Consider the following 57,671-nt stretch of genomic DNA (forward strand, 5'->3'; position numbering starts at 1 on the left):
ACCTAAATTCCATCCGAAAACTTCCTCCAGGCAGCTTCGTTCGACTTGCATGTGTTAAGCACGCCGCCAGCGTTCATCCTGAGCCAGGATCAAACTCTCATATAAAAGTTTAATCTAGCCTGTCGCTAGCTTGCATCTGTTTTCACAGATCTACTGTTTTAAGGTCGTTCTATCGTACTTGTTTCACTCGTACGAAGAACTACTTTTTCACTAAGATATGAAACAAGCTTTCGCTCGTTTTCATCAAGTGAAAAATGCATCTGAAATCTCATCATATTTTTTAACGTAACACCTTTGCCTCACTTCGTTCGGCAAGGTGCGCTATTTTTCTAAATTCAAGTTTCGCTTACGCTCACTTTCATTAAGAAAAATATGCGAAATATGCGAATTTTCAGGGTTGTGTGTACTGTTTAATCTTAAATTATCAAGGTTCATTATTGCTGTCTCAATATTATATCAAGCTTACTTTACCTTGTCAACAACTTTTTGAGTTATTTTTAAAAGTTTTCTTTAAGCCTGTTTGCTCTCATTGAGCAACTTTTGTATAATATCAAATTCTTAAATCTTTGTCAATAACTTTTTTAATTTTTTATTTCAAAAGTTTTGATTTTCCTTTAAAAATTTGTCCGCCTCAAAAGCGGTGAATGTAGTATATACTTTATCTCATACTCTGTCAATAACTTTTTGAAAATAATTTTAAAAGTTATAAGCCATAAATGATAAAGTCCTAATATATCCAAATAAAAATGTTCTGCAATACTCTAAGCGTAATGAGACAATAAAAAAAGAACAAATAGGCATCTTTGACAGTATTAAAGATATGCTTGAGGGAAGACCGGTATTTATATAAATCGGTCTTCATGTGATGCTTAAAATAAATAACTAAAGCACATATAATTATACTCTCAATGACCACTCCCTACAGTCTATGCTCCCTGTGATAAAGTCCTCATAGAAATCAGGTTCGTGGCAAATCAGAAGTATACTTCCCTTGTACGCTTTCAATGCTCTTTTTAATTCTTCTTTTGCATCCACATCCAAATGGTTGGTAGGCTCATCTAAAAACAGTACATTAGTGGCTCTGTTTATAATCTTACAAAGTCTTACCTTTGCCTGCTCTCCACCTGAAAGCACTCTAAAAAGGCTCTCTATATGCTTGGTGGTAAGACCGCATTTTGCCAGTGCCGATCTGACTTCATACTGGCTGTATCCCGGAAACTCACTCCACAGCTCCTCAATACAGGTGTTTTTTGACTTATTATCGCTTTCCTGCTCAAAATATCCTATCTCCAGATAATCCCCCAAAGAACTCTTACCCGACAATGCCGGTGTAAGTCCAAGAATGCTCTTTAAAAGAGTGGATTTTCCGATGCCGTTCGCTCCGAACATGGCAATCTTTTCCCCTCTTTCCATCCTTACATTTATAGGTTTTGAAAGCGGTGTATCATATCCTATTACAAGATCTGTCGTTTCAAATATGGTCTTACCAGGTGTTCTTGCCTCTTTAAAGTTAAACTCCGGCTTCGGTTTTTCTGCAGCAAGCTCTATAATATCCATCTTATCAAGCTTCTTTTGCCTGCTCATAGCCATATTTCTGGTGGCAACTCTTGCTTTATTTCTGGCAACAAAATCAGCCAGCTCTTCTCTTTCCTTTTGCTGACGATTATAAGCCGCCTCAAGCTGTTTTTTCTTAACCTCATATACTTCAAGAAACTTATTATAATCTCCTACATATCTGTTTAACTCCTGATTTTCCATATGATATATGATATTTACCACAGAATTAAGAAAAGGTATATCATGTGAGATAAGTACAAATGCATTCTCATAATCTTGTAAGTATCTTTTCAACCACTCTATATGTTCGGCATCCAGATAGTTTGTAGGCTCATCAAGAAGTAAAATATCAGGTTTTTGTAACAGAAGCTTAGCTAAAAGAATCTTTGTTCTCTGTCCTCCGCTAAGCTCGGTCACATCCCTTTCAAGTCCGATATCGGTAAGTCCAAGTGCATTTGCGACCTCTTCTATTTTTGCATCTATAGTATAGAAATCATGTGCCGTCAAAAGTTCCTGAACAGTGCCAAGTTCTTCCATAAGCTCATCCATCTCGCTTTCATCAGCTGTAGTAAGCATATCACAGATTTCATTCATCCTTTTTTCCATATCAAAAAGGTGGTCAAATGCCTGCTTTAGTGCATCTCTTATACTGATACCTTCTTCCAAAACCGAATGCTGGTCAAGGTAACCTATCCTTACATCCTTAGCCCATTCTATTTTTCCCTCGTCAGGCATAAGCTTACCTGTCACCACACTCATAAATGTAGACTTACCCTCTCCGTTGGCACCTACCAGTCCTATATGCTCACCTTTCAGCATTCTGAATGAAACATTATCAAAAATAGCTCTATCTCCAAAACCATGGCTCAAATTTTCAACATTCAAAATACTCATTGTATATCTTTTCCTTTTTCTTTTGATTTAATGTTTTTTTCTATACTCTTTCTTGCAATCATCATCTGATGGCCGCAACCAATACATTTCAGGCGCAAATCCTGCCCGATTCTAAGCACTTCCCACTTATTTGAGCCACATGGATGCAGCTTTTTCAATGCAAGTATATCCCCTACATCTATTTTTATCATTTATCCAACTCTCTAACAAGCACCGGTATAGCTTTTTCAAACTTTACACCATACCAATGACTGTCATCATCTACCGTCTTTAATATAGCCTCTGAAACAAATTTTGCCGCTATTTCTACAGCTTCTCTCATACTTTTGCCCTTTATAAGACTGCCGGTAAATGCGGCCGCATAGCAGTCTCCTGTACCATGTGCATCTTTTTTTATCCTGTCAATATAGAATATCTCCATATTGTCATTCTCGCCCTCATATACTGCAATTCCAAGCTTGCCTTCAATATTCTTAATACCCTTTAAGATTACATTCTTTGCACCAAGCTCTCTCAACTTATTAATAATACTTATTATATATTCACTGCTTTGATTTTCAAGTATTATATCACTGTCAGATAGAAGTGCCGCCTCTGTCATATTCGGTAAGATTATATCAGCTGCTGCAATAAGAGTTTTCATCTCTTTGACGAATGCATCGTCAAAGCCTGTATAGAGCTTCCCGTTATCCGCCATAGCCGGATCGACTATTCTTTTGCCGTCAGGCTTAAGTAGATTATTAAACAACTCTTTTACTATATCAATCTGTCTTTTACTTCCAAGATAGCCTGTATATATCGCATCAAAACTGATACCTTCCTTTAACCAATGTTCCATAATCTTCGGCAAATCCTCAGTCAAATCCCTGAAAGTAAATCCGCTAAATCCACCTGTATGTGTTGATAAAATTGCAGACGGCATTATAGCCGTCTCCACTCCACAGGCTGAAAGAACAGGAAGTGCCACTGTTATAGAGCACTGTCCGAAACATGATATGTCCTGTACTGTTAATACTTTTTTATCCATAAATCTCCTTTGAATAAAATCATTATATAAGCATTATAAAATTATTTATACACTATATCCCGTCTTATCCGCTTCCGTTATCTTGCGAATCACTTTACATGGCACTCCTGCCGCAATTACATTTGCAGGAATATCCTTTGTTATCACACTTCCCGAACCTATAATTGTATTATCTCCTATTGTTACGCCTTGATTTATATTTACACCTGCCCCAATCCAAACATTATTACCTATCTTTACAGGCTTTGCATAGCAGGCTCCATGAGTACGCTCCCACATATCTGTTGCATGGTTGGAAGTATATATTCCGACTCTTGGACCGAACAGCACATTGTCACCAATCTCAATTCCCCCGCCGTCCAACATAATGCAATCAAAATTTGCATAAAAATTATTGCCTATTGAAATATTATATCCAAATTCACATCTGAAATTAGGTTCAAAGTGAACACCTTTACCGATACACTTTAAAAGTCTTCTAAGTATTGCTTCCCTTACTTCTGACGGTTTTCCAAAACTTGCATTATACTCATCAGTCAGAAATACTGTATTTTCACGTGCTTTAACCAACTCATCAGTCAAATCATTATACATATTACCGTCTAATATAAATTGCTTCTGCTCATCAAGATTCATACTATATTTACCTCACTTTTTAAACTTTTCCATTTCCTTAAGTGCAATATCAATTATTGCCTGCTTTTCTTCAGGTTTTAATCTATAAACCGTCTCTTTATCTTTCCAGTTTTTTATTACCTCTTCCACATTCGGACGCTCTTCATCTTCATCATAAATATCCGGATCTGAAAGATTTGCAATACTTTCACGCAAAATCAAAAGTTCAAAATGATAGCTTTTTGTTTTTTTATTCTTAGGAAAGACCTCATTTAGTCTATCCTGCTCCCAGTTTTTTTGTTCTTCACCGAACGGATACAGCTTTTTATAATATCTGTCCATTTTCTTCTTTTTTTGCTTTGCAGTCTCAAAATTAAACCAATCCGCTATTCCCATATATTTTACCTTGAATATTTTTCTTCTATTTCAGTGATAATATCAAGCCTGTTTTGATGTCTTCCTCCCTCATACTCAGTGCTAAGGAAGGTATCTACAATCATCTTTGCCATCTCGGAACCTACCACTCTGGCACCGAAGGCGATAATCTGAGCGTTGTTATGAAGTGCCGCCATCTTTGCCGAATAAGGCTCCGAGCATACCGCCGCTCTGATTCCCGGAACCTTGTTCGCCGCCAAAGATATACCTATTCCCGTACCGCAAATAAGCACACCCTTGTCAAGTTTTCCCGCCGCTATAGCCTCCGCAACATCTCTTCCCGGTACAGGGTAATCACATTTTTCACCTTCTTTGGCACCGAACTCAAATACCTCATGACCTGCATTTTTCAGATATTTTATTATAATCTCCCGCAGTTCCACTGCCGCATGGTCATTTCCTACTCCGATTCTCATATTTTCACTACTCTCCTATAAGTTCCTTATAAACTTCTCTTTTTTGTATTCCTCTATCTTTTGCTACCGCTTTCATAGCCTCTTTTTTATCAAACCCCATTAAGATATACTTATCAAAATGCTCCTTTATACTGATCTCTTCAAAAGATTTTTGCCTTTCATTTCTTTTTTCAATAAGGCTTTTACCCTCTATAACCAGTACATACTCTCCTCTGACTGCAATATCACAGGACTCATAGTCGGCTATTATCTTACCTAAGTTTCCTCTAATCACCTCTTCATGAAGTTTTGTAAGTTCTCTTACTATAGATATTTTCCTGTCACCCAGGCACTCAAAAAGTTCCTTTAATGTTTTTAAAAGTCTGTGCGGAGCTTCATACAGAATAATGGTTCTGCTCTCCTGTGAAAGCTCCGTCAATATTTCTTTTTTCTCATTCTTATCACTTGGCAAAAACCCTTCAAATGAGAATCTTCTTGAACTGATACCGCTTATTGCAAGTGCCGATACCACCGCACTTGCTCCCGGGACTACAGTCACATTCAGCCCCTCTTTGTATGCAATATCTACAAGCTCATATCCCGGGTCGGATATTGCAGGCATACCCGCATCGGATACAAATGCAATATTTTTACCTGTCTTTACTTTCTCACACAGTTCATATGCCTTATCTATCTTATTGTACTCATGATATGAGGTTAAAGGAGCCTTTATCTCAAAATGGTTCAAAAGCTTTATTGTATTTCTGGTATCTTCACAGGCAATGATATCCACATTTTTTAGAGTATCAACAGCTCTGATACTTATATCCGAAAGATTACCTATAGGTGTAGCCACCAAATATATCTTACCTGCCATATATTTTCAACACCTCATCCGTATAAACATTTTTCTCCTTATATACCGCCAAAGGAGGCTCTACATCCAGCCAGACTCCTGAGCCTTTTAACCCCTCTATCAAAACCAGATTTGCCTTGCTGTCAATATAGGAATGAATAAATCTTATCCTTTTAGGCTCAATTCTGTTTTGCTTCATTGAAGCAAATATTTCTGAAAGTCTGCTTGGTCTGTGTATCATAAAAAACCTGCCGTTTTCTTTCAGCAACTTATTTGCAATATTTATTACACTTTCAAGATCTGTAAGTAATTCATGTCTTGCAATAGCCAGCGGTAAATCCGGATTTTTTATAGCCGCCATATCCTTCATATATGGAGGATTTACACATACGGTATCCACACAGGAATGTTTTATATATTTTAGTGCATTTGAGATATCGTCATTTATAATATCTATCTTTTCATCCAGCTTATTGTAACTTACACTTCGACTTGCCATATCTGCAATATCACTTTGTATCTCAATACCTGTTATCTTTTTTGCCTTAGTCTTTGTACTTAGAAGTATCGGAACTATTCCGCTTCCGGTACATAAATCCACTGCATAACCGTCTTTTTTTACTTTCACAAAATTTGACAAAAGTACGGCATCAATACCGAAACAAAACTTATCAGGATTTTGTATAAGATAAAGGCCGTCACACTGCAAATCATCAAGTCTTTCACCACATTCTTCTCTTATCAACTCATCCTTCATCACTTAAGCTTGTACCCTTATCTCACTTAGAGAATATTCCTCTATTTCCTTTGCATCCTCAGACTTATTTACAAGTACCTTTACAGTCTGTCTAAGTACACTGGTAGAAACTATAACACCGACCTCTCCAAGAGGTGTGCAAACACTCGCACCCTCTCTCGGCATCTTTCTGTTAAGATACTCATATGTCTCCGCCTCATTTTTAAGGCAGCACATCAGCCTGCCGCATACACCGCTTATTTTTGCAGGATTTAGTGAAAGGCTTTGTTCCTTTGCCATCTTTATGGATACAGGCACAAAATCCGAAAGATAACTGTGACAACAAAGAGCTCTGCCACAGGATCCTACTCCGCCAACCATCTTAGTTTCATCCCTCACGCCTACTTGCCTAAGTTCTATTCTTACTCTAAAAATAGATGCAAGTATCTTCACAAGTTCTCTAAAATCCACTCTGCATTCTGCTGTAAAATAAAACAGTAACTTGGCATTGTCAAAGGTATACTCGGCCAAAATAAGTTTCATAGGCAAATCAAGTTCTATTATCTTTGCTTTACATATATCAAAGGCTTCCTTTTCCTTTTTCATATTCTCCTCATATCTCACAACATCTTCAAGATCCGCCTTCCTTATTATCTTCTTTATGGGATTGTCATATTTATTACTCAGTTCTCTTGGTGCCAATATGACCCTGCCGCATTCTACACCTCTGTCAGTCTCAGCTATAACTCTGTCATTTACATCTATATCAATATCATCAGGATCATAGTAGCAGATTTTCCCCACTTCCCTAAACCTAACGCCGATTATCTTCATTATTCTCTCCTATTTTCTAAGTCCGATAAAAAGTAATTCCATCACTGTATCTCCACTTACATTGGATTTTAACCTGATTTCTGTCTTATCTATCAAATCTATTATACTATTTATCTTTTGCAGTGTATATTCCCTTGAAAGCCTGAAAATAATACTTTCTTCTCTTATAAATATCAGGTTTTCTTTTTTCTTTGTAAGCTTTATAATACAAATATCTCTATACCAAAGTCTAAGGAAATTTATAAAATCCTTAAAACCTCCGGTTCTTTTTTTCAATTCCTCAATAAAGACAAGTATCTCATTTATACCTACTTCTGAAATATTCTTTAAAAACTCTACATTTTTCTCATATATTGTTGCAAAGTCCTCCGACTTTGCCATGACCTTTGCAACTCCGGGAGCACCGTTTGAATATGATGCCACCACTGTAGCAATCTCCTCACTCATACCGTTTTCTGTCAGCCATTTTTTTATCCTGTCATTGCTCACAGGGCTTAATAAAAGCTTTATGCATCTGCTCCTTATAGTCTCAAGAAGCAGGCTCATATTTCTTACTAAAAGCAAAATAACAACATATTCAGGAGGTTCCTCTATAGTCTTTAAAAGAGCATTCTGTGCTACACCTGTCATCTTATCCGCTTCATCTATCACATATATTTTATATTTACCGTAATAAGGTCTGACCGCCACATCAGAGACAATATTTTCTCTGATTTTATCTATTCCGATACTCTCCTTATTTTCTGAATCCATATAAAAAAAATCAGGGTATGAATTTGCCAAAAACTGCCTGCAAGCCGGACAGTGACCGCATCCGATATTGTCTCTTTCACATATAAGCCTCATAGCAAACTCTCTTGCAATTTTTTGTTTACCTATCCCTTTATCTCCTGCCAGAATATATGCATGTGAAACAGTTTTTTTCAGTATTGACTCTTTTAGATGATTCCTCACCTTTTCATTTCCAAGAATAAACTCACTCATACTTTACATGATTCCCATATCTTTTTTTATTTCTGAAATGCATTTGTTCAAATCCTCATTCAAATATCTCTTGGTAATACCTGCGGCCTCAAGCCTTGCATCCGAAAAATCTTCACTGTCAGCCAAAAATCTCCTGCAAAGCTCCGCATAGTTCGGTATTTCTTCCATCATCTCTCTGTTCACAGCTCTTTGAAGTCTGATACCGTCACCAAGTTCTATATAGATAGGCACAACATTTTCGGCACCGAAATACTCTCTTATCTTTTTATAAGATTCAAGCGTACCTATTATAAGATAGTTCTTACTCTCAAGATGCACCGAACCGTCATCAATAGTAGCATAAGTCCATCTGCCTTTAACAGTATTATATGTCCTCATCTCTATCAGTTTACCCTGCCTCCTATAATCTTCTATCACAGACTCGTCTACAAAGTGATAACTTATACCTTCTATATCTTCACTCCTTTTAGGTCTGGTAGTATATGTTATAATCTTTTTTGTTCTCGGACATTCATCATGGAGCCTGTTAAAGACAGTATCCTTACCGGAAGCACTCTTGCCCATCACATAATAAATTTTTCCCATTTTATTTTATAAGTCTAAGCCGTAGACTTTTTTTCCTTTTTTTATATATTCGTCTAACAAATCAAAATATTTCCTATCTATTATATCCCCCTTTTTAAGCACCGGAACACCGGGAGGATATATATAGATATTATCCTCGGCCACCTTTCCAAGATATTTTTTATTAAGATTTGCCAAAGGTCTTTTCTCTATATATGAGAAATTCTCATCAATATCTTTTAGCGCATTATAAAGTCCGGCAAAATCATCTTTACTGTCACGGACTGTACTGTAAGCCAATACAAATTTAAGTTTACTCATTTCAGTCTCAATATTATAAGAGCTTCTAAGTATATCCGCCAGAGTGATTCCGTCAATCATATCAGAGTAGATAACAAGCTTTGTAAAATCATACCCGATTGTACTGTCATCTTCCCACAAATGTATATGTTTAAAAACTTTTGTGCTGTTCCTAAACTCAAATAAATTATTTATATAACTTATCATTTCTTTATCACTGTCTGCCATATATCTTATACAGGCATCAATACCTGCCATAAAAATATATGAAGGTGAACTGGTTTCAAATATATGTAATGATTCTTCCAAGTATTTTTCACTTACAAGCTCGGACTTTGTATGACACAATGCAGTCTGTGTAAGTGCCGGCAGTGTTTTATGCAGACTTTGCACCACAATATCTGCACCCAGACAAAGTGCAGATACACAAAATTTATTTTTACTTTTGCCGAAATCAATATTACTTATATAATTAAGGTGACCTCCATGTGCTTCATCCACTATAAGCGGTATATTCTTTTTATGCAGAAGATTTGAAATCCCTTCTATATCTGATACCACTCCCTCATAAGTCGGTGAAGTTATCACTGCCGCCACTATATTTTTTTCCTCATTAGCTTCTAAGATATTTTTAAGTGACTTAATATCACAGCTTCCTGCAATATCAAGTTCATTATAATAAACATCTAAATATATAGGTGTCAAATTAAGCAGCTCAACAGCATTATATACACTGAAATGTGCATTTGGTGCCACTACTATATATGACTTTTTATTTTTATAATTTCCTGTGCAGGCACAAGCTCTTATACTTGAAAGTATACCACAGCTTGAGCCATTTATTAAGTAGTATGTTTTATTACTTTTGTATACATCTTTTGCAAACTCCATAGAGTCCTTTATAATGCCTGTAGCATCATGCAAATTGTCAGTGCCGTCCACCTCTGTCAAATCCATCTTGTAAATGTCGGTCATCATCTCTTCTATCTCTTTCGGCACTTTTCTTTTATGCCCCGGCATATGCATAGGCAATATACCGGAGCTGACATATTCTTTTAATTTATATGCTAAACAATCTTTATTCATTTTTTGTATCTGTATCTTCTACATTACCTGTTTCTGTATTGTCGGATTTTATACTTGAGATATCACCGCCGGCAACCTCCGCTACAGAACTTTCAAGCCCCTTTCTAAATTTAAAATTCTTAAGGGTTTTTATCAGCAGAATTATAACAGCTGCCGCAAATATAATATCCAGTATAATAGTAGCAATCTGCCATCCCATCATACCTAAATTCAGGTTCTCGGGAGCATACGCTCTACTGTTTACTGTAGTATATAAAATATTATGTGATGCTTTTCTAAGTGCAAGTGTTGCGGTGGCACTCTTGTCCTTTACATAGTTGAATCCGGCATCAATAGCTGTAAGACAGAAATCTGTACCGTTTCTTGTTGCTCTGTTTGCATCCAGATATCCATATCCGCCGGCACCGAAGTAGTCTATCAGAACCATTCCTCTAAAGCCCCACTCATCACGAAGGATTTTATTTAACACATTATCCGATGCATATGCAGGAATAATTCCATAGTGGTTGAAAGCGGCCATCACAGCCTTGGCATTACCTTCCTTTACACAGATTTCAAAAGGACGAAGATATACTTCTCTCACAGTTTGCTCATCCGCCCAAGTCATAAGCTGATATGTTCTGTTTGTCTCCTGATCATTCAGTGCAAAATGTTTGATATAGGCATATACTCCATGTTCTGCGGCACCCTTTACCGCCTCGGATGCAATTCTTCCTGAAAGTATCGGATCCTCTGAATAGTACTCAAAATTTCTTCCTGCAAAAGCATTTCTATGAGTATTCATAGCCGGTGCATACCAACCTGATACCTGCATCTCATTTGCCATCTTTCCGATACTGTCACCAAATGAATGTGCAAGTTCAGTATTGAAAGTATTTGCAAGCATAATGGTGGCAGGCAGACCTATTGAACCCTTCTTTGTAAAATTGTTGTTGATAGATGAAGGTCCGTCACAGTCTACAGTCTGTACCTTTCCTATTCTGCCTATAGCTACAGTCTGATATCCGCCAAGTGCTACAAGCTTTGACATATCCTTAAAACTCATCTCATCCAACAAATCCTCCCACTTAGGGTCGTCATAATCAAGACCGCGAAGATCTTTCAGTTTAAGATTATTATTTGCACCCATTTTAGGCATCTCATCCGACGCTGCATCAAACTTGGAAGCATCATAGTTACTGTTATTTAAAAAAGCAGCCTTTTTATCCTCAGGTAATGCAAAATCAGTAGGAGCCTTTGTAGCCTCTTCAAGGTTTGCAAACTTGTCTTTTCTTGAAAGTACGGTGAAATTACCTCTCATATCATCAAGCTTATTTGTTGCAACTTCCTTGTCACTGTTTCTTTTATTACTCTCATTGTATACTATATCACCTTCCAGTGGGAAAGTTCTGGTATCAAGAATATTATGCGAATCCTCCTGAAGGCTTATCTCATATGTTCCCGCCTCAAGCACATATGCCTTTTTATCCTTATCATCATATGATGCCATATCCTCTAAATCGAATGTAATATTTACCGTCTCACTTTCACCCGGCTGCAAAAGTTTTGTCTTTCCAAATCCTACCAGATTTGTACTTGCTTTTTCTATTCCACCGTTCTTATACGGCGGATTGTAATAAAGCTCCACTACATCCTTTCCGGCTGAATTTCCTGTATTTGTTACAAGTACATCAATGCTTATCTTACCGTTATTTGCAACTATCTCTCCCATCTCCTTGGTGAAACTTGTATATGAAAGACCGTAGCCAAACGGGTACTGAACATATCCTGCATAGTTGATTACATTTTCCTTGGCGGCAGTCTCATAGAATTTATATCCTACATAGACACCCTCGGCATAGTTTACAAAGCTAGGTTTATGCTTAACACCCCTGTCATCTGTAGAGAATTCATCCATATTTGTATATTGGAAATCTCCGAAGTTATTATAACTTGGACTCTTCTTTAAATCATATACAAATATATCGCTTGTCTTGCCTGACGGATTTATATCACCGTCTAAAATCTTTCCAAGTGCATTAAATCCTGTCTGCCCCGGTCCCGGACACCAAACCACACTTGAGATATTCTCATAGTCATTTACAAATCCAAGTTCCATCGGATTTGCTGAATTTACAATAACCACAATGTCTTTAAAAGTCTTATTTACCGCATCAAGCATTGCGGCTTCTCTGTTTGAAAGCTGTAAATAGCTCTTATTTACATCAAGATCATCTTTTTGATCGCTGTATCTAAGACCCTTTGAACCGAAAGTACCGCCGTCTGTAAAGTTGTCCTCCGTATTAGGATCGAGACTTTTCGGAAGGTCTGCACCCTCACCGCCTGATCTTGCAATAACTACTACTGCCTTGTCAGAATAATTTCTGGCATTTTCAAAAATATTAGCCTCTTTATACTGTTCAATTGAAGGTTCAGGTATTGTCCAGTCCTGACCCCACATACCTACTGTAGGTCTCTTTGCCCTAAAATCAGTATAGAACTTAACCAAATCCTCATTTATTTCAAAACCGGCATTCTTAATACCGTCAATCAGTGAAACTGTCGGAAATGAGTCATTGAGTCCGCCTGAACCTGTACCGCCGTATAAAGGATTTGTGGATGACCATCCGAAGAGATTCAGCTTTGTACCTTTCTTTAGCGGTAGAGCGGAATCATTCTTTAAAAGTACAATTCCCTCACCTGCAATATCCTCTCCTAAAGTCTTTGCCTCATCAAGTGACTTCTCACTGATCACACCTCTTCCTGTTGCCAATGTGATCATGGTCTTTAGCGGACCGTTTAACATTATATTGATACTGATAACAGTACCAACCGCAAAAAGAATCCATGCAGTTGACCTTGACAGCTTCTTAAACGCTGTTTTCTTATCTTTTGTTACAAACATAACCACAATTGCACATACCAACAGTGTCACTATGGCTACCAGCTGTGGAGCAATCGACTTTATCACACTTACCACATCCGCCATGTTAACAGCTAACATAATACTCCTCCAATATCTTTATTTTTTCTCAGGCATCACTATAAATTTCATTGTCGGGTATCTGATAACCACCTGAACTATGATATTTAGAGCATTTGCCAATGTAGGTACAAAATTTGCACTCACTCCGATATCCCTAAAAAACTTTTGTGAATATGCAGGCAGTGCCGCAGATACTATAATCAAAACTATGGCAAGAATTATATACTTCGGTACAGCATCCTTAAAAGCCGCATTTGACTTAAACACAAACTGCTTTTGCACAAAGAAGTTTACAGTCTGTGCAAGTGCCGTAGCTGTAAGAAAGCTTAAAAAACCTGCCAACCCTAAGTTTTATTCAATATTATCCGCATAATTGAATATAAAAAACTTAAAAGGGATAAAATGCCATCCAAAACCTGTAAAAGCGGCTGTAGTTATCCATATCACGATAAAATTCACTATCGTTGCCACATTTGAGAGTATATTAAACTTGATAAACTCCCAAATATTCGGATGACTGTCTATTCATTTCTTTAAAAATATCATAAACCTTCTCAATCTTCCCTTTGTAAGAATTCTCTTTTGTATTTCTTATTTGCTTTTTTGTTTTTGAAATACCCAGAGATTATTCCGAACATTCCTTTAAAGAAATGTCCGTTTACCAAAAGTACAATAGAATCCACCATCTCCATACTTACCTGACCGTTGCTCATCTTTCCTATAGCCCTAAAAGGCATATTAAAATGGAAAAGAGTATTAAGGTCAGGTACACCTGCTTCCAATGATTTTTTTAATCTCTTATCAAGTATCCTATATGCAAATCTTGCAATAAAACTCTTTGCATAATACATTTGACACAGTGCATCATTGATACCCAGTTCACCGCTCCAATTACCGTTAGGTATATCTCTTCCAAGCAAAGCTCTGTACTCGGTATCACTTACTTTTCTGATATCACCGCTGTAGTATGAAGGAAGCTCTTTTTTATTGTATGGAAAAACCTTTGCATTTCCGCTTACCTTAAGGGTAGTCTGTAATCTGATATCCTCACAGCTGCTGCCGATATATATATCATACTCTCCACTCTCTATCTCAAAGGCATTTGTCATTACATTATAAAATCTGAATGACTTGTCGTCAAAGCGGATAGTGATTTTTTTCTTCTCACCGGGAGCTAATTCCACCTTTTCAAATCCTTTCAGCTCAAACTTTGCTCTGAATACATTTGAGTTTTTCAAGCCTATATAAAGTTGTGCAACTTCCTCACCTGTCACCTTACCGATATTTTCAATAAAGAAGCTTACCTTTTCATCATCCACCTCTATATCGCTATACTTAAAATCGGTATATGAAAGTCCGTAGCCGAAAGGATAAAGTACATCAACATTCCTTGTGGTAAAATATCTGTATCCTACAAAGATACTCTCTCTGTACTCTGAAGTTCTCTCTTTTGACGGATAATATCTTATATTCGGTTCATCCTCATATCTTTTTACAATTGTCTCAGAGAGTTTTCCACTTGGGTTGTATTTACCTGTAAGAAGTTCAAACACCGCTCCCATACCTGCCTGCCCGAAAAGATATCCATGCAGTATCGCCTTTAGATGTTTTTCCCATGGCATCTTGATACATGAACCTGCACTGATAATACCCACTATATTGTGATTCTCAATTGAGAGACGCTCCAACAAATCTATCTGGTTTTTTGGAATACGCAGATGTGTCCTGTCAAGTCCCTCAGACTCACTTGCCTCATTCAGCCCGAAGAAGTAAAGCACTATATCCGCCTTCCTTGCAAGTGTCATTGCCTCATCTGTCATAACCGCATCATCTTCTTTGTCAAGTCTTGAATATCCCCTTGCCGTTCCTATTACTTCCAAATCCGACTCCGCTAATATACTTTGTATCATGTCAACCTTGGTGGGATTTACCATTGAAGAACCTGCACCCTGATATCTGGGATTGAAAGCAAAATCTCCTATTACGGCAATCTTTTTCTTACCGTTTAACGGCAGGATATTGTCCTCATTTTTTAAAAGCACAATACTTTTTTTAGCAGCCTCTTTTGCAAGTGCATGATTGTCGGCAAACATCTTTGCCTTATCTTTAGGCTTTTTCTTATTCTTTGTTGCTAAAGTAATCTCTATAAGCTCATCCACTCTGGCATCAATGTCGCTTTCCTTTATCTTACCCACTTTTAAGGCATCCAAAAGCTCCCTTGCACTGTCAAGTCCCGGAGCCGGCATCTCCAGGCTTGAACCGTTTTTTACTCCAAGTGCATGGTCATTTGAAGCACCCCAGTCCGTGACGACCATTCCGTCAAATCCGAGATCTTTTCTTAAAATATCCATCAAAAGATGCTCATTCTCGTTGGCATATACTCCGTTTACCATATTGTAGCTTGTCATTACAGACTTCGGATGTCCCTCTTTTATGGCTATCTCAAAGGCGGTTATATATATTTCTCTTAACGTCCTCTCATCAAGTACGGCATCCATTGCCATTCTTCTAAGCTCCTGAGAGTTCACTGCAAAATGCTTTACACAGGAAGCTGTTCCGTTGCTTTGAATACCTCTGATCATAGCGGCCGCCAGTTTTCCGCTAAGGTACGGATCTTCTGAATAGTACTCAAAGTTTCTTCCACAGAGCGGATTTCTCTTTATATTGATTCCGGGACCTAACAGTACATTCACATCTTCAGCCGCCGCCTCCGCTCCAAGCCCCCTTCCTACCCTTTCAAGCAACTCCTTATCCCAACTGTTTGCAAGTGTGGCGGCAGTCGGAAAGCATGTGGCAGGTACGCTTGCATTAAGCCCTAGATGGTCGCCCTTTCCTGCCTGTTTTCTGACTCCGGTAGGGCCGTCCGCATGGTGAAGGACATCAACTCCTATGGAGGTAAATGACCTTGTATCCCAAGCATTCTTGCCTGAGAGATAGGCACACTTTTCTTCCAATGTCATTTTTTTTATAATATCTCTATGTTTCATTCTCCTCCTTTAAAAACATACCCACCCTTTCCACATCATAGCAAACTTTTTGTATTATTTCAAAAAAAGGGAGTCCGAAGACTCCCGATAATATACTTTTATACTTCCGGCTCTATAATGCCGTACTTGCCGTCTTTTCTTTTATATACTACACAAATCTCATCACTTATAGCATTTCTGAATACATAGAAATCATGTGCCAAAAGCTCCATCTGTAAGCATGCCTCCTCAGGATCCATAGGCTTGATACTGAATCTCTTGGTCTTTACAATCTTTATCTCATCTTCTTCCTCTACATCGGAATCCTCTTCATTTATAAAAAGTTCCGAGAAAGACACACCTGACTGCTTCCTGTCTACAAGCTTGTTCTTAAACTTCTTTATCTGTCTCTCTATAATATCCTCAACCTTATCTATACTTACATACATATCTTCGCTTACTTCTTCGGCTCTGATAAGCCCCTGCTTGGTCGGGATAGTAACCTCTATCTTATGTGCCTCCTTTTGCACACTGAGTGTAATCTTCGCCTCTGTATCTTCTGTAAAATACTTTCCTAATTTATGAAGCTTCTCCTCTACTGCCTTCTTCAAACCATCGGTTATTTCTATATTCCTTCCAGTAATTGTATAACGCATATATAAGCTCCTTTTCTTTTATTTTGTTATAGTATAACACTTTTTTGCTATAAATTCAATTTAATTTTATAATTATACTGTCAATTTTACTATTTCCCGGGTTTTTTGTGATTTTAGTTAAATTGTTAGCCAATTGTACTTTTAAGAAAATTTTGTACTTTTATATATTTTATCTCATAAACACTACTATTTATCCACCAAGTACAAACCTGTGTTATGGGGATAAAATGTGGATAATGTGGATAACTTGGTTTATAACCTGAAAACAGCCTATTTATCGGCTTTGTATCCACCTTCAAACTCACCTTTTTTGTGGATAAAAATGTGGATAATGTGGATAAGTATTTTCCCGTCACAATTTTTATGCACTTTGCTGTTTTATATACAAAATAAAAATTGTGACTTGACAGGCAGGATTACATATATTATTTAAAAAATCCGTCTGCCTACCGGCTCTAAAATCTCAACCGCCTTTATAGATTCCTGCTCCACCTTACAATTATGCAAAAGCATAAATTCCAATACTTCCTTATAATCTCTAAGCTTTTCTTTATTTTTCTCTATCATATTGATATCGGAAAATGTAAGTTCCTTGTATATATTTGCTTCAAAAAATCTTTTTAGAGTATCTACATCCATATTTAAAGGTTTAAAAGGTATTCCGGTCTTTTCTTTTAAGTTTTCAAGTATCAAAAAACCATATACATCTATATCCCCTTCATGCATAAATTCACAATTCTTATTTTCATCATATATCTTTTTTAATATCACCTGTTTTGATTTATTGTGATAACCTCCCAGATAAATATATACCGCCTCTCTTTCATCTTCATCATGATAAGTGGTCAGGTTTTCTACAGTTATTACAGACTTTGCAAATACTTTGACCTCTCTTATCGCTTCAAGTGATACATTTGACAGTGCAATCCCGTCAGGCAGTTCTTTTACATAAATGACGGAATCTTCAAACTTAATTACCGCATCTCCCTTTATATATGTATATGTTGGATTTTCATACAGATTATAATATTCAAGTATCTTATCTCTTTCTACCGCCTCATTTGTATAATCAAAAAGTATACTCTCTATACCGGACTTAAATTCTCTTTGAAACCTCTTAGAGTCCTGAAATATTGCGGTTGAAAAGTTTCTGATATAGCTCTCATTACTTAGTCTTAGTATGGCTTCAAGTATTTTCAGTATATTCATCAGTCTGATTGCATCATATTTTATATCATATGGAATCTTTTTATATTCTGATATAAGTTTTCTCCAATCAGATAAAATATTGTCTAATACAGGCAGATTTTTATCTTTAAACAGATTAAGTACAGCTTCCATCTTTTTGCACTGCTCTATTATGGTAACTCTCTTTACTTTTTTGTAACACACTGAAATATTCTCAACATTTAACTTTACCTTTTCATATTTTCCGGAAACATCAATATTTGAATTAACAAGATTTTCATTTATCAACTTTTCTATTGCTACATTGATCTCCTTATACACATTGTGATTGTATCTGTCCACATATGCAGGATATGTCTTTTTTATATCTATTTGTATCACACGCAAAGAAGAAGGCTCTTTTTTGTAGCCTTCTCTTCTTTCATATATATCTATCAATCTGTTCAAAATATCCTTAGTGTAGTCCATCCTCAATCCTCTCAAATACTCCTATCGCATTTCTGTTTCCGGACTTTACAATAGAATATGTAATATCACAGTACGGCAATATGGCCGTGGCCTTTTCCGCCGTAGCTATCAAAACCAGCTGTAGATTCAATTTTTTAAACATATTCATCATCGGTTCTATTCTGTCACTTGTCATATTGTTAAACGCCTCGTCAAGAAGTATAAGTCTTATTGAACCTTCCTTGCTCTGCTCATAAATCTGCAAAAGAGATGCACAAATAGCTACATAAAACGGTGCCTGATTTTCACCTCCGCTTCCTTCACCGCTGACCTTTGAAAGTTCCACCTCATTACCTGTTACAGCATTCTTTACAATGATGTCATAGTCAAGATAGGTTCTGTAATCCACATACATTCCCATACTCTTTGCATTTGACTTTTGACCTGACAGATTCTGCTTGGCATGTTCTTCCACATCAATCATAATTCTGCTCATAAAATCATCAATCTGACTTTCAAAGACCTCAGACTTACTTGCCTCATTCATAAGCATGAGCATATCATTTTCTCTGTCAATCTGCTGATTGTCCTTGTCCATAATAATATCATAGAACATTCCAAGTTCCTTGTCCTTACTCTTATCAATCCCGAATCTATAACTTTCTTCGCCGTATTCAAGGTTTTCCATCACACGATTAATCTGTTTAAACTGTTGCTTTGCCCTTAAGATATCATCCTTCATCCTAAACAGCACTTCCTTACGGAATCTGTCCTTACATCTTATCTGTGCATCGGCAAGTTCACTCTTATGCCTTTCAAGTTCTATATTCTGCAATGTCAGATATTCCTGACGGTATCTGTCCGCACCGCCAAGTCCGGCAGCATAATCACAGGTATATGTCGCAGTATATCTTTGTTGAAGCGGTATAAGTTCCTGATTCAAATAGTTATTTAATGTAATATTATCCTGTACCGCACGGTTTGAAAAGTTGTAAGCAATGGCGGAAGCTTTCTTTGACTTTCTCTCATTTTGATATTTCTTTTCAACATCATTGATAAACTCCGGATACTCCTCTATACTGCTCTCATATACAGCCTGCATTTGTGCAAGATTTTTTTCAAGCTCGTCAACAGCTGCTTTTGCCTGATTTATATTTGAATTAAGATTTTGTTTCTTAGCCTTATTATCCGTTATCTCATCTCTGATAACACTGAGGTTTTTCTTACATTCCCTAACCCTGTCATACATAGCTAAAAGAATCGGATTTTTCTTAAACTCTTCTATCTTCTTTGCTATATCCTCTATCTTGGCGGAAAGTGCTTTTGACTTTGACTTTGATTCACAGTAATTTTCAAGCTTTCCGAAGTTGTCTCCCGCTCTGAATTTTGTATAGCCGTTATAAATAGAGTCAAAGTTTTTCTTGGCTTCTTCAAGTTTCGTAAGTTCTTTTTTGACGCCTGTAAACTCTGTTTTTGCACTCTTTAATTGCTTTGCTATAGCATCCACACCTATAAAATGCTCCTTCTTTGCCATCCTTTGTAAACAGAAGTTTTGGAATCTAAGTCTATCCCTTGTCACACTCTTTGTAAAATTTTCCAAGTCATCTGATGACTCACAACAAATGACATTTTTCATAACAAATCTTGCATATGTCTTTGCATAGATATTTTCAGACTCTATCTTATCTCCCAGATATGACTCATCTGAAGTTTTATACTCCACATCCCTTATTTTTCTGGTATCTATAAGTCCTATACCTTTAACCTTGTCTCCCAGTGAAACAAAGACCTTCTTTGCCGAAAGATAATTGTCAGGCTCAACAATAATATTGAATCTTTGAGTATTCAAATAGCTCTCCACAGCATCCTGCCAACTGCTGTCCGTCATATATAAAAGCTCACAGAGCAGTTTGGCATCCGCCCTTTTACTCTGCTCACTCAAAAAATCATTTATCTTATCTCTGACAAATATCGCTTCATCAGGATAACACATCACACCTGCTTCAAGACTTTTTATCTTTTTTGAAAGAATATCACTTTTATCACTCAAACTTGTAATATCGGTTCTTATCTTTGCATCATGATTTTTGATTTCTTCTTCTATATCTGCAAAAAGCTTTGCACTGTTTTTGATTTCTCTGATTCTTTCATCTACAGCTGCATTTTCATCTCTTATACAATCAGCCACTTTTACAGCAAAGCCTATTTTATTCAAACTGTCTTTAAGTGAAAATAACTTTTGCAACACATCTTCAAATATACTTACTTCCAATATAAGCTTATCATTTTCAAGCTTATTATTTTTATTTTCACTTTCAAGTGAGAGCATTTCCTTATTTTCCGCATTTTCTTCCGCCGCTCTTTGTGCCTCATACAAAAGAGTGGATGCCTTGTTCTCACTTTCAAAAAGATCAAGCAGTTTCTTGTCAATTATCTTAAGACTTGTACTCCACTCCTCAATAAGATATTTTTTCTCATCGGTATCCTCAATATTTCCCTGTAGATTCGCATAGGCAACCAGACTCTCATTTACTTTGACCTTACCCAGAAGTTCTTTTGCCGCTTTTATTTTATCATTGATTTCTTTTAGCAGTTCTTCTCTGTCACAGGCCTCCTGCAAGATTTCCTGCAATCTCTCAAGCTCAATCATGTCCTTTTGTAAAAATTCTATATTTACTTCAGGCTCCGGCAAAATATATGTATAGATAAACTCTCTGATATCTCTTATATCCTCTAAGCTGGTACCCATATGAAAGACTTCATTGAACTTCTTTCCGATAGGTGAGTCTGCTTCACCTATACCAAGCATTCTGCAAATCCTTCTTCTTGCATCCGCCTGATTGGACGCTCTGTCCATACCCTTGTTCTCAAGCTTAAAGGCGTCTCTGGAAGTCGGACTCTTTCCATCCTTTTTCTTTGTAAAAAACGGAATATCCTCCAGACTGTATCCGGGCTTTGTAATATACCAATCCTGATATACTCCTCTTAAGTCCTGCTTCGGTGTTTCAGATTCTATACGGGCAATTATCACAAAGTTCTTTTTGATTGCCTCATCCAAAAACTCTATTCCTATATATGAAACTGTATGTCCCGGGCGAAGATAGGATTCTTGTGCCCTTTGCTTTTGGTGAACTGAACCCAGAAGCGTTCTTCCACTCTTTTTATTTCCTGCCGTATTGAAGTCTTTATTGGTAGTGAGGCAATATCTCACAGCATCCATAATAGTGGTCTTTCCTACGGCATTTACACCCAAAAGATAGGTGATATTTTTAAAATCTATTATATCATCTTGAAAATTATGCCAATTTATCAGATGAAGCCTTTTCATTCTTATCATCCTTCATCTCCCTCTTCACTGTTTTCATACTGTGCTAAAAGTTTGGCAGTTTCCTCATATGCCTTACTTATATTGGTATCCGGCATAGCAAGCATCACAGACGGATAAATCTGTATCTTTGCATCCATTTCCAAAAGCCTGTCCACTACCTGTATGAGATTATATTTCTTTATATTTCTTACAGACTCCTCTAAAAACACTTTATCAAATTTTCTTGGAAGACTCAGCTTTTCATATTCGTTTTTTATCTCTTCAACAGTTACAAAAACTCTGTCTTCACTTGTAGACAGACTTTCTCTTTTTTCTACATATAGGAGCCTGAATATAAGCAAAATAATGCTCTCATATTTTTTTAATACAACTCTGCCGGTGCCATGATTATTTATCAGCTGAACTACTCTCAAATTCCTATGAATAACCAATGTATATCCGATAGGTAAAAAAATCTGTCTGAAACTCTCCTCATGATTTATAACATAGTAATATTTTTCTCTTGTAGTATCCACATTCCCCATCAGAAAACAATTATTTAACAGGTAATTGGCTATCTCTTCTTTTATATCAACTGACATTATCTTCTTTCCTCAACAATGAAATCTTTGAACCTAACACCGTTTACTTCCACCACATTGTCCTTTAACTTTATATCATATCCTCTTTCAGCAGTCTTTGAATATGTATATAAACCTATAATCTTTATAAACGTATCAGGTTCTTTTTCAAATACGGAACTTACCCGTACTGCATGATTTCCGTTTAAAATATCTTTTGCAAACCTGTTTACATTCTCAGATGTCAAAGCATTTCGTATATACTCCATCATCTTTTTATTTTTCTCTTCTACCAGCTCTATATCCAGTTCTTCTATTATATTCATCAGTTCAATAGGTGTAGGTTTTCTCTTTTTTACAGGAGTGGCAAGTGATGCGCTGTCAAAAAAGTTTTGTCCGAATATCCTAAAGATTTCACTTGCTACCGTATCATCATCCTTGTTGCCGTCTCCTTTTGACTGTATCTCACTTGCATAAAATCTTAGTATATTGTTGATTTTACTCTTACTGCTTCCATCAGACAGCAACAAAAACTGTGCTCTTTGTACCGCTCTCGTTCTATAAAGAATATGCCTGTCATCAATAGCTCGCATAACCTCTTCCATCTCTTCAATATCCATACGAACTTTTGTTATAAGTTCCTTTATCTTTATGCTTGCTTCATCCTTTTCTACACGCTCAGTGTCGATATAGTCAAGCACAAGTGCATCAAACAGGCTGTCTTCACATTTGTCAAGGCTCTCATACAGACTTGACCTGTAGTAGAACAGATTGTCATTTGTCTTAAACCTGTGATATGAACCTACAACTATCTTTTCTTCATATTTTTCAAAAAAATCCAGTATCTCCTGCGGACTTTTTCCTAAAGTCAGTTCATTTATATGGTCTTCTATAGAAGCTGACAAGGTTCTAAGTGCCTGATTCAGATTGTCAAAATCTTCCGATGCTTCTTTTAGCACTCCTTCATACGGACTTCCCTGCTCACATATATGTTCAAACATTGAATATATCTTAAAAAGCTTACCCTTATATGTAACTATTGTCGGACTGACAATCTCTCTAAATGATTTAAGTATCGGCACGACCTTATATTGTACAGCCAGCTTGTCATCATCTTCATACTCACCGGGCTTTTCTAAAAGCCAGCCTGTATCTCTAAGCCTTCTTATAAGAGTACCTGCCACCACTCTCATATCTGTAATATTCCCGCTTATCTCACTTTGTTCTTCAATATCAAGTTCTACATTCTCTCCCAGACCCAAAAGATATTCCTCCGCCATATCAAAGACAGTGCTTTTTTCTATAGCATACATCGGCATTCTCTTGCACTTTTCCCAAATCAGAGCCAGGATATCCACATATTTTCTTTTATTTATTCCGGTCAGCGGTCTGAACAGATTGTCATCCACCTCATCAAAAATATTCATATTCCAACTCCACAATCAATAAATCTTACTTCTGTCCTATATCAGTACCCTCAAGATACAATTGTATTATAATATTTTATCCTTGTCAAAAATAAAACCTATACCGGACTGTATCATAAACTAATCTGCATAAAATATAATGAGGCTGCCAAACCTGACAGCCCCGTTATATTTTATGGTACTATAAAAAATTATATAGTCGAATTTATGGATGTATTACCTGATAATCTGCAACATCATAATATCCTGCCGGATCTGCCGCACTTCCAAACCATACATGTGCATACCTTCCGTCTATAGCAACACCCATAGTCTTTAAATCCGACCAGCTACCCTGTGTGGTCATAACCTGATTATGGGCGGAAGAATGTTTCCACAAATCAAGTGCACCCTCAGGTGTAATATTACCGCCTGTATATGCTGAAATCTCAAATCCGTTGCCGCTATAAGAAGTCAACTCTCTTGGTTTACTCCACATATTGTTTGCATACTGATGATCTGATGTATATGCCATCGGTGTCCAATTGCCATGATTTGACCAACTGTGCAAATTTCCCTGAATACCTCTTGAATCCACCTGATTTTCAGGTGTATAGGTGTTTGAATCCAGAACATGGGTTCTTGCGACAGTTGTCAAAGACTTTGAAAATGAAAGCTTTGAAAGTCCCAGACTCTCTCTATAAGCATTGATAATATAATATAATTCAGCTTCTTTCTCACCGACTCCCATTGCCTTTAGAGCATCAATAACTCTTGTCTTCTCACTTGATACCTGACTGTTGTCATTTGATGCTACTGTATTATCGGTATTATTACTTGTACTGTTATTTGCAGCATTTGGAATAACTATATTATGATTTCCACCTGAACTGTCTGAAGTTGTGCCGGTACTTCCTGTATTATCAGTATTCGTACTCAAAGAACCTGAACCGCTTCCGGTATTTGAAGAGCCTGAGCCGCCTTTTCCGCCTGAGCCTCTGCTTCTGCCGCTTGATGAACCGCCCGAACTTCTTCCGGTTGACCTCTTTGTTATATCTACAGTTTTCTTTATTCCCTCTATCCACTTGCCGTTTGCATCTACATAGTAGCCGTCAGGGGTGGATGTATTTACAAGCATAGCACCGTCAGCACCTACATAGTAGTTGCCTACCCAACGGTTCTCAAGCATATAACCGATATTGTCAAAATAATACCATTTATTATTTATAAACCTCCATTGATTGGTAGGATAGGAACCGTCGGCTTCTTCATACCACCATCCCTTATCATTCTTCTTCCACTGTGCATCTGCCGCCATGACAGGTACCGCCAAAAGAGCGGAAACTGCTGCAACTGAAACAGAACATAATACTTTCTTAAATAGATTCATAACCACCTCCAAAATTACTGACTGATTTTAATATCATTATGTATCATTTTAACATCTTTGTATCACCATGTTCAAGTACAATAAACTGTTTTTGCTCTTTATAATATTCTTAAAGTTTTAAATTATTAAAGATAAAACTATTATTTATTTTAACAAACTGTCAACCAATACCTCAATACGTTCATTGTCCTCTTCCTTAGGATTCCAAAGCGGTTTAACTTCCTCATCTATCACATTAAAACCTGCCGATTTCAGCTGTTCCTTAAGCACCTTTACACACTCGCCCGACCAGCCGTAGCAACCGAATGCGGCAGCCTTTTTATTCTTAAACTTAAGTTGTCTTAAAAACTCAAGCCAGCCTGCCACACTGCTGAGTACACCACAGCCTACAGTCGGAGAACCTACAGCAACAGCCTTTGATTTAAATACTTCAGTCATTACCTCATTCTTATCGGACTTTGAGATATTAAATACTTTGACTACCGTATCGGGGCTCTTTATATGAATACTGTCTGCAATCTTATGTGCGATCTTTGCCGTACCTTCCCACATTGTATCATAAACTACAGTAACCTGATCTTCCTGATAAGCCTTAGCCCACTGTGCATACTTCTCTACAATCTGAAGCGGATTTTCTCTCCAGATAGCTCCATGAGAAGGTGCAATCATATCAAATTGCAGATTAAACCCTGCAATCTCCTCAAGCTTCTTTTGAAGTATCGGTGCAAAAGGATTCAATATATTTGCAAAGTATTTCATTGCCTCTTTCCAAAGCAGGCACTGATCCGCCTTATCATTAAAAAGCTCCTCAACCGCATAGTGCTGTCCGAAGGCATCATTTGAGAACAGGATATTGTCACCTGTCATATATGTAGCCATACTGTCAGGCCAATGAAGCATACGCATCTCTACAAATACAAGTTTCTTGCCGTTTCCTATATCTATAGAGTCTCCTGTCTTTACCACATGGAAATCCCAACCACGCTTACCGTACTGACCTTCTATACTCTTGACTGCATTAGCTGTGCAATAAATAGGAGTATCGGGAATCTCTTCCATAAGAGCTGTCAAAGAACCTGAATGATCACACTCACCATGATTTGCCACAATAAAATCGATCTTATTTAAGTCAATTTCTTTCTTTAAGTTTTCCACAAAATCAAAACGATGCGGTGTCCATACTGTATCAATCAAAACTGTCTTCTCTTCTTCAATCAAGTAGGCATTTTGGCTGGATCCGTTTATTATAGAATAATCATCACCATGGAAACTCTCAAGCTCCCAATCCAAATATCCAACCCAACTGACATTTCCTTTTACATGCTTTCTCATAATATTCCTTTCCTAGCCTTAATATAAAAGCTACCTAAAAACAAACAGACATATCATCTGTAAACAATATTTTCTATACTTTCAGTATAGCACCCCTGACTTTAATTTCCGTGATATTTGATACATAATAGAAATGCATACAAGAAAAATCCGGTATGCATCTTAAAATCACTCTATTTCATTTTTACTTACATCAATCTTTAACTTACCGTCTGCTAAGAATCTGATCTCATTTGCATCAAGCGGTGTATAGATTCTTGATGTCAGAACCTCTTTTCCTTTATTTACAAAAATCTCGATACTGAATCTGTCTACAAGAACGCTCAAAGACAATTGTCCGTCACAAATATCAATATTTATCTTTCTCTCATCTATTGCATCTTTACAAAGACCTGAAAATCTCCTTGAAAACTTCAAAGTTTTCTTTTTCATATTTATCTTTATAAATGAATTATATTCATCATTGGCCACCAAAAATAAAGTCAACTTATCGGCATCAATATTTTCAATATCAAAGTCAAATCTTGCTGCTCGTGAATTCAAATCATTATCAATATACTCTTTATTCCTGTTTAAAATAAAGCTTGTATGATATTTATTTTTATAATGACTTTCAAGCTCTCCTGCCGGCATCTGATGAATATCATTACCCTCTAACCTAAGCTCTCTGGGAAAGGTCGTCTGTCCGCACCACTTTGCATCATCTAAAGTCAAATCATTGCTCCAGTCATGAAGCCATGCAACAGACAGAGTCCTACCGTCTGCATATAAACTTTGCGGTGCGTAAAAATCAAAGCCGAAGTCAAAAGTCTTTCCCCTGCCGTTCGGTATAAACTTATAACTGCTCTTATCATAAGTTCCGACAAAATATATTACCTGATGCCCGTTAAAATACTTTCTCTTCCTTGCCTGCATCCCCATTACAGAAATAACCAATACATACTTATTGCCAAGCTTAAAGAAATCAGGGCATTCCCACATCTTGCCGTACTTTCCGTCATTTTCAAACAGTATTCCTACATACTTCCATTCAAGTAAATCCTTTGACTCAAATAAAAGTATACTTCCAAAACCTCTGTCATTTTTTGCACTTGCTATACAGTAGTATACATTATCTTCTTTCCATATCTTGGGATCTCTAAAGTCAACTCCGCCAAAACCTTTAGGTAATTTATCTATACCGATAACAGGTTTATCAGAAACGGCTTTGTAGTTTACTCCGTCCCCTATCTCTACAGTCTGTTCCTCTTTATCATTACTATGGACTGTATACACAAGTATATGCTTATCATTATCTGTTATTGCCGTGCCTGAAAAGCACTGCCCCTTTATCTCATCATCAGGTGCCAATGCTACCGGCAATCTGTCCCAGTTCACAAAATCTCTTGTCTTTGCATGACCCCAATGCATAGGACCCCACTTTATATCATAAGGATTATATTGATAGAACAGATGATATTCACCGTTAAAATATGAAAAACCGTTCGGGTCATTCATCCAACCTATATCCGGCGTAAAATGGTACACCGGTCTGTCACTATCCTTTATTTTTGATTTGTTCTTACTAAAGTATTCATCTGCCTTTTCTTTGTTATTCATATCAATCTTCTTTCTTATCTGTAGTCATTCCCTGTCTGAAATATATATCAAGTACTTTTGTATTTCTGTCCACTCTTTCTCCATTGATAATGGCATGCAAACTGTCCACCGCCACCTTTGCCAACTTATCAATGGGCTGAACTATAGCACTAAGACTTGGGTATGCCGTATTCAGCACAAAGGTTCCGTCATATGCCACTATTTTCAAATCCTGTGGAACTCTCTTGCCAAGACTCAGTGCTTTTTTCATATAAAGCAGTGCATGAGTATCGGTTGCAAATACACCGTCTACATTCGGATACAGTCTAAAAGCATCATCTATATTTTCTTCAATATACTCATAGTCAAATCTATCCATAAGCGGCTTATACTCTCTACATATAATTCCGGTCTTTTTTATCTCCTTTGCAAAAGCTGTATGTCTCTTTATAAACGGATAATTCTTAGTAGTTGCATCTGTGAATTGCAGCACTTCTTTGCAACCGCTCTCTATCAATGCTTTGGCGGCCAGCTTTCCGCCTTCTTCATGGTTTACAGTCACCACCAAAATATCATCATTTAACTTAGGAGTATCAAAACCTACTATAGGTCCCTTTATCTTCTTGTAGCTGCTGTAATCAAGTGTATGAGTTCCGGTGATTATTCCGTCCACCATATTTCTTTCAAGCATTTCAAGGTAAGCTTCTTCATTTGTAGACTCTCCGGTAGTATTGCAAAGCATTGTCTTATAGCCATACTTTCTAAGTCTGCTTTCCACTTCACTACAAAGTGTGGCATAATACGGATTTCCGATTGCCGGAGTGATTACCGCCACAATATTTGTCCTGTTCCTAAAAAGATTTCTGGCAAGCTCATTCGGCTTATAATTCAACTCCGCTATAACATCTTCTACTTTTTTTCTGGTCTTATCTGAGACATAGCCGCTGTCATTAATTACTCTGGAGACTGTTCCGACTCCTACACCTGCCCTCTTTGCAACCTCCTGTATACTTGACATAACTCCTCCATCTACATATTCTTAATAAAATTTAACCCTTTATTCCTGTAGATGCAATACCCTCTACATAGAATTTTTGCATGAATATGTACATTATAATCATAGGAATGGATGCGAGTGTCAATACCGCCATAATAACACCGTAATGTATAGGGCTTACTCCGACAAATATCTGTACTGCAAGCTGTACGGTTCTTTTTTCCTCTCCTGTAGTAATAAGGAAAGGCCACATAAAGTCATTCCATCTGGATACAAAGTCAAGTATAAATACCGTTGCAAACACTGTCTTTGATATCGGCATAACAATACTGAAATATGTCCTGACAGGTCCGCATCCGTCCACCTTTGCAGCTTCTATAAGTTCATCCGGTATACTGATAAAGTATGAATAAAACATATATATGGAAAAGCAATTCATCATAAAAGGAATTGTAAGACCCATCATTGTATTTACCCAACCTAATTGAGCCATCTCAATATACATAGGAAGTATAATAGCTTCAACCGGCATTGACATAAGTGCTATTACAATTGTAAGGCTTATGCCTCTAAATCTATACTTTAACTTTGCAAGTGCATAACCGAACATGGAGCCAAGTACTAAATCACCTAAAAGTACTATTCCTATATAGAGTAAGGTATTTTTTAGTATTGTAAATACCTTTAATCTTTGGAACACCTCAACATAGTTTTGTAAGGTAAAGTGAGCAGGTATAAATGTAGTAAGTGAGTTCAGATTTGAAAAAATCTCAAGCTCAGGCTTAAATGATGAAGCAAGCATCCATAGAAGCGGAGATACAAATATAAGACCCACTATAATATTGCCAAGATAAAATATAACATTTCCAAGTACCTTATTTATCTTTTTATTATTCATATTCCCTCCTAATTTGTCCTGCTTATTCTTTTAACTACAATTGACAATGTAACAACTATAATAAAGAAAACTGTAGCTATACTACAGGCATATCCGAAATTACCCTTTTGAAAACCTTGCTCATAAATATAGAAAACAAGTGTTTTTGTGGCATTTCTGGGTCCACCCTTAGTCATAATATATGGCTGTGTAAACAGCTTCATAGCCTGTATAAGTGTAATCATAAGTACATATTTTATGGTGTTTACAAGTCCCGGCAAAGTAACATAAATTAGCTTGGCAAACCAATCTGCACCGTCTACGCTTGCAGCCTCATACTGCTCACCCGGTATTGCATTTAAACCTGCAATAAAAATCATCATCTGATATCCTGCGCCCTGCCATGCCGACATAAATATAATGGAATTCATAGCAGTCTTGGGATTATTCAAAAAGTCAATCGGTTGCAATCCTATACTCTTTAAAAATGCATTAATAAGTCCGGTGTTTGCATTTGAGTTATAAAGTATTGTCCAAAGTACTGCAATGATTACCATTGATGTTATCTGCGGGCTGTAATAAAGTGTTCTGAATACCGCAACACCCTTTTTCTTACTTGATACCATAAGTGCGAGAATTAATGCCAATATACACTGCACCGGCACTACAATAACCGTAAAATATATTGTATTTTTCAGTGCTACATAGAAGTTTGCATCTTTAAAAAGTTTTACATAGTTATTAAAGGCATTAAATTTTATATTGTCAGGACGCACTACCTGATATGTAAAGAATGAATAGTAAACAGTATATATAATCGGAATTATCAAAAAAGCAATCAAGAGAATAAGTGCAGGTGATGACATTATAAAGCCTGCAATATTATCACCATATTCTCTTTTACCCTTTTTACTTAGCTTTGCCTCCATATTACTTCCTTTCTACAAAAGGCTTGGCATCCCGCCAAGCCTTCTAAAACTACAATATTATACAATTATTTCTTATAGTACATTTCATAGTTCTCATCAAAGTTCTTTGCTACATTGTCAAGCTCATCTTTTGCATTTGAGCCTGAGAAGATATTTAACATTGCTGTTGAAAAATCTGTTGAAAGCACTGAATATGACGGTGTTCTCGGTCTTGATACACCTGTATTTTGTAACTGCCACTTCATAAGAGCTCTTGCACCGCTGTCCCAGCCTTCCATCTTATCATAAGATGATGTTCTTGATGCAGGTTTTGCAACTGCACTTGCATAAGATGCAATATTATCGCTGTTCATTGCCCACTGAAGGAACTTACCCGCCGCATCAGGATTCTTTGAATCCTTTGTAATAGCGGCAGCCCAGTCTCCTGTAGGAGATGCAGCCTTGCCGTCATCTGCTACAGGGAAGTATGAAACACCCCAGTTAAGATTTGACTTCTCAAGATCTGCTATATTCCATGAACCGCCAAGCAGTGTTGCCGCTTTACCGTTTAAAAATTCATCCTTTACAGGGTCAAGGTTTGCATAGCCGTTCTTGATAAACTCATTGAGATACTCCGCTGTCTTAACACTTGCATCTGAATTTATATATCCGTCAGCCTTAGAACCGTCATCACTTACAAACTGTGCTCCGCCTTCTGTAAAGAACTGACCAAGTGCATAGATAATACCCTCGCCCTTATCCATAATGATATTGGTTCCGACATAGTCGGCTGTTGTAAGCTTTTTTGCATTGTCAAGGAACTGACTCCATGTCCATGCCTGCTTTATATCTGTATCTGAAGGATATGGTATACCTGCCTTGTCAAGGTAATCCTTGTTGTAGAAAAGTGCTACCGACGACTCTGTAGGCGCTATTGCATAAAGCTTGCCGTCATATGTATCGGCCTGTACCGTACTTGGCATAAAATCCTTCAGATCATCTGCCGGAAAATAACTGTCAAGCGGTACTGTAATACCGTTTGCCGCATAGTATGAAACCATAGGTCCGTCTACATACAATATATCAGGAAGATTTCCTGATGTGGTAGCTGTAGTAATCTTATTCTCATAAGCATAAGCATCAGCTCTGTCAATAGCCTCTCTCTTAACCTGAATATCCGGATTTTCTTTATTCCACTGATCAATCTTCTCTGTCCACCATGCTTCAATAGCTGCCGTATCTGTAGGGCTCCATATGGTCACATTGGCAACACCTTCTGCACTCTTTGATTCAGAAGCTTGAGTACTTCCTTCACTGCCTGTATCCGCCTGCTTCGTTGCACCGGCATTATTTCCACATGCCGCCAACATACTTCCAAGTGCCAAAACACCTAAAGTTTTAAAAACTCTCTTCATCAATACTACCTCCTCAGTATTTATTGCTGCTAAATTAACACAACATTGTTCTCTCACAAACCCATTGCATAACTGCCAATTTGTTCAATTTTTATTTTGAAATATTGGCAAAATTATTATACTGCCTCTTTATGGAACGCGTTCCATATCTTATAATTGTATTTTATCATATACAACTAAAATGTCAATATATTATTTAAAATATCTTTTTGTTATTTTTTTATCATTTTCTACTAAAATATAAAATCATCTTTTTTACCTCTTTACTGTATTATAAATATATAAAAATCTTTCCTACTAAATACAACCTGAAATTTCCCAAATTTAAAAATCCATATCACTTTTAAATGATATGGATCTCAATATCTAAATCGTATTCATTCTTATAAATCTAAAATCCCAGAAAATCATTTACCAAGATTACATGTATTCTGTCCTTGTGGCGTGAATATCTGGTAATTAAAAACTGGCAACAAATGGTATCAGGAGATTTACAATCCGAGCATTTCCCCGTTATCTTACAAGGAGTGTTTATATCAAATCTTTGTGTATTTGCAACCGCCGCCACATTTCTGGCACGTTTCATCGCACTGTCCATATCTGAGCATATCTTATTTATACCTACTATAAAAACCACTTTTTTAGGTCCCTGTGCAATACATGAAACACGGTTTGCATTTCCGTCAATATTTACAAGTACCCCGTCATCAGTCATGGCATTCGCACTTGAAAGAAATATATCGGCATCATAAGCTGCAAGCAATGCCTCTCTAGGTTCCATCTTTGCCCTGTCCATATAATTGTATTTTCCCTGTTCAAGTGCCGAAATCAAGCCTATTTCATTTGCACTCATACAGCCTCCCATAGCGATACTGCTGTTTTCAGGGATAAGTTCAAGCGCAATCTTTAATGCATCTTCCTTATCCTTTGCATAATACCCCGTCATATTTCTGGACTTTAAACCTTTAATTACGGTAGCCGCCAACAATTTATTTCTTTTTTTTAAGTTCTCGTTCATATTGTTCTCCTCTACATCAGCACTGCTTGGTCAATTATTATTTGAGCATTGACCTAAGATATCATTTAAATTATACATCCTTTTTTACAAATCATAAACCTTTATACCTGTATTCAGAGCAAATATCTACCTGTTTAAAACATAAATTTTAAGTAAAATATCTCCTTAACAGCCTCTGCTTATTTTAAAGCTTTCCGCTCTTTCAAGTGATTTATCTATATTCTCACAAAAGTTTTCCCTGCCGACTTTTTCAATAAAACCTGCCTTTTCCATAACCTTCATAGGCTGTTCATTCACATGTGAGAATATCAGGTTTATACCTCTTTTTTCACAGAGCTTAAGTAATTCTTCCAAAGCTTCCAGTCCTGAAATATCCATTGCCGGAACATTTCTCATACGCAATACCAGTACATTCTTACCTTCTTCATGAGGTATATTCATCAAATCCTTTGCAGCTCCAAAGAACAATGCTCCAAAAATTTCATATACCAATGTATTCTTCGGTACAAGCTTTAAATCATTATCTTCACCGGATTTATCTACCCATTGGCGCACATTTGCAATATCAGACATACGCTTTAAAAATAAAAATGCCGCAAGTATCATACCGAATTTTATTGCCATTACAAGGTCAAATAATACAGTTAAAAATAATGTTATCAAAAGAACTGCTATATCGCTTTTAGGTGCGGTCTTTATTATATTAACTACACTTCTCCAACCGCTCATATTATAACCTACCATAATAAGAATAGCTGCCAGACAGCTCATGGGAATAAGTGATGCATATGGCATAAGAAAAACCAATATCAAGACCAAAGTAACGGCATGAATCATACCTGCCACCGGCGTGCGTCCACCGTTTTTTACATTGGCGGCGGTTCTTGCAATAGCACCTGTTGCAGGAATTCCTCCAAATAATGCGGACATTATATTTCCTATTCCCTGACCGATAAGCTCTGCATTTGGGCTATGATGACCGCCAATCATACTGTCTGAAACCACACAGGATAAAAGTGATTCTATAGCTGCCAATATAGCTATAGTAAATGCCGGAGAAATCATTTGAGAAATCAAAGAAGGGGATATCTCCGGTACTGTAAATGTTGGAAGCCCCGATTTTATTGTGTATAAATCTCCTATTGTTTTTACCGGAAGTTTTGCAAAACCTACTATGACTGTAGTAACAATAATTGCCACCAATGAACCGGGTATTTTTTTAGATACCCTCGGCCAAAATATCTGAATCAGCAGAGCAAGCATACCAATCATCAATGTTTCTAAAGATAATGTATGAAAGTTTTCACCCAATACAATCATTTTTTCTATAAACTCAGCCGGAACCGCTCCCATCTCCAATCCAAAGAAATCTTTTATTTGTCCTGCCACTATACTTACCGCAATACCGAATGTAAAACCGACAGTTATTGTTTTCGGTATAAACTTTATAAAATCACCAAGTCGCAAAACTCCCATAATAATGAGCATAATACCTGCCATAATTGTTGCAACTGTAAGTCCCGCCATACCGAACTGTGCCACTATTCCATAGATTATTACAACAAATGCCGCCGTCGGACCTCCGATTTGAACCCTGCTTCCGCCGAGAAATGAGATGAAAAATCCTGCAACCACTGCGGTATAAAGCCCCTGTTCAGGATTTACTCCGGATGCAATAGCAAGCGCTATGGATAAAGGCATAGCAATAATTGCTACTATGATTCCTGAAATCAAATCTTTCACAAACTGCTCACTGTTATAATCCTTTAATGCTGTAAAAATTTTCGGCTTAATATAATTAAAATTCACATTTCCTCCCATATATTCTTTTGAAATTTTGCATACATGCACTGAATATACCGGAAATTATAATAGCACAGTGAAATTAAAAACTCCATCTTTAAGCCTATGATGCGGATATATTTTTATATTAAAGTATATTTCCAAGTATTGCTATTATCCAAAGATGCACCGGATAAAATATATAAAAGAACCATTTTCCTCCCTTTCTTCCTTCCTCATTATTATAAAGAAATATAAAAGGAATCACCATAAAGGTCATCCAGTCCGAATTTACACAGAACATATCAATTCCCTGTGAACACAATTCCAAACCTCCATAAAAGAAAAACATTAATACGCTGTATAATCCGATAAAAACAGCCTGCTTTAACTTGCTGCCATGGAAAAAATATGCAACTATAATAAAAGGAATAAGTTGCATTCCACCTTCAAGTGTCATTCCCTTTCCGATAGGAAGAGGCACAATACTTATAGCAAGAGAAATAACAGTTATAAAAACTGCCAAAATATTAAATAATATTTTTTTCTTTTGGCTGTCTTCTTTTGCCATATCAAAGAACCATATAATTGTAAATCCTAATGCCAAGGTCAAAAATATATTGTCATTAATTCCCCCTTCCTTCCAAATCAAATATGATAACTCGTTTCCAATCTGCATAAATACTGCAAATATCCAAAGTCTCATACAATATTTCTTTTTTGACCCGGTATGAAAAAAGCCGTCCACCATCAGCCATGCAAATAAAGGTGCTACAAATCTTGTAATCAGATGTGCTACACTGCCAATCACTGCCGAAAATCTAAAGTATGCATTATCAAGTACCATAAATACCAATGCTATATCTTTTAACTGTTTTCTGTTAAGTCCAATTTTCATATTGTTTATCTTCCTTTCCTACTGACAAAAAATTCAGTTTGTCTAAATCTTTTTATTTGTATACGCCAATAATACAGGAAAGTTAGATTTTGAAAAATCTATAAACATAACAAAAAGTGACATTTCTGTCACTTTCAGTATGGTTTTTTTATATTTAAAACAGCTTTATTTTCTTTCAGAAACTTTATCTTTATTTTTCTTAAGATAAATCTCCAATGCTTTATTATCCTCAAATATTTTATATGAAATCCTACATTATATTTTAGTATCCGAATTCTTATATTGTCCGTGTCTGTTGCTTCTTCCACTGCCATAGCTTATTGCAAACTTCGGACATCTATGTAGACAACCTAAACACATCTCACATTCTTCATCTTTCCATACCGGGTGATCACCTTCCATAATTATCGCTCCGACAGAACATTTTTTCTCACATAATTTACATCCTATACATAAATCCTTATTTACAGATAAATTATTTGTGTTTCTTTCTGTAGCATACATAAATGCTGACGGTAATGCTGCCACAAACTTTGGTAATTTCTTTTTGGTAAAGTCTCCGCCTCTCTTTAATTTGATATTCTCAATAACTGTTTTAAGCTGAGCCTTTCCGTCATTTAACCACCTGTCAACCCTCTCTTTATTTGTGAGATTAAAAATCGATGTCCATGTATCAGGCATTATCACACTGTAGTATACATCAAATTTTTGACCTTTTCTTTTTAAAATTTCTCTTGCCATAGCTACCAGCTGTCCGGTAGAAGTACCATAGCTCGCAAGAAGAAAAGTATATTTGCAATTATCTATTGTAATTTTTTCTAAAAATTCTGTTACAATTCTTGGAAGCCTCCAAAAATACGTCAGAGTTATAATACCCAATATTTTTTCATCTTTGAATAAGTATTTACCTTCCCTAATACAATCCACTATAGATATAGCTTTATCATCAGTTTTTGTTGCAATTTGCTCTGCAATATATTTTCCGTTGCCTGTTGCACTAAAGTATAAAATCATCTTATTTCCCTGCGTATTCTCTGATTTTATAAATATTATACAAAGGAATATTTGTCATCCATTCCTGCTCACGATAATCTGACATAGATGTACGAACAGCATACTTTGGATGATACTTTTCACAAAAGGCTTTAAGACTCTTTGCTCTCAAATTCTCTTCCGCTTTCACCTCTAGAGGAATTATAGATGTTTTGCCTTGAATCATAAAATCTATCTCTCCGCTTGAATTAGATGTGGAATAATAATAAGGCTCTATACCTTCCGATGCAATAAGTTGCTGCAAAACATATTGCGCTGTCAATGCTCCCTTAAATTCGGTAAAAATTCGGTTACCGTCAATAATCACTTTAGCATCCAAATCTGTCATAGCTATCAACAGACCGATATCAAGCAGATACACTTTAAATGCATCAAGGTCAAGATATGCTTTCAACGGAAGCGCTACTTTTCCTACTCTTTGTACCTTATGGATCAACCCACAATCTAAAAGCCACTGTAATGCAAGTTCAAAGTCCTTTGCTCTTGAACCCTTTCTAACTTGTCCATAGATATATTTTTTATTTTCTTTTGCCAACTGCATTGTAATAGAATCCCACACAAGATTTAGTCTTGGAACAAGTGAGACTTCAGCATGCTTTGAAAAGTCTTGTTGATAATAATTCAAAAGGTTTTTCTGTATTTCTCTCACTTGTTTAAAATCTTTACTGTCAACATAAGTTTTTACAACCTCAGGCATTCCACCTACATAGTAGTATTCACGAAGTCTTTCTATATATTTGGTCTTAAACATTGTTATCATATCCGTATCATCACTTTGGAGTACATTTGCAAAACGTTCTTCACCTAAAGCATATAAAAACTCAATAAAGGTCAATGGGTAAAGATCCATAAAGTCAACCTTACCTACAGGAAATGATGTTCCTTTATGAAGAGTTACACCTAATAATGAACCTGCCGCTACTATTGCATACTCCGGTGCATTCTCACAAAAGTATTTCAATGAAGAGAGAGCCTTTGGTACCTCTTGTACTTCATCAAATATCAATAAAGTATTTTTTACATCTATAGAAACGCCTGTCTCTATACTGATTGCCAATAAAATCCTTTCTATATTGATATCGCCCTCAAATACCTGCTCCAACCTTTTATTATTATCAAAATTCACATAAGCAACTTTTTCAAAATATGTTCTTCCAAACTCCTTCATCAGCCAGGTTTTTCCAACCTGTCTTGCCCCTCTGATAATCAAAGGCTTTCTATTCTGTTTATCCTTCCATTCTATAAGTTTTTCAAGTGCAAAACGCTTCATAAGGTCTATCTCCCAAAATACTTCTATCAAAAACATACTCTTTTTTATATATTAGAGGTTTAAAAGCATTTCGTCAACATTTTTAAGGCCATAAAAATGTAGTCTATTACGCTTTTAAGACCTTAAAAATGTAACTTACTACACTTTTAAGGCAGTAAAATCGTTTTCTGCTTATAAATCTGAATTTTTTAAGCAGCTCATCAGGTTTTGTTACCAAAATACTGCCCATTACAGTTACACCTCTTTTAAAGAATGCATCGGGTATCATACCTGCTGTAGGACCTATAACCAAAATATAGTCACTTTCCTGCAATAATATATTCATACTTTATTTCCTTTCCGTCTAAAACTCATCAGCACATACTGATGTGATTAATTATAGAATGCAATACTTTCCACATTGACTATTCATTCTAACCTAATTTTATATACTATTCCTTTACATCTACATTTCAATATATAAAGTGATATAATAATACACAGTTTTATAATATTTTCAAATAATCAAAGGAGATGAATGTAATGGGATTTTTTATATCTACATTAGCCTTTGGTATATTTTCACTGCTATGCTTTATTTTAGCCGTTTTTATATACTTTAGACTGCTGATAGCTGTTTGTACTTTTAAGAAGCTCCCTAAATGGATATATGCCTTAGGTCATATACAGATTACAAGAAGGTCTGTTCAATTTGACGATATTACAGATAAACTCGCACTTATAGAGGCGAGCGTTTTTATGCTGTGTATTATTTTAGTTAATATAATAGTTACCGGTGTGAATTATTTCAAATTACACAATATTGGAAAAGCAATTTTTTTCTGTCTACAAATGCAGTTTGCTATAATTATGGCTGCGATAATACTTTCCGGAATTACCAGACCGCTTATACATTTTTTTATACCCTCATACCGTACAAAATATTCTTACTCAACTACCAATGCGTTGGATGTACTTATGTTTTTCGCCTCATTTGCATTCACTTTTTTTATATCTATAGCAGGTATTCCGGCAAAGCCTGTAAATGTACAGATAGCAGGAACTGACGTTATTATCGGCACAACAAAAGCATCCACTCTTCTTGATAACGGCTTTACATTTAAAGACAAAGATGTAGACAGTGAGATTATAAATACTCGAAACGACCACTTTTACTATGGAGAATATTTGGAATTATATCTTGGTGATAAGTCTTTCGGTCACGTATGTGTCACACCTACATGGAAGGATTCGGACGAGCTGAAAAACTGTACTGTAACATTATTTAAGGCTACACCTGATGATACAGATTTATCTGCCGTAAAGATTAACAACGTAGCACTGTCGGATTTAGAGCTTAGTGACTTTGAAAATGAAGATTTGATAGATATTTTTTCACTGCATCCGACAGATTATGATGAGATGAAAGGTCCTTATTATTTTGTACTTACATTGCAAACTCATGACTATTCTCTTTGGAAACGCTATCGTATAGAAGCTGATTTTAACTCCGATAACAGTCTTTCATACTACACTGTTATGGCACAGCATACTATATGGGAATAAAAACGGAAGCTGTCGGGAAATAAGTAATTTTTCTTGAATCTCTCCGTCGACTCTACAGCGATACAATAATGTAGAATCATGAAAAACAGCCAATTTCCCGTCTTTGGAAAGTTTTATATCAAGCTCAACAGCACTTGCACTCAGGTCAAAGGCAGCCTGCATAGAATGAATTGTATTTTCAATATAATCATGTGTAGGCACTTCAATCATAGCCGCAGTGTTGCTGTTCCAATCTGTATTTGTTTCATCAAAACCTGAGCCAACCCTCTATGTGACAAAAACTTATAGCCTGTATTATCCTTTTTACTGAATAAACTTGTATTGTTTAGCCACAATAAGATAAAAAATATTGCAATAATAAATATCTTCTTATTTTTTCTTTTATTCATACCATATACCTAAGTATAGTCTTTTGTTTTTCTGTAACAGCTTTACTTGTTAAATATATCTCTCTGTGATAGTCAGAAGTTCTTGTCAGATTTGATTCATTTGCAAGTTTGTCTATCATTTCAAAAGACTCAGGCTCATTATCATAACTTCCTATATGTAAAATCTGAATAGATTTTCCGTCTTCTATTTCCTCAAAGCTTATCTCATCATATAAAATATTCGGCTTTTTCTTTTTTACATTATTAAAAGCCTCAGTAAATACATCCCCTGTAATAAAATCCGGCTGTTTAATCATCAATCTGTATTTCAGCTTATCTTTATCAAAGCCCTCCCCATCAGCCTTTTCCCAAATTCCCTCCAATGGATATACTGTAAAATCAGTGATTTCATTATCTGCTTTTGTCTTTGACATATTTTTAAAAAGCATTTTGATGGCATAAGCAAGTGAATATAATGCCGATATTCTATCTGAGAAATCCGACTCATTAGGATTTCCTTCTCCATTTATAATAATAAATTTTTGCTTTGGAACATCTACAATTACAGGCTTTTGCTTTGGAGCATATAAATCCTTCTCCTGCTTTCTCCACTCGTATTTCATTTTTATTCTCCTTGTGTTTTTATTTTTATTATACATAAGAAAACCCGACATCATCTGTCATGTTATCTTTTTTTCGATATTTTATTTATAATCTCTTTAAGCTACAATCTTATTTCATTTGGCTCCGATACCTCCACACTGTCTTTAAATTCCGCTCTTTTATCAAGCTTTAACTTAACACTCACTTTTAATCTTATTATAACAGAGACAATTCGGTATCTGACTTAAAAAGTTCTTAAAGAATTTTGATGAAATTCCAAATCGACTTTTATACAAATATCTAGTACAATTATATCAAATTTTCGGGAGGTGAAAATAATGTCCAAAAAATATTCATCAAAACTTGTAGGTCTTTTATATTTTTTAGCTGTATTAATTTTTGCCATATTGGCATCATCCTGCTCATCAGGCAAAAAGCCCTCAGAAGTTTCACAGGAAGATATAGATGAAGATACAAATTCTAATGACAGTAAAGGTTCAAATACCTTTGAAGCCGCAAAACTTTCTCTATATTTAAAGGGTGATAATCTGTATATGGTACGCTATGATAACTCTGAAATTATAGATTTAGGACCTTGTACAAATAACGGAAGTGTTATGAAAAAGTTTTCTATAAAAGGGTATAACAAAAAACTGGATTTATTTTGTTCCTTTTCAGATTATGACGGCAAAACCTATACTCTGTATACATCAACATCTAAATCACCTACAGAGCGAACTAAGGTAGCTGACAGTGTTACGATACATTCAGCCTTGAAAAACGGTGATATACTATATATTTCAAATAAAGAGCTGTTTTTATATAAAAATGGTAAAACAGTCAGTCTCTTTAAAGAAAAAGAAGGAATGAAATATATTCTTTCTGAAAATCAGGATAAGCTTTTAATTATTCCGAGTAGAGACAGTTCTGACAAAGAAAACTCGGCAAATGTATATTTAATTGATATATATACAGGAAATACTACAGTATATTCGAATGTCAACACAAATTCTTTTAACTATTCTTATGAACTTGATAGAATATGTTATTTTAAGAATAATACAATATATCAATTGAAAGATGGGAACTCAAAAGAAATAGTAAGGGGGATTGAAAAACCATATAATTACATTACTTTTGCTTCTGACAAGGTCATCTATACGTCAAAGGCTGATGAACCAACATCTCTCTATAAATTCGACTTTAACGGCAATGAGGAATTAATCAGTGATTCACTTGAAAAATTTGTTGACTTTGAAAGAAGAGAAGATTTACTTGCATATACAGAAAAAAATTCCGAAGGCAAAATTATTCTAAAAGTAGCACATAATGGTAAAACACTGGGAGAGTATGAAGATATAAAAGGAGATCGTGATGTAATTGATGAAGCACTCCCTTTTAAATCAAAATATTGGTATTTCTTCTCTGAAGAAAATAAGAAGCTTTGGAGAGTTGCTTTGGAAGGTAGTTCAAAAGGTGAAATTGAGCTTGTAAATGAAAATATAACTGGGTTTTCCGATTTGGCTTATGCTCAAAGCCATAAAGTGGAAAATGATAATTTATTGTATAGAGCAAAAATCGGGAAAAATGACTATAATTCTTTATTCCTGGATGGAAATATTATCAATGAAAATGTGGGCAAATATTATTCATCAGCAAATTTGGAAAATAATGATAATGGCGAATATATTATATATTATGACACACTTTCACAAACTTCATATGAAGATGATAATGAAACCTATCATATTTGGGAAAATGGTAAGGATACTGTAATTGCAAAAAATGTAAAGGACTATAACGGATTTCTTCCATATCGGAACAAATTCGAAAGAACTTATTTTTTAACCGACTATGACTATAGTAAGGGAACAGGGCTGTTAAAACAGTATATCAATGGAGAACTTAAAGATATCGATAGTGAGGTAAAGGGCTTTGTGCGTAATAACACAAGTTCTTTTAGCACCATTTTTGACTAATTTATGTAGTTAATATAAGCTATTCTCCACCTCACTTTTGTATTTGTCTTCAAATACTGTAGTCTTATAAAAAGTCTGCTAAAATAAAAAATTGCTCAATCAATGTAGGTTGGGCAATTTTTATTATGATTTTTATTTCAGTATACCTTTGCCATCATATATTCATCTACAAATACACCGTCCACAAACATAGTATTCTTTTTAGTACCTTCGATTACAAATCCCTGCCTTTTATACAAGTTTATGGCAATAGTATTTGTTATCTCGACAGTTAATTCCAATCTTTTTAAATAATTTTCCTTTGCCCATTCCTCAAGTTTATCAAAGAGTTTTGATCCGATTCCCTGCTTTTGAAAGCTCTGCCTTATTCCGATAACAATATATGCCGAATGTCTTGTTCTTTTATATTTCCCTCTTTGAGCTGAAAGAAAGCCTATAATTTCTCCATCATTAAAAGCCGCTATAAAATAATCGTCCTTATCTCCCAAGATTTCTTGCATTTTCTTTTTGTCAAAATGCCTTTCATCCGGCTCAAGCATCATAAACTTTGTTTCCCGGTCTATATTTTTTAAACAATTAAAAAACGGCTTTGCTTCATTTGTATTTATTCTTCTTATCTGCATAAACTTACCCCACAAACAGTATTTTAAAAATGCCTTGATAAATAATATCTATTTATTACGGTAAATCACTATCCTTTCAGCACTTTTTCCAAAGAAATGATAACCTGAGCCTCCCTCACTGATAATATCAAGCAGTTCATCAGGCTTAGTTACTAAAATACCGCCCATTACGGTCACACCTCTTTTAAAGAAAGCATCAGGAATCATACCGGCAGTCGGACCTGTAACCAAAATATCGGCACCGGGTTTGCACATAGCTAACAAATCAGGTAATGTGTCATTTAGAATGGTCACGCCTGTAATAACATTAAGGTCAGCATGTGGCAAATACAATCCGGCATCCTTTGACGGTGCAAAATGCTCAAGTTCCTTACCCTTTAGAGTACGTGAATCCATCTCAAGAACTTTAAAATCGGCATCCGCTGCAAGAAGTTTTTTAAGCATAGGTACCAAAGCACCTATAACTACGCTTTTTTTACCATGTGGAATTTTCATCACATCAAATGAATCTACATCAATCTCTATTTTATAATCTAAGTCCTTATTTTCCTCCCAGTAACAGGCTGAAAGTGCATTAAGTGTCGCAATTGCAAGTGTCTTTCTAAGAATATTTGCATGTGACAGGTCATCCAAATAGCTCTTTACACTTCTTCCGCTTAATTTACCTGAAAGTGGCATTGCCTTTGCAGAGCTTGGGCAACATACCGCCTCAGGAATCTCCTTAACAGGAGTAAAGCAAAGTCCTCCATGCCCTGTATTTATCTTTACCCCTGAAAAGAACAGTCCGAACACCGCCCTTTCAACCACCATATTTTCCAATCTTTCTCCAAAATATTCTCTAATAATTTTAGATGTTTCTTCAAGTAATATATTCATGTTTGCCTCCTATTATATGGATTTCACCCAGCCTTTTCCTGAGTTTCCATACAATTTCTAATTATCGTACTTATATAATCCCTTTTTTCTATGGATGTATGCAGTTGCAAATGTCATTGAAGCTATATATCGCTCTCCTCTGTATTCCGGACTTGTCAAAACCGGCATAGAGTAGTATGCATTCTTTTTATTCTTCAAATCTATATACCGCTTGCCGCCTATATGCTTTCTAAAAGTTTCTTCGATATATACCGTTAAACAGTCCAACATTTCAGCATCATCTATCAAATCCTTTATATCACTGTAGTTTGTGAGAATCCAATTTTTAATCTCCCATATCCTTTTACCTAAATTTTGTCAGAATATATTTTAATATTCTAAACTTTAGCAAATTAAAAGGTGCATATCGTATAGGTAAATCAAGCATTGTTTCATTCCATACTACACTCTTTTTATGACTGAATGTATCAAAACCGTACTTGCCATGATATGAGCCTATTCCGCTATTACCCACACCTCCAAAAGGCATATAATGATTGGATACCTGAATAACAACATCATTTACACATCCGCCACCATAGGAAATACTCTTAATTATATGTCTTGCCGTTTTTTCGTATTTTGTAAATACATAGCATGCCAAGGGCTTCTCCCGCTCTTTGATTGTTCTTATAAGCTTTTTTATATCATCATATTCTATTATCGGAAGGAGCGGGCCGAATATCTCTTCTTTCATAATCTCATCTTCAAAATCCGCTTCCGGTAAAACAGCCGGCTCAATCTTTCTACTAAACTCATCAGCCCTGCCTCCAATTATATTCTCCTCTACTTTTATCAGATTTAACAGCCTTTTATAATGATGTTCGTTTATTATTCTTGGATATGTATTACTATTTAATGCATCATGATATCTTGACTTTATTTCTTTTAATATACATTTGATAAGCTTTTCTTTTACACTGCTATGTACCGCCACATAATCAACCGATACACAGGTCTGTCCTGCATTAAGGAGTTTACCCCATACTATACGCTTTGCCGCAATTTTGATATTTGCCGATTCATCCACAATACAGGGGCATTTACCCCCAAGTTCCAAAGAAACCGGAGTAAGATTTTTGCTTGCGGCTCTCATTATAATCTTGCCCACTCTTGAACTTCCTGTAAAAAATATATAATCATACTTTTGATACAGCACATCATTATAATCAATATCCGAATCCACACAATATATATAGTTCTTATCAAATGTATTATTGATAATTTCTTTAATCAGATTAGATGTATATTTACTTTCTTTGGAGCATTTTATCACTGCACAATTTCCGGCTGAGATTGCCGCTATAAGAGGGGCTATTGCCAGATTAAACGGGTAATTCCAAGGCGACATAATAAGTACTATACCATAAGGCTCTGAAAACACATAATTCTTGGCGGGAAATGTACCTATAGTTCCCCTTGCCCTCTGAGGTCTGCTCCATTCTCTCACTTTTTTTAATGCCTCATCCAACTCAGCATATACCATTGCAACTTCACTCATATATGCCTCTGATTTTGACTTTGAAAGATCATTATATAATGCTGATAAAATCTTTTCTTCATTAGCATTGATAATCTTTTTTAATCTTTGCAGCATTTGTAATCTGTATTCCACCGATTTGGTTGTATTAGTATTAAAGAAATCTCTTTGATTTTTAATAATGTTTTTTAACTCTTTGCCGGTATCCATAAGTCCCCTCCTTAATTTAAACATTTTATCTTTTATACTTTACCTTATTTCACTCTGTCCAAATTGTTTTTTGCTATTCTAAAGCCTAAATCATCAATTTTAAATTCCGGAAAACTCTTCCTTCTTGAAGTGGCACCACAAGCTCTTTCTTCACTCGCAAAACTACCACCTCTGAATATACGATAGTTTCCATATCTTTTTTCATCATAAAGATCAAAGCACCATTCCCAAACATTTCCAATCATATCAAAAAGTCCAAAACTATTTTCCTTCATCATTTTAACTTCCTGTAATCTTTTATTTGAGTTTTTATCATACCAGGCTGTCTCTTCAATATCTCCATATCTATAACCCTTTTTATTCCCCCTGCATGCATATTGCCATTCTGCATCTGTTGGCAATCTGAATCCGTTTTTTGAATAGTCAACTGTGGTTTTTTCTGAAACAGAATTTAAAATATAACATTTTTCCAATCCCAGCTTTTTTGAAAGTCTGTTGCAAAATTCTATTGCTTCCACCCAACTTATATTAACCACCGGAAAATCCCTTATTTTGGCATCACAATCAATGCCTGTTACATAGCTATACAATTCATTGGTTACAGGTGTTTTCAGCATTAAAAAAGATGAAACATACAGTAATTCTTCCCTTGTATTTTTAGGCTTCCTTGTCCCCGGAGCTGACATTTTATAATCGGAACTTAACCATTTGACAGGATCGACAAAGTCTCTTATTAATTCCTGCCCTTTGGGGATTAAAACCATATTTTCTTTTATATATTCAGTTAAGTTCATTTAATATTTCCTCTCCGTTTATAATATTTAACAGTATATTCTATGGCTTTATTATATAGCTTTTTAAAATTTTTGTCAGTTCAAGTCTGTATATTTGCTTATTTGAATAATAATTCCAAACCATCATAATCGATATAAGTATTTGTAATAGTTAGGTATAATTATGTAACATTATTTGTCTATGTTACAGGATTTATAGGAAGAAAATAATTTTCTTATTACTCCCCTATACTAACAAAACAGCCACAAATTAATAAAGTTTATGACTGCTTTTATTATTTGTACTTCATCCACTACAGCCTACAAACCATAATATAGTCCTCTTTATTTTCCCGAACAATTTCAAATCCGACATTCTTATACATATTAAATGCATAATTTTTCTTTTGCACTGATAAGGATACTTGTTTATAGCCCTGCTCTTTTAATTTTTTCAGTATCTGTTTCACCATTGTGGTACCAATTCCCTGATTTCTGAACTCTTTAAGCAGGGAGATGGAAAGTGAGGGCGTCTCATCATCTATATGACCATAATCATTAATTATACGAGTCCACGCAGCCCCTACTATTTTCTTAGATACTTCTGCAACATAACATAAATCCGTCTTTCCTCCAAAATCAGAAATATATATATTTAAATCAGGATGATTTATTATATCTTTTGGCGGCGGTTCCACCCCCTCCGGAATAAAAATGGCTTCATATAAAAATATTTCCAATATCCTAACCTCATCTTTTTTTAATTTTCTTATTTTATAGTCCATATAAACCTCCTCCGGCATAATTTAACCTTTTAACAAGAAAAACAGTAAACTTTTTTTGATTTACTCTTCATCCGGTCGCTATGTTGTGACTTCTTATTTGATTTTTGAGCCTAACAAATATTCAATATCCTGTCCCCGGCTGCTTTTCTGATAATTGTGTACCTCAAGAACCTTTGCCTCTGTCTTAGGATAAGAATAATAAGGAGCTATTTCCTGTATATTAATAATAAACCCTAAAAGTATCAGAATAATAGATATAATCACTATTCCTATCCAAATTGATTTTACAATAAATTTTTTCATAATCTCTGCTCCCGGTTAAATGGCAATACTATACATGCTGTACATTTATATCTTCCTTGCCACAAAATAATATCTATGTGTTCTTCCCCTTATAACCCCTTCTTTTTCTAGGACTTCCTGTGCTTTAAACAGTTCTTGCTGATACTTTTCTACACAAAATCCCGGGAATTCCCACTCAATAATCCTTGCAAACCATACCAACGCTCCCACATCATAAAATTCAATAGAGCCGTGGGATTCTGACCTTTCTAAAATTTCAAAACCTTTATTTTCAAATTCTTTTAATGCAATTTCTAAATAAGCTTCCTTGAATGGGATCTCTATATCTCCAAGTAAAAGCTCAACCAATTCTCTGTCATTTTGGGCACCTACTTGCTGTGTAAGAAAAATCCCACCCTTTTTTAATACTCTTTTAATTTCATTTACATCATAATCACCATGTCGATTGGTTATTATATCAAAGCATTCATTTTCAAACGGAAGTCTGTCTCCTCCATCACAAGCTTTAAAATTTATTCCTAAGGGCAACAACCTTTTCTCACATATTTTTATATTTGGCTCATAGCCTTCAATTGCCGCAGACAGATTAGGATTATGGTTAAAGGATAAAAGAAATTCTCCGCCACCTGTTTCCATATCCAAAAGATAATCGCTTTCTCTCAGATAGTTTTTTATTACCTCATAAAAATCCCAGGAAAAATCTTCTTCCTCTTTATAACGGTTTCTGATATGTGAAAAATCCCAACCTTTAATATATGCTGTTTTCTGCTCGTAAATCCAGGAATTTAAAAGTTCCGATGTTCTCTTTTCATTCATAAATAAATCCTCCACAGCTGTCAGATATTATTCCAACACCTTAACAATATCATCAACTGATATACCCCTACTCATCACCAAAGAATGATTACCGCTTTCATCACATAAAATCACTTCTTCTTTTGCACTGAAATAAGTTCCAAGCCATATAATAAATTTTGCATAATCATTTATTCTATCCTTTGAATTAAAATAGTCTATCGCAAAAGCACATCTGTTCCTGCTCATTGGAAGATTAAATTGATACTCATCTTCCCATAACATATTGTAATTAAACTCATTGTTTTCAGATATAATGACATTGGGAAATCTTTGTTTTATATCCCTGTTAAATTTTCCCATATCAAAATCATAATTTTCTTTTTCTTTCAAACCAAAAAACATGTTACTGGCATTTTTCCCCCTTTTGAACTCTACTTACCGATATACTTTATTTTATCCCTACAATTACCAAAACAGCAAGTATCAAAATACAGTATTGAGGCAAACTTTTATGGAGACGATACCCCTTCACATTATTCGGTAAGAACACAAAATATAATATGTGAGTAAAATTTTAAAAGAGAGTGTAACAAAATCATAAAAATATATTTTGCAACACTCCCTTCACAAGGTAATTTGATGTTAAATTTTATTGAGGTGTTAATATAGGCTTTCCGTCTTTATCAAGTAGCGGAGTAAAGCCTGCAGCATCTCCATATCTATGGAAAATATAGTTTACCCCTGTTTCCGTATCAACCCATATTTCCACTACTTCAAGTACTCCCTGTTTATAAATCTTCTTGAAACGCTCCATAAATACCTCTCAGGATTATAATCTATCCCGATTATAACACAATACATTGGTGTAAATTATGATTATTTGTCTATAAATAATATTAATTTAAAATGAAGTTTTCTAAATATACTTGTATTAGATGCTTTATTTATAAATAGTTTATATTATTTATAGATTTTAAACTCCTTCAATCAAAAGTTTTAATCAATAACAGTATTTAAGACTTCCATATCAAAAGTAATGACCGCAAATACGCCTACAGTAACTAAACCCTTGAATTTCAGCTTTTATCTTTCATATCTTCCCCTAATAATTAAATGCTTCCGCCAATTTTGTTTTTTCAATCAAATTTTTATATACCTTTGAATGCTCCATAAGCTCATTATGATTTCCTGATATCTCCACTGCTCCCTCATCTATCACCACAATCTTATCTACATTTTCTATAGATTTTAATCTGTGAGAAATAATGATAACGGTCTTATCTTTAATAAGCTTATTTAGGCTGTCTTGTATCTTCTTTTCATTGTCCACATCCAGACTTGCCGATATCTCATCCAATATCAAAATCGGTGCATCCTTTAAAAATGCTCTTGCAATAGAAAGTCTCTGCCTTTCTCCACCTGACAACTCCGCACCGTTCTCACCTATTGTAGTGTCAAAGCCCAGCTTATCAATAAAATCCATACAGTTTGCAAGCTCTGCCGCTTTCTTTACTTCTTCATCAGTAGCACTCTCCCTGCCCAAACGTATATTTTCCATAATACTTGTATTAAACAAAGTTACATCTTGAAATACTATCGAGATATTCCTAAACAGTGAATCTGTAGATATATTTTTGATATCCTCTCCACCTATTAAGATACTCCCTTTATCATAGTCATACAGCCTTGATACCAGTCTTAATATAGATGTTTTTCCACATCCTGATATTCCTACCAAAGCTGTAACCTCACCCTGTTTTGCAATAAAGCTTACATCTTTTAACACCTTTGTATCTTCATTATAGCCAAATGATACATTTTTAAACTCTATATCGTAACTTGAAAGGCTTGTATCTTTCCCCTCTTGAAGCACTGCATTTTTCATCTCTTTTATACGTTTGACGGCAGGTTCAATATAGGACATTTCAGTCATTCCTTCAGTTGAGATATCAAAAAGCTGTTTTACTTTTATCGCTCCTATTATATATCCTATAAGATATAAAAGACTTATTTCATTATGCATAAGCAACTGTATTCCTACAGATATTACTACTGCAAGACTTATATATGATAGAGATGAAGAGATTCCTACGGCCAGCATAGGAACTATCTCCACTTTAAGATGAATCCTTTCACTTTCTTCCATCTTTTCATACAATGTTTTCTTCACCTTTCCGGATTGATTAAAGCTGCTTATCTCCTGCTGCAATTCTATTGTTTCCTGAAAAAGCTCTGAATTATCCCTTAGTACATTGAAATATCTGCTATACTCTGAAACTTCCTTTTGTTTTGCCAAAGGATTAATCAAAAAACTGAGAAGGGTCGGAATAATGGCGGCAAGTCCCAACTTCCAGTTACCTATAAGCATCATAAGTCCCATCAAAGGAAAAAACAGCCACATACCTACAACCTTCGGTATCGAATGGCTCATCGCATGCTCAATCCTGTCCACATCAGCCATTATAGTTTGTGATAAATCTGAAAGATCATGTTTTGAAAAATAAGCTAACGGAAGTTCTGCCAGATTCTTAGCTATTCCCTTTCTTAAGTTTGCCGACTCTTTATAGGTTGCGTTAAAAAGGCTTACATACTCCTCCGACAATAAAATATACATAAATACCAGAGTAAGTATTGCCATAACAATATACTGTACGGTGCTTGATACATTTCCCAAGACCAACTGATTAATGAGTCCCATTAAAATAATCATAGGCCCAAGGTTTATACAATATGTCAAAAAACAAAATAATGTTGCTTTTGTAAGATTTTTTGCACCCTGTTCCGACAGAGCATATCTTTTCTTATAATAGTTTTTCATTTGACACCCTCCAATCATTTGCAGTTTCATAAAGCCCAAGCAGTCTGCTGTATACTCCCTGTTTTTTCACCAATAAATCATTATTTCCTCTCTCTACCACATTTCCCTTTTCTAAGACTATTATTTCATCTACATTCCTGATACTTGTCATTCTATGTGCAATCATTATAACAGTCTTATCCTTCATTAAATTCTTAAAGGCTTTTTGCAATTCATATTCATTGTCCGCATCAATTGCGGCACTCGCTTCATCCATAATTACAATGGGTGAGTTTTTCAAAATCGCTCTTGCGATAGCTATCCTTTGTTTTTCACCACCTGAAAGGTATACACCCTTTGAACCTATAATTGTATTCTCTCTATCCTTAAACTTCTTGATAATTTCATCACAACCTGCAAGACTGAGTGCCTTCATAACTTCCTCTTTACCCGCACTTTCATCGGCCAATGAGACATTATCATATATTGATTTTTTGAACAGTTTGCTGTCTTGAAATACAAATGAGATATTATGTATAATCGCCTCCTTTGTATATTCTGTAAGCGGATATCCTCCTATTTTTATCGCTCCTTTATCCACCTTATAAAATCCTGATAAAAGTTTTGCAACAGTGGACTTCCCGGAACCTGAATGGCCCACTAATGCATAGGTTTTCTTCTCCTCTAATGTAAGTGATAAGTTTTCCAAAACCTTGTTCTCACCATATGAAAAACTTACATTTTCAAACTCAATATTGAAATTGTCAAAATGCTCTCTGTTACCATAGATAAGCTTATCCTCCTGCATCTTTTCATACAATCCTTCTAAGCTGTCAATAGCAAAATTTGCATTATAGCTGTTCATACTTGCCCACATGATTTTCATAAAAGAGACCATAATTACTCCGCTAAGGAAAAATATCATAATCAGTTCTACCGCCATAAATTCTCGATTATTCACATCTATCAAAAAGAAACTAAGCGGAATGCTGATAATTGCAATAAGCCCCAAAAATATCCACTGATATATAACATATGGCATTTTACATGACAGTGAGTAATCATAGGCATATTTTGAATAATCCATAATGGCTTTATGTAAGGCCTTAAAGGATTTAAGCTTTGAACCGAAGATTTTTACAACCTGTATACCTCTGATATATTCCACTGTTTCGCAGCTTAGTCTATCCAGTGAGGTCTGGTATAATTTCATAAATTCCTTGTTTCCCATCATTCCCATTAGTATAAGACCGCTTACAACAGATAAAACTATGATAACAACTCCCACTCTAAGACTTATAACAAATGCCAGTATAAGTGTAAAAACCGGTACCAAAAATGCCTGTGAATTATCAGGCAGCATATGTGCTACCGCCATATGTGTTTTTGCCGCATTATCGTCTATAGTCTTTCTGATATATCCTGAAGAATGCAGGTCAAAAAATCTGAAGCTTGCATCTGTCAGTCCGTCAATTCCTCTTTTTCGTAAATTTGTTTCCAGTCTAAATGCCAACTTATGTGAAACTATTCCTGATAATAAATATAATATTGCACTTATAGTTAAATAGACGGCTGTCCTTGCCGAATAAAATCCTGCAATTTTATAATTTCCGTTTACCACAGCTTCTTTTAAAAATAAATATATTTCATAATAACCATAGACCATCAGTAATGCCGAAACACTTGATAACAATATTGATATATATCCGATAATCTTTTCATTCGGCACATACCTGAATAATTTCTTATAGACCTCCATCACACTTCCCCTTTCACTTGTTTAAATATATAAATAAATATTTCACCGACTCTATCGTTGGTATAATTATTATACTATAGTTAGGTTTTACTAACAAGTGTTTTTATATTTATTACCGTTATTAAAATACATATAAAAATCAGCCTCAATTTTAACTGAGACTGACTTTACATACATTATACTATTTTACTCTGTTTACCTGTCACAACTGACTACAAGGCAAGCCTTGATGTGATTGCTCTCTTCATAAAGACTTAAAGGCATTACAAAAATATCTTCTGCCGTACTGCCATATTCTTTCGTATACTCTTTTCTTTCCTCAGGTGAATAATCATACAAAACCGCAGAATAGCTGTGTCCGCTCTTTAATTCCACTTCAAACTGCAATTTTTCTGTCTTCATATTTATATTTTTCCCTGTAATACTTACTGCTGTGGTTTCAAAAATACCCTCAAAGCTATGTATACCACCTTCAATCGCTGCAATCTTTTCAAGATTCTCACCTGTAACAGATTCAAACTGTGAAATATCTTTTCCGTCAATTTTTAGGTTCTTTCCATATAAATGAATAACAGCCTTATTCCTATTATTAACTATAAATTCTTTAGATTTTGCCTTTCTCTTTTTATTAAAACTCATCATGATAACAAAAAGTACTGCCCAAATCACTACTACAACCGCTATAATCAAAAATGTATTATTCATAACCCCTCCAAATATTTTTATATACTTCATATGTCAAAGGCACAACCATTATATCAAATATATATTAGGTCTACAATATATATAATATGCCTCTTGATATAGCTCATATACAAGGGCAAAATTTCAAATTTTAATATAAGAAATTTAAACTTGCAAAATATATGTCCGGATATATAATGTGAATAGACAGGATAATAACAGATACTTTTAAAATACAAAAAAATTGCAAGGTTTAAGGAGTAGTATGGAAAATACTGAAATAGAAAGGAAATTTCTTATAAAGGAACTTCCAAAAAACTTGGAAAAATATAAAAAAATAGAAATGACTCAAGGTTATTTAAATACAAACCCTGTAGTCAGAGTCAGAAGAGAAAACAATGACTATTTTCTTACTTATAAAGGCAGCGGGCTGCTCTCACACAGCGAATACAATCTACCGTTAAATAAAGAAGCATTCAAGCATCTGCTCTCAAAATGTGACGGTATTATAATCTCAAAAATAAGGTACAAAATCCCGTTAGAAAACGGATTGGTCGCCGAACTTGACATTTTTAACGGTGACCTTGCTGCACTAAAACTGGTAGAAGTAGAGTTTGAGTCGGTAGATGCGGCAAATGCTTTTACTCCACCCGCATGGTTTGGAGAAGATGTGACTACAGATAAAAGGTATCATAATTCTTATATATCCATGTACGGGTTACTTATTTGACATTACTAAATAAGTTGGGGTAATTTTACCCCAACTAAATATTATCTTGCCGCCATATAGATATTGTACATATCATCATAGCTAAGTGATTTAAAAGAACCTATACTTCTGGACTTTTTATATGAACAATTTATCGCCAATTCTTCACAATCTTTTTCACTCACCTCCCTGTTAAGAAGATCATGTAGATTCACAGGCATTCCCACAGATTCAAAAAACTCTACTGTTTTTTCAATCCCTTTATTTGCACACTTTTCATCATCCGCCTCATCTGTTTTATAGACCTTTCTTGCAAATTCTGCAAATCTTTGTATATTTGCATCTTTTACATAATTTGCCCAAGAAGCCCAAATTGCACTGAGAGTCGCTCCATGTGTAGAGTCAAAGAGTGCTGAAATAGCCATTCCAAGCTGATGACACGACCAGTCGCCATCCCTTGGAGTATCACCCTTAGCACCAAGTCCGGTAAGACCTATATGTGAAACACTGCCGCACCACATTATCTCACTCATAGCCTCATAGTCGTTAGGACTTTTTACGCCTATAGGTCCGAACTTTATAATATCTCTAAAAAGTCCCTCCGCCATCTCATCAGTAAGATGATTTCCAAGAATATCTGTAAAATATCTCTCAGATGTATGCATAAATATATCCGCTACACCGGCACCTATCTGATACTTCGGCAAAGTATAAGTAAGCTCCGGATCCATTATAGCAAACTTACATCTGTTATAATCTGTTGTAATACCTTTCTTTATATGAGTACCTGTAACATCATCAGTAAGTACTGCCGAATCACTGGTTTCCGAGCCTGCAGCCGCAATAGTCAAAACAGTACCTATCGGCAAAGATTTCTCCACCTTCTTTCTTTGAAAAAAGAACTCTTCTATATCCGTATCGGGACTTGCCACACCAATTGCAACAAACTTTGCAGTATCTATAACGCTTCCGCCGCCTACCGCCAATACAAACTCCGCTCCAAACTTGACAGCCTCCTTTGTCATTTCCTTTGCCTTACTAAGAAGCGGATTCGGCACCACTCCGCCAAGCAAAATAACATCTATTCCCTCAGATTTTAATCTGTCTTCTACAATATCAAGCAGTCCGCTTTTCTTGGCACTGTTTCCTCCAAAGACAACGGCAACTTTCCTTACCTTAAAATCTCTTATAAGAGTTCCGATCTCATTCACGGTTCCTGCTCCAAAAACAATCCTTGTAGGTGAATAATAATTAAACTTTAACATATGCTACCTCACTTATCATTTATTTTATTTATTAAATCCATATAATCCTTACAATATTTTTCATAGAGCGGCTCCAAGACCTCCTTAAAATGTGCTCTTTCAGATGCTGACAGTGTATTTATCTTCACACCCTTATCAAGCAACTCATTTTCATACATTCTTTCCTTTTTTGCCCAAATTTCTCTCTCATAAACACTGCTCTCTATAGCAGCTTCCTTTATAAGTTCTTTATCCTCTTTAGAGAGTTTATTAAAGGTCACCTTTGAACAAATTTGCATCTCAGGTACTCTGGTATGTTCGTCTTTAGTATAATACATGGCATATTGAAAGTGAAGCGCGGAAATATAAGAAGGTGTATTATTCTCCGCACCGTCTATCACACCCCTTTGAAATGCACCATAGACTTGACCGTATTCCAAAGCTGACGGCTCTGCCCCAAGCATACTTACCATATCCTTCATAAGCTCAGACTGTTGCACTCTTATCTTAAGTCCGGACAGGTCGGATATATCCTCAATAGGTCTTTTACTGTTATAAAAATTTCTTGCCCCTGCAGTGTAAAAAGATAAAGGCTCAATGTCGGAATCTTTAAAATCATCAAAAATCTCATCACCAATCTCACTGTATAAAACATTCCACATATGTTCATCATCCCTGTACAAATACGGCATCTGCAAAACATTAAGTATAGGAATCTCATTTGACAGCGGAGAAACGGATGCCCTTGCAAAATCTATTCCACCAAACTTTATCTGTTTTATAACACTAAGTTCATCCCCAAGCTTCCCGTCATATACCACATTTATGATTATCCTGCCTTTGCTTTTCTCTTCTACCAGCTTGGCAAATTCAAAAGCTCCAAGTGTAGTAGGGTAGTCCTTCGGATGATTCTCGGCATAAGTAAATACATATTCTGTAGACATCCTTTTTCTTACACATGATGTATTTAATATAGTGGAGCAGACAACAAACAGAAGTAAAATTTTACCTTTCATCGCTTTATTCTCTCTATTATATCGTCAAATACTTTCTTATAATTATCTCCTACAATCCTCTTTGTAAGTATATATCCGTTAGTATTGTCTGTAAAAATAATCAACATCTGTGGAAATCTCTTACCGGCTCTTATCTTCTTCCAATCTATATACTCACGCTTGCCCTCTACTTCTATTGCGATGCCTATATCGCCAAACTCAAGGCTAAGTTCTTTCAACTCTTTTGCATTTACTCTTGCTTTATTATACATAATTATGGGCTGAAACAGCACAAAGAAAAGTACCGCTATAACAAGCACTACCCTAAGCAATCCTGTAGCAACATTCCACTTTGAATATATCAGCACAATCATCGCAACTGTAAAAATAATGTTTACAATCCCCGCCAAAGAGGAATACAAGAAGAAAAAATACAGCTTAAAAAGTTCAAAAGCTGTATTCTTATATTTGAACTCGTAATTCATACTACCTCCATATGCTAAAGTAAAAGATGTCGTCTTAATCTTATTTTATATCAAAATAGAGGGATTGGCAAATTGTATCAGTGGAACCCAAAAAAAGATAGCACTTAATCAAATTTCTTCTATCTTATAACTGTTATCATCATAAGTATTTATACTCAATCGCTTTCCATTATGCCATATTTTAAAGTTCAAGTTTTTCCAACCCTCAGGCATGTTAGGAGCAATAATCAGCTCTCCCTTATCATCTGTCTTAACTCCTGCAAATCCGAACACAATTACCTGCCACACACCACCTGCAT

The 57,671-nt window shown here is 35.6% G+C and carries 55 protein-coding genes and 1 pseudogene (1 of these 56 only partly in view); 3 read left to right on the forward strand and 53 right to left on the reverse strand.

Annotated elements, in window-relative coordinates; all coding sequences use genetic code 11:
* Positions 1-897: 897 nt before the first annotated feature.
* From HMPREF0381_RS12765 to HMPREF0381_RS16020, 33 genes are all read right to left on the reverse strand, one after another.
* Positions 898-2,451, reverse strand: a complete 1,554-nt coding sequence (locus tag HMPREF0381_RS12765; RefSeq protein WP_008752421.1) for an ABC-F family ATP-binding cassette domain-containing protein — start codon at positions 2,449-2,451, stop codon at positions 898-900.
* Positions 2,448-2,642: a DUF951 domain-containing protein gene (locus HMPREF0381_RS12770; protein ID WP_008752422.1), complete on the reverse strand. Its 195-nt coding sequence runs from the start codon at positions 2,640-2,642 to the stop codon at positions 2,448-2,450. Before HMPREF0381_RS12770 ends, HMPREF0381_RS12765 begins: the two co-directional genes overlap by 4 nt.
* A complete protein-coding gene (locus tag HMPREF0381_RS12775; RefSeq protein ID WP_008752423.1) occupies positions 2,639-3,478 on the reverse strand; it encodes a pyridoxamine kinase in 840 nt (279 codons plus the stop codon). Before HMPREF0381_RS12775 ends, HMPREF0381_RS12770 begins: the two co-directional genes overlap by 4 nt.
* A gap of 45 nt (positions 3,479-3,523) precedes the next feature.
* Positions 3,524-4,114 carry a sugar O-acetyltransferase gene (locus HMPREF0381_RS12780; RefSeq protein ID WP_008752424.1) on the reverse strand — a complete coding sequence of 197 codons (591 nt, stop codon included), beginning with the start codon at positions 4,112-4,114 and terminating at the stop codon, positions 3,524-3,526.
* Positions 4,115-4,126: 12 nt separating this feature from the next.
* Positions 4,127-4,489 (reverse strand): hypothetical protein, encoded by a 363-nt coding sequence (locus HMPREF0381_RS12785; RefSeq protein ID WP_008752425.1) that lies wholly within the window; start codon positions 4,487-4,489, stop codon positions 4,127-4,129.
* A 5-nt stretch (positions 4,490-4,494) separates the two neighbouring features.
* On the reverse strand, positions 4,495-4,944 hold the full coding sequence (gene rpiB / locus HMPREF0381_RS12790) for a ribose 5-phosphate isomerase B (RefSeq protein WP_008752426.1): 450 nt from the start codon (positions 4,942-4,944) through the stop codon (positions 4,495-4,497).
* Between the two features lie 7 nt (positions 4,945-4,951).
* Positions 4,952-5,800, reverse strand: coding sequence for a 16S rRNA (cytidine(1402)-2'-O)-methyltransferase (gene rsmI, locus HMPREF0381_RS12795; RefSeq protein ID WP_008752427.1), 849 nt, complete (start codon positions 5,798-5,800; stop codon positions 4,952-4,954).
* Positions 5,790-6,536 (reverse strand): tRNA1(Val) (adenine(37)-N6)-methyltransferase, encoded by a 747-nt coding sequence (locus HMPREF0381_RS12800; protein ID WP_040461898.1) that lies wholly within the window; start codon positions 6,534-6,536, stop codon positions 5,790-5,792. The genes rsmI and HMPREF0381_RS12800 overlap by 11 nt, the downstream gene beginning before the upstream one ends.
* A 3-nt stretch (positions 6,537-6,539) precedes the next feature.
* Positions 6,540-7,349 (reverse strand): PSP1 domain-containing protein, encoded by an 810-nt coding sequence (locus HMPREF0381_RS12805; protein WP_008752429.1) that lies wholly within the window; start codon positions 7,347-7,349, stop codon positions 6,540-6,542.
* A 9-nt stretch (positions 7,350-7,358) separates the two neighbouring features.
* The gene (gene holB / locus HMPREF0381_RS12810; RefSeq protein ID WP_008752430.1) at positions 7,359-8,333 is read right to left on the reverse strand and encodes a DNA polymerase III subunit delta'; all 975 of its coding nucleotides are present in this window, start codon (positions 8,331-8,333) and stop codon (positions 7,359-7,361) included.
* 3 nt (positions 8,334-8,336) lie between these two features.
* Complete coding sequence (locus HMPREF0381_RS12815; protein WP_008752431.1) at positions 8,337-8,918, reverse strand: guanylate kinase; 582 nt, start codon at positions 8,916-8,918, stop codon at positions 8,337-8,339.
* 6 nt (positions 8,919-8,924) lie between these two features.
* Complete coding sequence (locus HMPREF0381_RS12820) at positions 8,925-10,283, reverse strand: aminotransferase class I/II-fold pyridoxal phosphate-dependent enzyme (protein ID WP_008752432.1); 1,359 nt, start codon at positions 10,281-10,283, stop codon at positions 8,925-8,927.
* Complete coding sequence (locus HMPREF0381_RS12825) at positions 10,276-13,266, reverse strand: glycoside hydrolase family 3 C-terminal domain-containing protein (protein ID WP_008752433.1); 2,991 nt, start codon at positions 13,264-13,266, stop codon at positions 10,276-10,278. The genes HMPREF0381_RS12820 and HMPREF0381_RS12825 overlap by 8 nt, the downstream gene beginning before the upstream one ends.
* 18 nt (positions 13,267-13,284) lie before the next feature.
* Positions 13,285-13,590 (reverse strand): GtrA family protein, encoded by a 306-nt coding sequence (locus tag HMPREF0381_RS15510; RefSeq protein ID WP_008752434.1) that lies wholly within the window; start codon positions 13,588-13,590, stop codon positions 13,285-13,287.
* Positions 13,591-13,802: 212 nt separating this feature from the next.
* Positions 13,803-16,235, reverse strand: a complete 2,433-nt coding sequence (locus HMPREF0381_RS12835; RefSeq protein WP_008752435.1) for a beta-glucosidase family protein — start codon at positions 16,233-16,235, stop codon at positions 13,803-13,805.
* 98 nt (positions 16,236-16,333) lie between these two features.
* Positions 16,334-16,870 carry a ribosome hibernation-promoting factor, HPF/YfiA family gene (gene hpf, locus HMPREF0381_RS12840; RefSeq protein WP_008752436.1) on the reverse strand — a complete coding sequence of 179 codons (537 nt, stop codon included), beginning with the start codon at positions 16,868-16,870 and terminating at the stop codon, positions 16,334-16,336.
* Positions 16,871-17,299: 429 nt separating this feature from the next.
* The gene (locus tag HMPREF0381_RS12850; protein ID WP_008752438.1) at positions 17,300-18,526 is read right to left on the reverse strand and encodes a Wadjet anti-phage system protein JetD domain-containing protein; all 1,227 of its coding nucleotides are present in this window, start codon (positions 18,524-18,526) and stop codon (positions 17,300-17,302) included.
* A complete protein-coding gene (locus tag HMPREF0381_RS12855) occupies positions 18,513-21,842 on the reverse strand; it encodes an ATP-binding protein (RefSeq protein WP_008752439.1) in 3,330 nt (1,109 codons plus the stop codon). The genes HMPREF0381_RS12850 and HMPREF0381_RS12855 overlap by 14 nt, the downstream gene beginning before the upstream one ends.
* Positions 21,839-22,414 (reverse strand): DUF4194 domain-containing protein, encoded by a 576-nt coding sequence (locus HMPREF0381_RS12860; protein ID WP_008752440.1) that lies wholly within the window; start codon positions 22,412-22,414, stop codon positions 21,839-21,841. The genes HMPREF0381_RS12855 and HMPREF0381_RS12860 overlap by 4 nt, the downstream gene beginning before the upstream one ends.
* Positions 22,414-23,820 (reverse strand): Wadjet anti-phage system protein JetA family protein, encoded by a 1,407-nt coding sequence (locus HMPREF0381_RS12865; RefSeq protein ID WP_008752441.1) that lies wholly within the window; start codon positions 23,818-23,820, stop codon positions 22,414-22,416. The genes HMPREF0381_RS12860 and HMPREF0381_RS12865 overlap by 1 nt, the downstream gene beginning before the upstream one ends.
* A 205-nt stretch (positions 23,821-24,025) precedes the next feature.
* Positions 24,026-25,189: a CAP domain-containing protein gene (locus HMPREF0381_RS12870; RefSeq protein ID WP_008752442.1), complete on the reverse strand. Its 1,164-nt coding sequence runs from the start codon at positions 25,187-25,189 to the stop codon at positions 24,026-24,028.
* A gap of 144 nt (positions 25,190-25,333) precedes the next feature.
* Positions 25,334-26,521 carry an oxygen-binding di-iron domain-containing protein gene (locus tag HMPREF0381_RS12875; protein ID WP_008752443.1) on the reverse strand — a complete coding sequence of 396 codons (1,188 nt, stop codon included), beginning with the start codon at positions 26,519-26,521 and terminating at the stop codon, positions 25,334-25,336.
* Positions 26,522-26,689: 168 nt separating this feature from the next.
* Positions 26,690-28,120, reverse strand: coding sequence for a glycoside hydrolase family 32 protein (locus HMPREF0381_RS12880; RefSeq protein ID WP_008752444.1), 1,431 nt, complete (start codon positions 28,118-28,120; stop codon positions 26,690-26,692).
* A gap of 1 nt (position 28,121) precedes the next feature.
* On the reverse strand, positions 28,122-29,117 hold the full coding sequence (locus HMPREF0381_RS12885) for a LacI family DNA-binding transcriptional regulator (RefSeq protein WP_008752445.1): 996 nt from the start codon (positions 29,115-29,117) through the stop codon (positions 28,122-28,124).
* Between the two features lie 31 nt (positions 29,118-29,148).
* The gene (locus HMPREF0381_RS12890) at positions 29,149-29,994 is read right to left on the reverse strand and encodes a carbohydrate ABC transporter permease (RefSeq protein WP_008752446.1); all 846 of its coding nucleotides are present in this window, start codon (positions 29,992-29,994) and stop codon (positions 29,149-29,151) included.
* 8 nt (positions 29,995-30,002) lie between these two features.
* Entirely contained in the window at positions 30,003-30,902 is a 900-nt protein-coding gene (locus HMPREF0381_RS12895) for a carbohydrate ABC transporter permease (RefSeq protein ID WP_008752447.1), read from the reverse strand.
* 65 nt (positions 30,903-30,967) lie between these two features.
* Complete coding sequence (locus tag HMPREF0381_RS12900) at positions 30,968-32,296, reverse strand: ABC transporter substrate-binding protein (protein WP_040461472.1); 1,329 nt, start codon at positions 32,294-32,296, stop codon at positions 30,968-30,970.
* A gap of 391 nt (positions 32,297-32,687) precedes the next feature.
* On the reverse strand, positions 32,688-33,314 hold the full coding sequence (locus HMPREF0381_RS12905) for a lactate utilization protein (RefSeq protein ID WP_008752449.1): 627 nt from the start codon (positions 33,312-33,314) through the stop codon (positions 32,688-32,690).
* Positions 33,315-33,479: 165 nt separating this feature from the next.
* Entirely contained in the window at positions 33,480-35,135 is a 1,656-nt protein-coding gene (locus tag HMPREF0381_RS12910) for a SulP family inorganic anion transporter (protein WP_008752450.1), read from the reverse strand.
* A gap of 109 nt (positions 35,136-35,244) precedes the next feature.
* The gene (locus HMPREF0381_RS12915) at positions 35,245-35,994 is read right to left on the reverse strand and encodes a TraX family protein (RefSeq protein WP_008752451.1); all 750 of its coding nucleotides are present in this window, start codon (positions 35,992-35,994) and stop codon (positions 35,245-35,247) included.
* A 255-nt stretch (positions 35,995-36,249) separates the two neighbouring features.
* Complete coding sequence (locus HMPREF0381_RS12920; protein WP_008752452.1) at positions 36,250-37,008, reverse strand: EFR1 family ferrodoxin; 759 nt, start codon at positions 37,006-37,008, stop codon at positions 36,250-36,252.
* A 1-nt stretch (position 37,009) separates the two neighbouring features.
* Complete coding sequence (locus tag HMPREF0381_RS12925) at positions 37,010-38,317, reverse strand: ATP-binding protein (RefSeq protein WP_040461478.1); 1,308 nt, start codon at positions 38,315-38,317, stop codon at positions 37,010-37,012.
* A 106-nt stretch (positions 38,318-38,423) separates the two neighbouring features.
* Positions 38,424-38,642 (reverse strand): Rossmann-like domain-containing protein, encoded by a 219-nt coding sequence (locus HMPREF0381_RS16020; RefSeq protein ID WP_008752454.1) that lies wholly within the window; start codon positions 38,640-38,642, stop codon positions 38,424-38,426.
* 197 nt (positions 38,643-38,839) lie between these two features.
* Between HMPREF0381_RS16020 and HMPREF0381_RS12935 the strand changes: the two genes are divergently transcribed.
* Positions 38,840-39,862, forward strand: a complete 1,023-nt coding sequence (locus tag HMPREF0381_RS12935; RefSeq protein WP_040461481.1) for a hypothetical protein — start codon at positions 38,840-38,842, stop codon at positions 39,860-39,862.
* Here HMPREF0381_RS12935 and HMPREF0381_RS15515 read toward each other — a convergent pair.
* The 3 genes from HMPREF0381_RS15515 to HMPREF0381_RS12945 are packed head-to-tail and all read right to left on the reverse strand — an operon-like array spanning position 39,821 to position 40,853.
* Entirely contained in the window at positions 39,821-40,072 is a 252-nt protein-coding gene (locus tag HMPREF0381_RS15515) for a glycerophosphodiester phosphodiesterase family protein (RefSeq protein WP_008752456.1), read from the reverse strand. The genes HMPREF0381_RS12935 and HMPREF0381_RS15515 overlap by 42 nt on opposite strands.
* Entirely contained in the window at positions 40,069-40,251 is a 183-nt protein-coding gene (locus tag HMPREF0381_RS15520) for a hypothetical protein (RefSeq protein ID WP_008752457.1), read from the reverse strand. The genes HMPREF0381_RS15515 and HMPREF0381_RS15520 overlap by 4 nt, the downstream gene beginning before the upstream one ends.
* Positions 40,248-40,853 carry a GyrI-like domain-containing protein gene (locus HMPREF0381_RS12945; protein WP_040461484.1) on the reverse strand — a complete coding sequence of 202 codons (606 nt, stop codon included), beginning with the start codon at positions 40,851-40,853 and terminating at the stop codon, positions 40,248-40,250. Before HMPREF0381_RS12945 ends, HMPREF0381_RS15520 begins: the two co-directional genes overlap by 4 nt.
* A 318-nt stretch (positions 40,854-41,171) precedes the next feature.
* Between HMPREF0381_RS12945 and HMPREF0381_RS12950 the strand changes: the two genes are divergently transcribed.
* Complete coding sequence (locus HMPREF0381_RS12950) at positions 41,172-42,812, forward strand: hypothetical protein (protein WP_008752459.1); 1,641 nt, start codon at positions 41,172-41,174, stop codon at positions 42,810-42,812.
* A gap of 137 nt (positions 42,813-42,949) precedes the next feature.
* Here the strand turns inward: HMPREF0381_RS12950 and HMPREF0381_RS12955 are convergent, their stop codons facing one another.
* From HMPREF0381_RS12955 to HMPREF0381_RS13015, 13 genes and pseudogenes are all read right to left on the reverse strand, one after another.
* Positions 42,950-43,435 carry a GNAT family N-acetyltransferase gene (locus HMPREF0381_RS12955; RefSeq protein ID WP_040461488.1) on the reverse strand — a complete coding sequence of 162 codons (486 nt, stop codon included), beginning with the start codon at positions 43,433-43,435 and terminating at the stop codon, positions 42,950-42,952.
* Between the two features lie 48 nt (positions 43,436-43,483).
* Positions 43,484-44,311, reverse strand: coding sequence for a DUF364 domain-containing protein (locus tag HMPREF0381_RS12960; protein ID WP_008752461.1), 828 nt, complete (start codon positions 44,309-44,311; stop codon positions 43,484-43,486).
* A 23-nt stretch (positions 44,312-44,334) separates the two neighbouring features.
* Positions 44,335-44,644 (reverse strand): annotated as a pseudogene (locus HMPREF0381_RS12965) (hypothetical protein); the annotation flags it as partial.
* Positions 44,645-44,654: 10 nt separating this feature from the next.
* Positions 44,655-46,040: an aldehyde dehydrogenase gene (locus HMPREF0381_RS12970; RefSeq protein ID WP_040461491.1), complete on the reverse strand. Its 1,386-nt coding sequence runs from the start codon at positions 46,038-46,040 to the stop codon at positions 44,655-44,657.
* Positions 46,041-46,084: 44 nt separating this feature from the next.
* Positions 46,085-46,834 carry a formylglycine-generating enzyme family protein gene (locus HMPREF0381_RS12975; RefSeq protein WP_008752464.1) on the reverse strand — a complete coding sequence of 250 codons (750 nt, stop codon included), beginning with the start codon at positions 46,832-46,834 and terminating at the stop codon, positions 46,085-46,087.
* A 293-nt stretch (positions 46,835-47,127) separates the two neighbouring features.
* A complete protein-coding gene (locus HMPREF0381_RS12980; RefSeq protein ID WP_008753711.1) occupies positions 47,128-47,598 on the reverse strand; it encodes a GNAT family N-acetyltransferase in 471 nt (156 codons plus the stop codon).
* A gap of 93 nt (positions 47,599-47,691) precedes the next feature.
* A complete protein-coding gene (locus HMPREF0381_RS12985) occupies positions 47,692-47,901 on the reverse strand; it encodes a hypothetical protein (protein ID WP_008752466.1) in 210 nt (69 codons plus the stop codon).
* Between the two features lie 45 nt (positions 47,902-47,946).
* Positions 47,947-48,717 (reverse strand): class I SAM-dependent methyltransferase, encoded by a 771-nt coding sequence (locus HMPREF0381_RS12990; protein WP_008752467.1) that lies wholly within the window; start codon positions 48,715-48,717, stop codon positions 47,947-47,949.
* Between the two features lie 27 nt (positions 48,718-48,744).
* Positions 48,745-49,089, reverse strand: coding sequence for a hypothetical protein (locus HMPREF0381_RS12995; RefSeq protein ID WP_242824438.1), 345 nt, complete (start codon positions 49,087-49,089; stop codon positions 48,745-48,747).
* Between the two features lie 259 nt (positions 49,090-49,348).
* Positions 49,349-49,513 carry a DUF6440 family protein gene (locus HMPREF0381_RS13000; RefSeq protein ID WP_008752469.1) on the reverse strand — a complete coding sequence of 55 codons (165 nt, stop codon included), beginning with the start codon at positions 49,511-49,513 and terminating at the stop codon, positions 49,349-49,351.
* Between the two features lie 288 nt (positions 49,514-49,801).
* Complete coding sequence (locus HMPREF0381_RS13005; RefSeq protein WP_040461494.1) at positions 49,802-51,517, reverse strand: ABC transporter ATP-binding protein; 1,716 nt, start codon at positions 51,515-51,517, stop codon at positions 49,802-49,804.
* Positions 51,501-53,255 carry an ABC transporter ATP-binding protein gene (locus tag HMPREF0381_RS13010; protein WP_008752471.1) on the reverse strand — a complete coding sequence of 585 codons (1,755 nt, stop codon included), beginning with the start codon at positions 53,253-53,255 and terminating at the stop codon, positions 51,501-51,503. Before HMPREF0381_RS13010 ends, HMPREF0381_RS13005 begins: the two co-directional genes overlap by 17 nt.
* Before the next feature lie 195 nt (positions 53,256-53,450).
* Entirely contained in the window at positions 53,451-53,960 is a 510-nt protein-coding gene (locus tag HMPREF0381_RS13015) for a hypothetical protein (protein WP_040461497.1), read from the reverse strand.
* Positions 53,961-54,204: 244 nt separating this feature from the next.
* Here HMPREF0381_RS13015 and HMPREF0381_RS13020 point away from each other — a divergent pair, with 244 nt between their 5' ends.
* On the forward strand, positions 54,205-54,669 hold the full coding sequence (locus HMPREF0381_RS13020; RefSeq protein ID WP_008752473.1) for a CYTH domain-containing protein: 465 nt from the start codon (positions 54,205-54,207) through the stop codon (positions 54,667-54,669).
* 41 nt (positions 54,670-54,710) lie between these two features.
* On the opposite strand, the gene HMPREF0381_RS13025 is transcribed toward HMPREF0381_RS13020, so the two are convergent.
* From HMPREF0381_RS13025 to HMPREF0381_RS13040, 4 genes are all read right to left on the reverse strand, one after another.
* Positions 54,711-55,913: an iron-containing alcohol dehydrogenase gene (locus HMPREF0381_RS13025; protein WP_008752474.1), complete on the reverse strand. Its 1,203-nt coding sequence runs from the start codon at positions 55,911-55,913 to the stop codon at positions 54,711-54,713.
* A gap of 8 nt (positions 55,914-55,921) precedes the next feature.
* Positions 55,922-56,908 (reverse strand): TRAP transporter substrate-binding protein, encoded by a 987-nt coding sequence (locus HMPREF0381_RS13030; RefSeq protein ID WP_008752475.1) that lies wholly within the window; start codon positions 56,906-56,908, stop codon positions 55,922-55,924.
* Positions 56,905-57,372 (reverse strand): YcxB family protein, encoded by a 468-nt coding sequence (locus HMPREF0381_RS13035; protein WP_008752476.1) that lies wholly within the window; start codon positions 57,370-57,372, stop codon positions 56,905-56,907. Before HMPREF0381_RS13035 ends, HMPREF0381_RS13030 begins: the two co-directional genes overlap by 4 nt.
* A gap of 108 nt (positions 57,373-57,480) precedes the next feature.
* Positions 57,481-57,671, reverse strand: the 3' portion of a protein-coding gene (locus tag HMPREF0381_RS13040; protein ID WP_008752477.1) for a glycoside hydrolase family 65 protein. 2,089 nt of this gene lie beyond the right edge of the window; 191 of the gene's 2,280 nt are visible here — the last part of the coding sequence; the start codon falls outside the window, past its right edge — the gene reads right to left on this strand; its stop codon occupies positions 57,481-57,483.

The organism is Lachnoanaerobaculum saburreum DSM 3986, assembly GCF_000185385.1.
GTDB classification, from domain to species: Bacteria; Bacillota; Clostridia; order Lachnospirales; family Lachnospiraceae; genus Lachnoanaerobaculum; species Lachnoanaerobaculum saburreum.

Bases quoted from the DNA above. Each gene is read 5' to 3' on its own strand.
- HMPREF0381_RS12765 (WP_008752421.1), bottom strand. From the start codon at position 2,451: ATGAGTATTTTGAATGTTGAAAATTTGAGCCATGGTTTTGGAGATAGA.
- HMPREF0381_RS12770 (WP_008752422.1), bottom strand. From the start codon at position 2,642: ATGATAAAAATAGATGTAGGGGATATACTTGCATTGAAAAAGCTGCAT.
- HMPREF0381_RS12775 (WP_008752423.1), bottom strand. From the start codon at position 3,478: ATGGATAAAAAAGTATTAACAGTACAGGACATATCATGTTTCGGACAG.
- HMPREF0381_RS12780 (WP_008752424.1), bottom strand. From the start codon at position 4,114: ATGAATCTTGATGAGCAGAAGCAATTTATATTAGACGGTAATATGTAT.
- HMPREF0381_RS12785 (WP_008752425.1), bottom strand. From the start codon at position 4,489: ATGGGAATAGCGGATTGGTTTAATTTTGAGACTGCAAAGCAAAAAAAG.
- rpiB (WP_008752426.1), bottom strand. From the start codon at position 4,944: ATGAGAATCGGAGTAGGAAATGACCATGCGGCAGTGGAACTGCGGGAG.
- rsmI (WP_008752427.1), bottom strand. From the start codon at position 5,800: ATGGCAGGTAAGATATATTTGGTGGCTACACCTATAGGTAATCTTTCG.
- HMPREF0381_RS12800 (WP_040461898.1), bottom strand. From the start codon at position 6,536: ATGAAGGATGAGTTGATAAGAGAAGAATGTGGTGAAAGACTTGATGAT.
- HMPREF0381_RS12805 (WP_008752429.1), bottom strand. From the start codon at position 7,349: ATGAAGATAATCGGCGTTAGGTTTAGGGAAGTGGGGAAAATCTGCTAC.
- holB (WP_008752430.1), bottom strand. From the start codon at position 8,333: ATGAGTGAGTTTATTCTTGGAAATGAAAAGGTGAGGAATCATCTAAAA.
- HMPREF0381_RS12815 (WP_008752431.1), bottom strand. From the start codon at position 8,918: ATGGGAAAAATTTATTATGTGATGGGCAAGAGTGCTTCCGGTAAGGAT.
- HMPREF0381_RS12820 (WP_008752432.1), bottom strand. From the start codon at position 10,283: ATGAATAAAGATTGTTTAGCATATAAATTAAAAGAATATGTCAGCTCC.
- HMPREF0381_RS12825 (WP_008752433.1), bottom strand. From the start codon at position 13,266: ATGTTAGCTGTTAACATGGCGGATGTGGTAAGTGTGATAAAGTCGATT.
- HMPREF0381_RS12835 (WP_008752435.1), bottom strand. From the start codon at position 16,235: ATGAAACATAGAGATATTATAAAAAAAATGACATTGGAAGAAAAGTGT.
- hpf (WP_008752436.1), bottom strand. From the start codon at position 16,870: ATGCGTTATACAATTACTGGAAGGAATATAGAAATAACCGATGGTTTG.
- HMPREF0381_RS12850 (WP_008752438.1), bottom strand. From the start codon at position 18,526: ATGGACTACACTAAGGATATTTTGAACAGATTGATAGATATATATGAA.
- HMPREF0381_RS12855 (WP_008752439.1), bottom strand. From the start codon at position 21,842: ATGATAAGAATGAAAAGGCTTCATCTGATAAATTGGCATAATTTTCAA.
- HMPREF0381_RS12860 (WP_008752440.1), bottom strand. From the start codon at position 22,414: ATGTCAGTTGATATAAAAGAAGAGATAGCCAATTACCTGTTAAATAAT.
- HMPREF0381_RS12865 (WP_008752441.1), bottom strand. From the start codon at position 23,820: ATGAATATTTTTGATGAGGTGGATGACAATCTGTTCAGACCGCTGACC.
- HMPREF0381_RS12870 (WP_008752442.1), bottom strand. From the start codon at position 25,189: ATGAATCTATTTAAGAAAGTATTATGTTCTGTTTCAGTTGCAGCAGTT.
- HMPREF0381_RS12875 (WP_008752443.1), bottom strand. From the start codon at position 26,521: ATGAGAAAGCATGTAAAAGGAAATGTCAGTTGGGTTGGATATTTGGAT.
- HMPREF0381_RS12880 (WP_008752444.1), bottom strand. From the start codon at position 28,120: ATGAATAACAAAGAAAAGGCAGATGAATACTTTAGTAAGAACAAATCA.
- HMPREF0381_RS12885 (WP_008752445.1), bottom strand. From the start codon at position 29,117: ATGTCAAGTATACAGGAGGTTGCAAAGAGGGCAGGTGTAGGAGTCGGA.
- HMPREF0381_RS12890 (WP_008752446.1), bottom strand. From the start codon at position 29,994: ATGAATAATAAAAAGATAAATAAGGTACTTGGAAATGTTATATTTTAT.
- HMPREF0381_RS12895 (WP_008752447.1), bottom strand. From the start codon at position 30,902: ATGGAGGCAAAGCTAAGTAAAAAGGGTAAAAGAGAATATGGTGATAAT.
- HMPREF0381_RS12900 (WP_040461472.1), bottom strand. From the start codon at position 32,296: ATGAAGAGAGTTTTTAAAACTTTAGGTGTTTTGGCACTTGGAAGTATG.
- HMPREF0381_RS12905 (WP_008752449.1), bottom strand. From the start codon at position 33,314: ATGAACGAGAACTTAAAAAAAAGAAATAAATTGTTGGCGGCTACCGTA.
- HMPREF0381_RS12910 (WP_008752450.1), bottom strand. From the start codon at position 35,135: ATGGGAGGAAATGTGAATTTTAATTATATTAAGCCGAAAATTTTTACA.
- HMPREF0381_RS12915 (WP_008752451.1), bottom strand. From the start codon at position 35,994: ATGAAAATTGGACTTAACAGAAAACAGTTAAAAGATATAGCATTGGTA.
- HMPREF0381_RS12920 (WP_008752452.1), bottom strand. From the start codon at position 37,008: ATGATTTTATACTTTAGTGCAACAGGCAACGGAAAATATATTGCAGAG.
- HMPREF0381_RS12925 (WP_040461478.1), bottom strand. From the start codon at position 38,317: ATGAAGCGTTTTGCACTTGAAAAACTTATAGAATGGAAGGATAAACAG.
- HMPREF0381_RS16020 (WP_008752454.1), bottom strand. From the start codon at position 38,642: ATGAATATATTATTGCAGGAAAGTGACTATATTTTGGTTATAGGTCCT.
- HMPREF0381_RS12935 (WP_040461481.1), top strand. From the start codon at position 38,840: ATGGGATTTTTTATATCTACATTAGCCTTTGGTATATTTTCACTGCTA.
- HMPREF0381_RS15515 (WP_008752456.1), bottom strand. From the start codon at position 40,072: ATGATTGAAGTGCCTACACATGATTATATTGAAAATACAATTCATTCT.
- HMPREF0381_RS15520 (WP_008752457.1), bottom strand. From the start codon at position 40,251: ATGAATAAAAGAAAAAATAAGAAGATATTTATTATTGCAATATTTTTT.
- HMPREF0381_RS12945 (WP_040461484.1), bottom strand. From the start codon at position 40,853: ATGAAATACGAGTGGAGAAAGCAGGAGAAGGATTTATATGCTCCAAAG.
- HMPREF0381_RS12950 (WP_008752459.1), top strand. From the start codon at position 41,172: ATGTCCAAAAAATATTCATCAAAACTTGTAGGTCTTTTATATTTTTTA.
- HMPREF0381_RS12955 (WP_040461488.1), bottom strand. From the start codon at position 43,435: ATGCAGATAAGAAGAATAAATACAAATGAAGCAAAGCCGTTTTTTAAT.
- HMPREF0381_RS12960 (WP_008752461.1), bottom strand. From the start codon at position 44,311: ATGAATATATTACTTGAAGAAACATCTAAAATTATTAGAGAATATTTT.
- HMPREF0381_RS12970 (WP_040461491.1), bottom strand. From the start codon at position 46,040: ATGGATACCGGCAAAGAGTTAAAAAACATTATTAAAAATCAAAGAGAT.
- HMPREF0381_RS12975 (WP_008752464.1), bottom strand. From the start codon at position 46,834: ATGAACTTAACTGAATATATAAAAGAAAATATGGTTTTAATCCCCAAA.
- HMPREF0381_RS12980 (WP_008753711.1), bottom strand. From the start codon at position 47,598: ATGGACTATAAAATAAGAAAATTAAAAAAAGATGAGGTTAGGATATTG.
- HMPREF0381_RS12985 (WP_008752466.1), bottom strand. From the start codon at position 47,901: ATGAAAAAATTTATTGTAAAATCAATTTGGATAGGAATAGTGATTATA.
- HMPREF0381_RS12990 (WP_008752467.1), bottom strand. From the start codon at position 48,717: ATGAATGAAAAGAGAACATCGGAACTTTTAAATTCCTGGATTTACGAG.
- HMPREF0381_RS13000 (WP_008752469.1), bottom strand. From the start codon at position 49,513: ATGGAGCGTTTCAAGAAGATTTATAAACAGGGAGTACTTGAAGTAGTG.
- HMPREF0381_RS13005 (WP_040461494.1), bottom strand. From the start codon at position 51,517: ATGAAAAACTATTATAAGAAAAGATATGCTCTGTCGGAACAGGGTGCA.
- HMPREF0381_RS13010 (WP_008752471.1), bottom strand. From the start codon at position 53,255: ATGGAGGTCTATAAGAAATTATTCAGGTATGTGCCGAATGAAAAGATT.
- HMPREF0381_RS13015 (WP_040461497.1), bottom strand. From the start codon at position 53,960: ATGAATAATACATTTTTGATTATAGCGGTTGTAGTAGTGATTTGGGCA.
- HMPREF0381_RS13020 (WP_008752473.1), top strand. From the start codon at position 54,205: ATGGAAAATACTGAAATAGAAAGGAAATTTCTTATAAAGGAACTTCCA.
- HMPREF0381_RS13025 (WP_008752474.1), bottom strand. From the start codon at position 55,913: ATGTTAAAGTTTAATTATTATTCACCTACAAGGATTGTTTTTGGAGCA.
- HMPREF0381_RS13030 (WP_008752475.1), bottom strand. From the start codon at position 56,908: ATGAAAGGTAAAATTTTACTTCTGTTTGTTGTCTGCTCCACTATATTA.
- HMPREF0381_RS13035 (WP_008752476.1), bottom strand. From the start codon at position 57,372: ATGAATTACGAGTTCAAATATAAGAATACAGCTTTTGAACTTTTTAAG.